Source organism: Ideonella livida (assembly GCF_010499455.1).
In the GTDB taxonomy this organism is placed as follows: domain Bacteria; phylum Pseudomonadota; class Gammaproteobacteria; order Burkholderiales; family Burkholderiaceae_C; genus Ideonella; species Ideonella livida.
The window spans coordinates 282,738-331,336 of sequence record NZ_JAAGOH010000002.1 but is presented as its reverse complement, the minus strand read 5'-3'; the positions used below and the strand labels follow the sequence as shown (position 1 = coordinate 331,336).

Below are 48,599 nucleotides of genomic sequence, written 5' to 3'. Positions count from 1 at the left end.
AGCCGGGGCGGCGGCCACAGGGGCCGGGGCCGCCGGAGCGGGGGCCGGGGCGGGGGCAGCGGGCTCGGCCACCGGGGTGCTGCTGCAACCGGCAAAAAGGGCCGAAACGGAAACAACCAGGGTACCGATCTTGACGATGTTCATTCAGAGCTCTCCGGGGGATTGGGACGCTAACACGCGATTGTAGTGTGTTCCTCGTGTCGGTTCGTCCCTGCAATTGGGCACAACCCGCGGTAACGCGGGTCATTTTGATGGCACGGTCGGCCTCGAATCTGGGGGGAGGGGGTGGCGCTCAGGTTGGACAGCGGGCCTGCAGGGCGCGGGCCGCCCGTGAGCCGCTGGTCTGGCCTAGGGCTTCGCGGATGAAGAGGCCGGCGTCGATCAGGGCGTCCAGGTCCACGCCGGTCTCGATGCCCAGGCCGTGCAGCAGGTAGACGACGTCTTCCGTGGCCACGTTGCCGGTGGCGCCCCGGGCGTAGGGGCAGCCGCCCAGGCCCGACACGCTGGTGTCGAAGGTCGCGATGCCCAGCTCCAGGCTGGCGAGCACATTGGCCACGGCCATGCCGTAGGTGTCGTGGAAGTGTCCGCTGACCTCGTGCAGCGGGTAGTGGCGCAGCGCTGCCTCCAGGGCCGCCTGCACCTGTCGCGGGGTGCCCACCCCGATGGTGTCGGCCACCCCCACGTGCTGCACGCCGATGGCCGCCATCCGGCGGGCCACCTCTTCCACCCGCGCCGGTGCCACGGCCCCCTCGTAGGGGCAACCCACGGCGCAGGAGATGGCGCCCCGCACCTTGACGCCCGCCGCCCGGGCTGCGGCCACCACGGGGGCGAAGCGTTCGATGGACTCGGCGATGGAGCAGTTGATGTTCTTTTGGCTGAAGGCTTCGCTGGCGGCCCCGAAGACCACGATCTCATCGGGTTGGCTGGCCTGCGCCGCCTCCCAGCCCTTGAGGTTGGGCGTGAGCACTGAGTAGCGCACGCCGGGCCGCCGTTGCACCGCAGCCATCACGGCGGCGTTGTCGGCCATCTGCGGCACCCATTTGGGGCTGACGAAGCTGGTGACTTCGATCTCCCGCAGGCCGGCGGCCTGCAGGCGGTGCACCAGCTCCACCTTGGTGGCGGTGGGCACGGTCTGCTTCTCGTTTTGCAGGCCGTCGCGGGGGCCGACCTCCACCAGGGTGACGCGGGATGGGTGGTGGGAGGCGGCGCGGAGGGTGTTCATGGGGGGCATTGTGCGGAAGAAGGGCGCAGCGGGCTGGCGTCGGGTCCGTGGGATGCGTCTCAGGCCTCGGCCAGGCGCAGCAGCTCGGCGCCTTCACCCACCTGATCGCCCACGGCGTACAGCAGCTCGGCCACGGTGCCGGCCCGCGGGGCGCACAGGGTGTGTTCCATCTTCATGGCCTCCATCACGGCCAGGGGCTGGCCGGCTTCCACCGTCTGGCCGGCCTTGGCCAGCAGGGCGATGACCTTGCCTGGCATCGGTGCGGTCAGGCGACCGCCTTCGGTTGCGCCATCGGCGGCGTGGGCGATGGGGTCGAAGTCTTCCAGCACCAGGCTGCCGGTGGCGCTGAACACGGCGCGCTGCTGGCCCAGCGCGTGCACGCAGAGCACCTGGCGCGTGTCGTCCAGCTGCACCTCGAAGCGGTCGTCGCCCAGGCCACGCCAGCGCAGGACCTGGTCAGCACCGGCTGCTGAACTGCCCGGCGCGCCGCTGCCCAGGCGCAGGCCCAGGGTGCCGCGGTGGTGGCGCAGCAGGGTGACGGTGTGGTGCACCGGCGTGGCGGCCCGCTCCAGCAGGTCAAAGCGCCGCTGGGCGCCGCCGTGCAGGCGCCAGCCGTCGCGGCGCGACCAGGGGTCGGCGCCTTCCTGGCCGGCTTCACGGGCCAGCGCCCAGGCGATCACGCCGGCCGCCGCCCAGGACAGGGGCAGGCCGGGCTGCTCGAACAGCACGGCACGTTCGCGCTCGATCAGCGCGGTGTCCAGGTCGGCTCCGGTGAAGCTGGCGCTGGCGGCCACCCGCCGCAGAAAGGTCACATTGGTTTGCAGGCCCAGGATGTGGGTGTCGCGCAGCGCGGCGTCCAGCCGGGCCAGGGCCTGGGCACGGTCCTCGCCCCAGACGATGAGCTTGGCCACCATGGAGTCGTAGTGCGGGCTGATGGCGTCGCCCTGGCGCACGCCGGCGTCCACGCGCACCGGCGCCGGTTCATGGAAGCGCTCCATGTCGGCATTGCGGCGGAAGGCCACGTGCTCGGGCCAGCGCAGCACGCCCAGGGTGCCGGTGGCGGGCAGGAAGCCGGCGTCCGGGTTCTCGGCGCAGATGCGGGCCTCGATGGCATGGCCGGTCAGCGTCACCCGGTCCTGGGTGATGGCCAGCGGCTCACCGCTGGCCACGCGCAGTTGCCACTCCACCAGGTCAAAGCCGGTGACGGCTTCGGTCACCGGGTGCTCCACCTGCAGGCGGGTGTTCATCTCCATGAAGTAGAAGCGGATGTCGCCGTCGGTTGTGGGTTCGGCGATGAACTCCACCGTGCCCGCGCCCACATAGCCCACGGCTTGCGCGGCGGCCACGGCGGCGGCGCCCATCTCGGCGCGGCGCTCGGCGGAGAGGCCGGGCGCGGGGGATTCCTCCAGCACCTTCTGGTGGCGGCGCTGCACCGAGCAGTCGCGCTCGCCCAGGTGGATGCAGTGGCCGTGCGCATCGGCGAAGACCTGGATCTCGATGTGGCGCGGGCGGGTGACGTAGCGCTCCACCAGCACGTGGGCGTTGCCGAAGCTGGCCTGGGCCTCGCGCTGGCAGGAGGCGAGTGCGGCGGCAAAGTCTTCAGCCCGGTCCACGCGGCGCATGCCGCGGCCGCCGCCGCCGGCGCTGGCCTTGATGAGCACGGGGTAGCCAATGCGTTCGGCCTCGCGGGCCAGCAGGGCGGGGTCGTTGTCGTCGCCGTGGTAGCCGGGCACCAGCGGCACACCGGCCTGGCTCATCAGCGCCTTGGCGGCGGCCTTGGAGCCCATGGCGGCGATGGCGGCGGGCGGCGGGCCGATGAAGACCAAGCCCGCTTCAGCGCAGGCGCGGGCGAAGTCTTCGTTCTCGCTGAGGAAGCCGTAGCCGGGGTGCACGGCCTGGGCACCGGTGGCCCGGGCGGCGGCCAGGATGCGCTCCCAGCGCAGGTAGCTGTCCTGGGCGGCCAAGCCGCCCAGGGCGACGGCCTCGTCACAGGCTTGCACGTGGGCGGCCTGGGCGTCGGCGTCGGAGTACACGGCCACGGTCTTGACGCCCAGGCGGCGGGCGGTGGTGGCCACGCGGCAGGCGATTTCGCCGCGGTTGGCAATCAGGATCTTGTTGAACATGGTCATGTCTCCGGGAAGCGATGGCCGTGCGGGTTCGAGGGCCCGCTGGGGTGAAGGGTCAGCCGGCGTGGCGCCAGGCGGGGGGGCGCTTGTCCAGGAAGGACGACACGCCCTCCTTGCCTTCGGCGCTGGCGCGGATGTCGGCAATGCGGCGGGCGGTGTCGGCCCGCAGGTCGGCGCTCAGGGGCTGACCGGCCAGGTCTTGCACAAGGCGCTTGCAGGCCTTGACCGCGGCCGGGCCGTTGGCGCAGACCGCCTCCAGCACCGCGGCCACGCGCTCATCCAGGGTGTCCGGGGTACACAGCTCGTGCACCAGGCCCAGGCGGTGCGCCTCGGCGGCGGAAAAGCGCTCGGCCGTGGTGAAGTAGCGGCGCGAGGCCTGCTCGCCCAGCGCCCGCAGCACGTAGGGACCGATGGTGGCCGGCAGCAGGCCGAGCTTGGCTTCTGAGAGGCAGAAGCTGGCGGCGTCGCTGGCCAGCAGCACGTCGCACACGGCGGCCAGGCCCACGCCGCCGGCGTAGCAGTCACCGTGCACGCGGCCCACCACCGGCACCGGGCACTGGTGCAGGGTCCAGAGCATGTCGGCCAGGGCCTGGGCATCGGCACGGTTTTGCGCCCAGCTGTAGTCGGCCATGGCACGCATCCAGTTCAGGTCGGCGCCGGCGCAGAAGGCCTTGCCGTGGCCGGCGAGCAGCACCACGCGCAGCTCGGGGTCCTGGCCCAGCTGTTGGAAGGTGGTGGTCAGCTCGGCGATGAGCTGCGGGTTGAAGGCGTTGCGCACGTCCGGCCGGTGCAGCCAGACCTCGGCGATGTAGGGGCGCGGACGGCGCAGGTCCAGGGTGGCAAGGGTGTCGGTCATGGTCGGGCGGTAGCGGAGGCGGAGGGGCTGGTGGCGGAGGGGGCGGCCGGTGGCGCGGCGGCAGGCGTCGGGGTCCAGACCACCGCGTCGTCCACCGCATAGAGCTGGCAGGGCCGGGGCTGGGTTTGCTGGCAGTTGGTCAGGGCGCGCTGGCGCGGCCGCTCGCCACGAGAAGACCAGCCAAAGCGCTGGCCCTGCGGGTCGATGGCAAAAGCGCGTGGGCTGGGTTTGAGCAGCCAGTCTCGGTACGCTTGCTGGAGCCGGGGCTGGTGGAAGGGCAGGGCCAGCGGGTCGTCCAGCGGGGCATGGCCGCTGGCCGGTGGCAGGGGCACGTCCTGCGGGTCGGCCTGGGGGTGGACCACGGTGGTGGGCAGGCCCAGGGCCTGCAGCCGGGCCATCAGGGGCGGGGCCCACAGGGGGCGGCCTTCGGGGCTGCCCAGCAGGGCGTGGGCGTCGTCGCGGAAGGTGCCGAAGGCCACCAGCGTGGCCAGGCCGCCGGCGGTCTGGTGGCGCAGGTGGGCTTCACGCCAGAGGGCTGGCGGGAACAGCGCGTCGTTGTCGCCGTAGAACCAGAGCGAGGGCAGGCGGGCCTCGGCCCCGAAGCGGGCGAAGGCCCGCAGCAGGTTCTCCTCCCAGCCGGGGCAGCGTTCTTGGCGCAGGCCGCCGGCCACATTGACCAGCAGCCGGGTGCCGGGGTGGGGTTGGGTGCCGTAGGCCAGCGTCACCAGGCCGCCGTGGGACTGGCCCAGGACCACCAGCCGGTCCAGGTCGGCCCAGGGCTGGCCCTCCAGCCAGCGCAGCGTGCGGTGCACGCTGCGGGCCTGGCCCAGGCCGTTGGCCACCAGGTCACAGCCGCCGATGGGCTCGCGCCCGCCGGAGCCGGCAAAGCCCTGGCGCATGGGGGCGACCACCACCCAGCCGCGCGAGACAAATTCCCGGGCCACCAGCACCGGCCGGCTGCGCGGCTGCTGGCGCGCGTCACCCTTGGCGCGGCCGTGGTTGAACAGCAGCACCGGGAAGGGGCCGGGGCCGGGCGGCCGAAAGACACTGACCTCCAGGTGGGGCGCGTCGGGGCCCTCTTCCGGCACGCGCAGCACGGCTTCGCCCAGGGTGGCGTCCAGCGGTGGGGGGCGGCGGGAGGCGGCGGTGGGGGTGGCTGCCGCTGCTGCGGGCGCTTCGGTCTGGGCCTGGGCGGCGGGCGGCAACCCCCCGGCGATGGCGATCAGCACCGCCACCACGCGGCGCATCGCCGATGGGGCCCGCCACGCCCGGGCCCGCCCGGCTTGGGTGCAGGCGATGGCCCAGCCCCGGGGGGCGGCGTGGTGGGTGGGCACGGCGGGGTCGGTCACGGTGGGGCGGCGGTGGGCGCGACAGGTTGGGGCCACTGGGGCGGGCCCTCCGGCAAGGCCGGGCGCCCGGGGCGACTCACATGCGGAACACGCCGAATTTCGTCTCCGGGATGGGCGCGTTGAGGCTGGCCGACAGGCCCAGGGCCAGCACGCGGCGGGTGTCCAGCGGGTGGATGACACCGTCGTCCCACAGGCGGGCGCTGGCGTAGTAGGGGTGGCCCTGGGCCTCGTACTGCTGGCGGATGGGGGCCTTGAAGGCTTCTTCCTCGGCGGGCGTCCACGCGCCGCCCTTGGCCTCGATGCCGTCGCGCTTGACGGTGGCCAGCACGCTGGCGGCCTGCTCGCCACCCATCACGCTGATGCGGGCGTTGGGCCACATCCACAGGAAGCGCGGGCTGTAGGCGCGGCCGCACATGCCGTAGTTGCCGGCACCGAAACTGCCGCCGATGATCACGGTGAACTTGGGTACCTGGGCACAGGCCACGGCCGTCACCATTTTGGCGCCGGCGCGGGCGATGCCTTCGTTCTCGTACTTCTGGCCCACCATGAAGCCGGTGATGTTCTGCAGGAACACCAGCGGAATGCGGCGTTGGCAGCACAGCTCGATGAAGTGCGCGCCCTTGTTGGCGCTTTCTGCGAACAGGATGCCGTTGTTGGCCACGATGCCCACCGGCATGCCCTCGATGTGGGCGAAGCCGCAGACCAGGGTTTGCCCATAGCGGGCCTTGAACTCGTCGAACGCCGAGCCATCGACCACACGGGCGATGATCTCGCGCACGTCAAAGGGCTTGCGCGTGTCGGTGGGGATCACGCTGAGCAGTTCCTCGGCCGGGTACAGCGGCGCCTGCGGCGTGCGCAGCACCAGGGGCTGGGGCTTGGTGCGGTTGAGGCTGCCCACGGCCTGGCGGGCCAGGGCCAGCGCGTGCAGGTCGTTCTCAGCCAGGTGGTCGGCCACGCCGGACAGGCGGGTGTGCACATCACCGCCGCCCAGGTCCTCGGCGCTCACCACCTCACCCGTGGCGGCCTTCACCAGCGGCGGGCCGCCCAGGAAGATGGTGCCCTGGTTCTTGACGATGATGGTCTCGTCGCTCATGGCGGGCACGTAGGCGCCACCGGCGGTGCAACTGCCCATCACCACGGCGATCTGGGCGATGCCTTGGGCGCTCAGGTGGGCCTGGTTGAAGAAGATGCGGCCGAAGTGGTCGCGGTCCGGGAACACCTCGTCCTGGTTGGGCAGGTTGGCGCCGCCGGAATCCACCAGGTAGAGGCAGGGCAGGTGGTTCTGCGCTGCGATCTCTTGCGCCCGCAGGTGCTTCTTGACGGTGAGCGGGTAGTAGGTGCCGCCCTTGACGGTGGCGTCATTGCAGACGATCACGCATTCGATGCCGGCCACGCGGCCGATGCCGGCGATCAGGCCGGCGGACGGCGCGGCGTCGCTGCCGTCCTTTTCCTTGTAGACGCCCAGGGCGGCCAGCGGCGCGATCTCCAGGAAGGGCGTGTCCGGGTCCAGCAGCATCTCCACACGCTCGCGCGGCAGCAGCTTGCCCCGGGCCAGGTGCTTGGCGCGGGCGGCCTCGCCCCCGCCCTGGGCGATCTGGGACAGCTTGGCTTGCAGGTCGTCCACCAGCGCCTGCATGGCGGCGGCATTGGCCTGGGCGTCGGCGCTGCGGGCGTTCAATTTGGAGGGCAGTGGGGCCATGGTGCGGTCACGGGGTCAGGAGTCGCCGGGTGGAGTGGGCTGGCCTGTCAGACGGCGCAGCCGCTTCGGGGGGGGGGGGCCGTCAGCAGGTTTCAGCAAAAAGTTCGCGGCCGATCAGCATGCGGCGGATCTCGGAGGTGCCCGCGCCGATCTCGTAGAGCTTGGCGTCGCGCCACAGGCGGCCGGTGGGGTACTCGTTGGTGTAGCCCACGCCGCCCAGGGCCTGGATCGCCTCGCCGGCCATCCAGGTGGCCTTCTCGGCGGTGTAGAGGATGACGCCGGCGGCGTCCTTGCGCAGCGTGCGGCTGTGGTCGCCACGGTCGCAGGCCTGGGCCACGGCGTAGCCGTAGGCGCGGCAGGCCTGGAAGGTGGAGTACATGTCGGCCAGCTTGCCCTGCATCAGCTGGAACTCGCCGATGGACTGGCCGAACTGCTTGCGCTCGTGCACGAAGGGCACGACCACGTCCAGGCAGGCGGCCATGATGCCCAGCGGGCCGCCCGAGAGCACGATGCGCTCGTAGTCGAGGCCGCTCATCAGCACCTTGGCGCCGTTGCCCTCGCCGCCCAGCACGTTCTCCTCGGGCACCTCGCAGTCGTCGAAGAACAGCGGGTAGGTGTTGGAGCCGCGCATGCCCAGCTTGTCCAGGTGCTCGCCCTTGCTGAAGCCCTTGAAGCCCTTCTCGATGATGAAGGCGGTCATGCCGCGCGCACCCAGCTCCGGTTCAGTTTTGGCGTAGACCACCAGGGTGTCGGCGTCGCCGCCGTTGGTGATCCACATCTTGCTGCCGTTGAGCACGTAGCGGTCGCCCTTCTTCTCGGCGCGCAGCTTCATGCTGACGACGTCCGAGCCGGCGCCCGGCTCGCTCATGGCCAGCGCGCCCACGTGCTCGCCGCTGATCAGCTGGGGCAGGTACTTCGCCTTCTGGGCGGCGTTGCCGTTGCGCTTGATCTGGTTGATGCACAGGTTGCTGTGCGCGCCGTAGCTCAGGCCCACCGAGGCGCTGGCGCGGGAGATCTCCTCCATGGCGACCATGTGGGCGACGTAGCCCAGGTTGGTGCCGCCCTCCTCCTCGGGCACGGTCAGGCCGTGCACGCCCAGCTCGCCCAGCTTGCGCCACAGGTCAGCGGGGAAGAGGTTGTCGCGGTCGATCTGCGCGGCGCGCGGGGCGATCTGGTCCTGCGCGAAGGTGCGCACCGCGTCGCGCAGCGCAGCGATGTCCTCGCCCAAGGGGAAGGTGAAGGTGGATTCGAACATGGCAGTCTCCGCACTGAATTGAGCATTGCTCAAATATTGGGATTCGGGTCAACCCTCGGGGTGGCGAAAAGGCCGCCATCCGCCGCTTTCAGCGCTGCAGCATAGCGCCATCCCACGGCGTAAGGCAATAGAGTTGAGGCTTGCTCAATAAATGCGTGGAAAGTCTGTGGCCGGGTTGACGGGGCCAGGGCCAGCCGGCACAGTGCGGCCGCCATGAGCACCCCGCCCGAACCACCGGCCCCCGGCACGTCCGGTGCTGCATCCGTCCCTGCCGCATCGCCCCGAGCCGGGCGTCGCCCACCGGCCAGCGCCAAGTCCGAGCAGCGGGTCCGGGACCTCTTGCGCGTGGGCCGCGAGGTCCTGGCCGAGAAGGGCTACGAGCGGGCCACCACCACCGAGATCGCCCAGCGTCTGGGCATCAGCGAAGCCACCGTCTTCACCTACTTCAGCGGCAAGCGTGCCCTGTGCGTGCAGGTCATCAGTGATTGGTATGACGAGATCATCCAGGCCATGGAAGCCGGCCTGGACCCGCAGGCCAGCACCCAGGCCCAGCTGCTGCACCTGGTTCGCACCCACCTGAGGCTGTTCCTTCAGCAAGGCACCGGACTGTGCGCCCTGGTGTTGTCCGAGGGCCGCAGCAAGGGGCAGGACCTGGGCGAGACCTTCCAGCCGCTACAGCGCCGCTACACCGCACCCTTGATGGCGGTGCTGGCGCGCGGGCAGGCCCGAGGCGAGTTGCGGCAGGACGTGTCGCTGCGCCTGATGCGTGCCACGGTGCTGGGCCCCATGGAGCATCTGCTCTGGGAGGTGGTGGGCCAATCCCGGCCCCTGGACGATGCCGCCATCGATGCCACCGCCCGCAGCCTGGTCCAGCTGCTGTGGCCGGCGCTGGCCGCGCCCCAGGCCGAGCTGGCGGCCCTGCGCCAGCTGCGCGAAGACGTGGCCGCAGCCCTGGCCCGCAGCGGCTGATCCACCGCCAGACCCGGCGAATGCACCAAAAGTGGGCGAAACGAGCGATGTGCCTGTTTTCGCAGCACGGCAAGGCAGCGCCTTTGACTTCAAGCACTTGGCGGGCGCCCGCACGCCTTGCCCACATGTTTGTCCACACGGACCGGGGAAAACCCCTGATTCAGTGGTAATTGTCCACAGGCAAGGCCGGATCGCACGTCCGACGGGCCTACGCAGAACCCACACGCTGCAAGGGGGGAGACCTGCCTAAACTTTAGGGAAAACCCTGTCAAGGAAAACCCGGAAGACCCCCATGAGTTCCCTTTCTCCTTCGGTTGGTGCAGCGCGCCAGCCCTTCTACAAGTCGCTGTATGTCCAGGTGTTGGCGGCCATTGCCATCGGCATTGCCCTGGGCCACTTCTATCCCGCCCTGGGCGAGCAGATGAAGCCGCTGGGCGACGGCTTCATCAAGCTGATCAAGATGATCATCGCCCCGATCATCTTCTGCACCGTGGTGCTGGGCATCGCCGGCATGGAGAACATGAAGAAGGTGGGCAAGACCGGTGGTCTGGCCCTGCTGTACTTCGAGGTGGTGTCCACCGTGGCGCTGGTCATCGGCCTGGTGGTCGTCAACCTGATGCAGCCGGGCACCGGCATGCATGTGGACCCCGCCAACCTCGACACCAAGGGCATCGCCGCCTATGTCGAGCCGGGCAAGATGAAGGGCACGGTCGACTTCCTGCTGGCCATCATCCCCAGCAGCGTGGTGGACGCCTTCGCCAAGGGCGACATCCTGCAGGTGCTGCTGTTCTCGGTGATGTTCGGCTTTGCGCTCCAGAAGTTCGGCGGCAAGCACAACATGGTGTTCACCTTCATCGACAAGCTGTCGCATGTGCTGTTTGCCATCGTCGGCGCCATCATGAAGGTGGCCCCGATCGGCGCCTTTGGCGCCATGGCCTTCACCATCGGCAAGTATGGTGTGGGCACGCTGATGCAGCTGGCCCAGCTGATGGCCTCGTTCTATGGCACCTGCCTGCTGTTCATCTTTGTGGTGCTGGGCCTGATCGCCAAGGTCCACGGCTTCTCGATCGTCAAGTTCATCAAGTTCATCAAGGAAGAACTGCTGATCGTGCTGGGCACCTCCTCGTCGGAGTCGGTGCTGCCGCGCATGATGCGCAAGCTGGAGCACGCCGGGGCCGAGAAGAGTGTGGTCGGCCTGGTGATCCCCACCGGCTACTCCTTCAACCTGGACGGTACCTCCATCTACCTGACCATGGCGGCGGTGTTCATCGCCCAGGCCACCGACACGCCCATGAGCCTGACCCAGCAGCTCACGCTGCTGGCCGTGCTGCTGCTGACCAGCAAGGGGGCGGCGGGCGTCACCGGCTCCGGCTTCATCGTGCTGGCGGCCACGCTGTCGGCCGTGGGCGGGGTGCCGGTGGCCGGCCTGGCGTTGATCCTGGGCATTGACCGCTTCATGAGCGAAGCCCGTGCCCTGACCAACCTCATCGGCAACGGTGTGGCCACCCTGGTGGTGGCCAAGTGGTGTGGCCAGCTCGACAGCCAGCAGATGCAGGCTGCGCTGGATGGGGCCCCCATGCCCGAGGGCAGCGAGCCCAGCCTGGAGCAGGCCCTGGCCGCCGCCGGCCAGGCCCTGCCGGCGGCGGTGCACGAGGCGGCGCCGGGCGCGCGCTGACATGCCCGCTGCGCGTTGACCGACACGACAAAAGGGGCCTGCGGGCCCCTTTGGTGTGTCCGGCCGGCGGCGCGGCGCCCATGAAAAAGCCGCCCGGGCGGGCGGCTTGGCGGCCGGCAGCGGGCGGGCTTACTTGCCCCAGCCGTCCTTGAGTGTGGTGATGCGGTTGATCACCGGATGCTCGGCGCTGTGGTCCAGGCGGTCGGCCACAAAGTAGCCGTGGCGTTCGAACTGGAACTTGTCGTCCGCTTGGGCCTTGGCCAGCGAGGGCTCCAGGTAGGAGCGCAGCACCTGCTTGCTGTTCGGGTTGAGCACGCTCAGGTAGTCGCGGCCGCCGGCGTCGGGCTGGGCCTCGGTGAACAGGCGGTCGAACAGGCGCATCTCGCAGGCCACGGCCTCGTGCACGCCCACCCAGGTGATGACGCCCTTGACCTTGACCGAGTCGGCGCCGGGGGTGCCGCTCTTGGTGTCGGGGATCACGGTGGCGGTGACGGCGGTAATGTGGCCGTCAGCGTCCTTCTCGCAGCCGGTGCACTCGATGATGACGCCGTACTTCAGCCGCACCTTGTTGCCCGGGAACAGGCGGAAGAAGCCCTTGGCGGGCGCTTCGGCAAAGTCTTCGCGCTCGATCCACAGCTCGGGGCCCAGGCTGAACTGGCGCTGGCCGAGTTCGGGCAGGTGCGGGTGGGCGGGGGCGCTGCAGGGTTCGCGGAAGTCGTCGCTGCCAAAGACTTCGGCGTAGTTGGTGAGCTTGAGCTTGACCGGGTCGATCACGGCCATGGCGCGTGGGGCCTTTTCCTCCAGGTCGGCGCGCAGGGCGATGTCCAGCACCGAGTAGTCCAGCCAGGCGTTGGTCTTGCTGGCGCCGGAGTCGTCGGCCACCTTGCGGATGGAGGCGGGCGTGTAGCCGCGCCGGCGCATGCCGGCCAGGGTGGGCAGGCGGGGGTCGTCCCAGCCGCTCACATGGCCTTCGTCCACCAGTTGCTTCAATTTGCGCTTGCTGGTGATGACGTAGCTGAGGTTGAGGCGGCCGAACTCGTACTGCTTGGGCAGCGGACGGGCCAGCAGGCCGGCATCGGCCAGGTTCTCCAGCAGCCAGTCGTAGAAGGGGCGCTGGTCTTCAAACTCCAGCGTGCAGATCGAGTGGCTGATGCGCTCCAGCGCGTCCTCGATCGGGTGGGCGAAGGTGTACATCGGGTAGATGCACCATTTGTCGCCGGTGTTGTGGTGGGTGGCGCGGCGGATGCGGTAGATGGCCGGGTCGCGCAGGTTGATGTTGGGCGAGGCCATGTCGATCTTGGCCCGCAGCACCATGGCGCCATCGGGGTGCACGCCGTCACGCATCTCTCGAAAGCGCGCCAGGTTCTCGGTCGGGGTGCGGCCGCGGAACGGGCTGTCCACGCCCGGGGTGGTGAAGTCGCCGCGGTTGGCACGCATCTCCTCGGGCGTCTGCTCGTCCACATAGGCCAGGCCGCGCTCGATCAGCGTCTCTGCGGCGCGGTACATGAAGTCGAAGTAGTCGCTGGCGTAGAACTGGTGGCTCACGCCGTGGGCGTTCCAGTCCCAGCCCAGCCAGGCCACCATCTCGCTGATGGCGTCCACGTACTCCTGCTCTTCCTTCTCGGGGTTGGTGTCGTCAAAGCGCAAGTGGCACACGCCGCCGTAGTCGCGCGCCAGGCCGAAGTTCAGGCAGATGCTCTTGGCGTGGCCCACGTGCAGGTAGCCGTTGGGCTCGGGCGGAAAGCGCAGGCGCACGCGGGCCGGGTCGGGCTGGCCGGCGGCGTGGTGGGCGGCGTCGCCCGGGCTGCCGGCAAAGGGGCGCTGGTCGTAGGTGCCGGCCTCCAGGTCGCGCTCGATGATGGCGCGCAGGAAGTTGTGGGGCTTGACCGGCTCGACGGCCGCTCCGGGGGTGGCGGGCTTGTGGGCGCTCATGAAAAAGCGTGGAGATTCAAAGGGTTGGGGCGCATTCGCCGGGGCACGGGGGTCCGTGGCGTCGGGCGCTGCGGGTTGTCACCGATTCTAGCCAGCGGCCCCCGCCCGCCGGTGGGCGCTCACATGCCCTTGAAGCGCGGGGCGTACAGGCGGCTGACCGGCAGGCGCTCGGGGCGCTGACGCAGTTGCAGAAACACCCGGCCGGCCTCGTCGCGGTGGGCCTGGGTGATGGCGGTGGCCCGCACCACCGTGCCGCGGTGGACCTGCCAGAACTCCTGCTCGTCGAGCTGCGGCAGCAGCTCGCGCAGGGCGCAGCGGATGAGGTACTCCTTGTCCGCGGTGAGCACACGAATGTATTTGTCGGCGGCTTCAAAGTAGACCACCTCGGCCACCGGCACCAGGTGCACGGTGGCGCCGGCGGAGGCCTGGATGACCTGCAGCCGCGGCGGGCTGGGCACCGCGGCGGCAGCGGGGGTGGACAGCAGCTGGCGCAGGCGGGCCAGGGTGCTCTCGTCCAGGCCCAGCGGGGCGGCGCCGTCGGCTGGCGGGGCGGTGGGTGAGGTGGGGGTGCAGGCCGTGGGGGCCGGCCGCTGGGCCAGCCAGCCCTGCAGGCGTTGCACCGCGGCGGCCAGCCGGGCCGGGGGCACCGGCTTGAGCAGGTAGTCCACCGCCTGGGCCTCGAAGGCCTGCAGCGCGTACTGGTCGTAGGCGGTGATGAAGACGACCAGGGGCAGGGGGCGCCCGGCCGGCCAGTCCTCCATGATGGCCTGGGCTGCCTCCAGTCCGGTGCGTCCGGGCATGCGGATGTCCAGGAACAGCAGGTCCGGCAGGTGGCGCAGGGCTTCGTCCACCGCCTCCTCGCCGTCCAGGGCGCTGGGCAGCAGGGTCAGGTCCGGCCAGGCTTGGCGCAGGCCGGCTTCCAGGGCGTGCGCCAGCAGGGGTTCGTCTTCGGCGATCAGGGCGGTGGGCATGGGCGGGGAAACGGAGGTCAGGCGGGGCCGGTGGTGGGCCGGGGCGGGCAAGGCAGGCGGATTTCAGCCCGGGTGCCCGGGGCCGCCGGGCTGGTGGTGGACGGGCGGTCACTCAGCGTGAAGCGGGCGCGCTCGCCGTACAGGGTGCTCAGGCGCTCCTGCACCTGGCGGGTGCCGAAGCCGGTGCCCGGCACGGGGCTGCCTGCCGCGGCCGGGCCAGCCTGGCCGGCCTGGGCGGCGGCCAGTCCGCGGCCGCTGTCCTCCACCCGCAGCAGCAGCGCGTCGCCTTCGCGCAGGGCCTGCACATGGATCAGGCCGCCGCGGCGCTGGGGCTCCAGGCCGTGCTTGATGGCGTTTTCCACCAGCGGCTGCAGCAGCAGCGGTGGCACGGGCAGGCTGGCCAGTTCCTCGGGCAGGTCCAGTTGGGTCTGCAGCCGCGGACCCATGCGGATTTGCATGAGCGCCAGGTAGTCGGCAACGCGCTGAAATTCGGCCGACAAGGGGTGGGCGCCGGTGCGGCTGGCTTGCAACGTGGCGCGCAGAAAGTCGATCAGGTGGTCCAGCATCTGCTGTGCCCGCACCGGGTCCACGCCGATGAGGGCGCGCAGGTTGGCCAGCGTGTTGAACATCATGTGCGGCTCCAGCTGGCTCTGCAGCAGGGTGAGCTGGGTCTCGGCCGCCAGCCGGGCCACGTCGGCGGCCTGCTGCTCGGCCTGGGCGATGCGGGCGCGGCTGTGGAAGAACCAGGTCAGGCCGACCGAGGCCAGGAGGGTGAACAGGCCGCTCAGGCCCCACTCCTGCACCGGTGCGGAAAACAGGCTGTGGTGCCGGTAGCCGGTGAGTGCGCCGCCCAGCGCTGCGCCCAGCTCGTAGCCCAGCAGCGTGCCCAGCAGCAGCAGCGGCACGGTCCAGCGCCAGCCGATCCAGCCGCGGTCCAGGGCGGCCTGCCGTCCCTGCGGCGTGCGCACAAGGTGATGCCACACCAGCCAGCGTCCGCCGTTGATGAAGGCCGAGGTGGCGTTGCCGATGCAGAACGAGAACACCAGGTTGACATGGGCAAAGCCCCAGCCGGCCAGGAAGACCAGCAGCACGCCAATGCCCAGGCACAACCCCTGGGTGATGAAGAAGATGCGCCACCAGCTGGGGTGGTACGCCGGCTGGCACGGGGCGTCTGGAGGGGGCATGGCAGAAGATTGTGGCGTGCTCAGGTTCAGATCCGCCCCAGGCCGTGGTGCCACGGGTGAATCGCTGCGGGGCTGTTGCCAGATGCCGTGGCCGCCCGGGCCTGCGGCGTTCAGAACGCCAGTGTGGCGGCGCCCAACAAGGTGCGGCGGGTGGGCAGTTGGGCCAGCACGCTGTCCCGGGGGCCGCCGGTCTGGCGCCAGGCGGCGTTGAGTTTCCAGCGGTCGCCCTGCCACTGGGCGGCGGTGGTGAGCAGCCGGCCGTGGTCGTCGGGGTGGATCAGGGTGTCCAGGCTGAATTGCCAGGCGCTGCCCAGCTCAGGCGGCTGCCAGCTGGTCCGCAGGAAGACGCTCTTGCGCTGCAGGCTGGAGAGGGCCAGGGTGGACAGGGGGTCGGTCTGCCAAGCCAGGTTGCCGGCCACCGCCGGCAGCAGCGAGGCGGGCAGGTGTGCCGGCAGCTGGGTCAGGGTCGCGTTGCGAGCGCGCCAGTCGCGCCATTGGGCGGCGCTGGGGGCGGTGGCGTCGTGCCAGGCTTCGGCCATCAGGCTTTGGCCGGCGGCGCCGGTCCACTGGCCGCCCAGCAGCAGCTGGCCTGCGCTGCCGTGGCGTGCCAGGCGCCAGGGGCTGGCGGTGGCCAAGGTTTCAGGGGCCATGCCGCTGAACTGCCAGGCGCGGTGATGGGCCTGCCAGCGGGCGCTGGCGTGCAGTTCCAGCGCCTCGCCCGGCACCCAGCTGGCGGCCAGGCCAGCCGCGGCGCCCAGGTCATGGCCCTGGCGGGCGAAAGCATAAAGGTCGGCCGCGCCCAGGCGTTGGTAGGCGCGCAGGGCCAGGGCCTGTTCGGCGGTACCCTCGCGGGGGGCCTGGGCGGCTTCGGTGCGGGGGTGGGCCCAGACCAGGCTGAGGGCCTGGTCGGCGCCGAACCATTCGGCCTGCAACAAGGGCTGGCCTTGAGGCGCGGTGCCCAGCAGGCCGCGCCGCTGCTCTTGCTGCACCATGTCATTGGGGCGAAAGGCGTAGCCCACGTCCCAGCTCACCACCTTGCGGCCGGCGCTGAGCTGCCAGGGGCCCAGGTCGGCACTGGCATGCAGTTCATTGAACCGGGCTTGGCTGTGCCCCGGCCCGCCCGTGGGGCGCTCGTGCTGCAGCAGCAGTTGGGCCTGAAGGCCCCGCCACCGGGCCGTGACTTCAGCCTCCACGGCGGCGCTGGAGGGCGGGGTGTCTTCCCGTGTCGGCTGCAGGGCGTGGGCGGCCGCCAGCGGGCCGGCGGCCGCGGCTTGGCGGTCGGTGGCCAGCAGGCGCAGCTCACCGCCCAGGCTCAGGGCCTGACTCTGGGCGCGTGCTGCGGGCCAGACCGCCAGCGTGGCCAAGATGAGGCACAGGGGAAGGTGGCGTGGCATGTCGGTCCTCATTCCAGGCTGGGGTTGCGGGCCAGGAACATGGGGTTGAGCCAGGTGTCGGGCACTTGTCGGGCGTGGCGGGCCAGGTACTGGATGCGGGTGAGCTTGTGGTGGGAGAGCTGGTCCTGGAGCTGCATCTCCTCCACCTGCTTGCCGGCCTTGTCGAGGGTGAAGCGCGCCTGCTTGGCCAGCTTGTCACTGTGCACGTACAGGTCGGCCCGCACCGGCTCGTGGCGCTGCAGCCCCACCCACAGCTCGATGCGGGCATAACTCACCCCTTTGCGGTTGGCCTGCAGGCTCAGGTGCAGGCAGCGCCGCGGGTTGGCGCCGGCCTCGGCGTCGGGCAGGCAGGTCTCTTCACCCACCAGGGTGGCGGCGTAGTCCTCCGACCAGCTCATGGTGGCGATGTCGCCGGTGGAGGCGTCGCCCAGCAGCTTCTGCGAGGCGGTGATGCGCATGGGGCGCTGGCTCCCTGGCATCAGCAGCCAGAAGTCGTCGGCCAGCATCAGCACTTTCTGGCCCGCATCGGCCGGGCTCTTCATCAGCACCAGGGCGCGGCGCTGGTCGGTGACGAAGACGGTGTAGAGGCGCTCCTTGTCGGCCTGGCCGTCGCGCCCCACGGTGGTGACGCGGGTCTCCACCTGCAGGTGGGTCTGGCCGGTGCGGTAGTCATCGGCGTGGCGCACCAGGGTGGTGGCATCCGGGGCGGCCTGAGCGATCGGGGCCGCAACGCAGGCACCCGCCAGGGCGAGGGTGCCCACCAGTCGGGGCATGGCGTGATGGAGGGACATGGCAGGAATTCCGTGCGTGGGGATGTCAGACATGGGCCAGAGCGTCCACCACCGGGCGGGTGACGGTGCGGCGCGCCACCCAGGCCGCGGCCAGCATGGCCAGGGCCACCATGCCGGAGACGGTGATGGCGTACATCAGCGGCTCGATGGCGATGATCAGCGGGTAGCCTTCAGAGCGGCCGGGTGGCGGCGGCATCTGCACCGGAAACACCAGCAGGCCGATGGCCACCGCCAGGGCGAGGAGCGCGCCGCCTGCGGCGCCCACGCCGCCCAGCACCATGCCCTCCAGGGCGAAGCTGCCCACCAGCTGGCCGGGCTGGGTGCCCATGGCGCGCAGGGTGCCCACTTCCCGGGTGCGTTCGATGATGGCCATGGCCATGGCGTTGGCCACGACGAAGACCACGATGACGGCGATGATCAGGCCCAGGGCGCCGAAGATGCGGTTGTAGAGGTCCTTGACGCTGCGGTAGAACACCGCCTCTTCCTGCCAGGTGCGAAGCTTGAGCTGGGGCAGTGCCGCCTGCAGGCGGTCGTGCGCCGGGTTGGTGTCGTCCATGCGGTGGAGGAACACGCCCAGGCGGGAGACCTTCTGCGTCACCAGCAGCTGCTGGGCGGTGGTCACGTCGGTGTAGACCAGGCGCTTGTCGATGTCGGGCACGCCGGTGGAGAACACGCCCTTGACGGTCACATCCAGCGCGTTCATGGCACCTTCGCTGGTGCTGACCAGCAGGGTCAGGCCGCTGCCGGGGCTGGCCTTCAAGGACTTGGCCAGGTCCACGCCCAGCATGACCTGGGCGCGGTCGTCGCCGGCCAGCACCTGCCCGGCCTTGACGCTGAGGAAAGGGCCCTTGACGGCGAACTCGGCGTCCGGGTCGATGCCGGCGGCGATCATCACCGTGGACTTGTCGCCGTTGCTGATCAGGCCGTTGAAATCCACCCGGGGCAGCACGCTGCGCACCGCCGGGTCGGCCAGGAGCTGGGCCTTGAGGGTGTCCACATCCGACAGGCCCAGTTCCATGGGCGTGTCTTCCTCGCGTTCAAACAGGGCGGGCTGGCCCACGATGAGGTGGCCGGTGGTGCGGGCTGAAGCCTCGGCCAGCGCCTGGTAGGTGGACAGGGCAAAGCCCCCGGCCAGCAGCACGGCGGCGGTGCCCAGGGCGGCGATGCTGACCGTGACGGCCGAGCGCCGGCGGTTGCGCAGGGTGTTGAGCCAGGCAAAGCGCAGCCAGGCCGGGGAGAAGAGGGTGGCGATCATGCGACGAGGCTTTCTTCAGCGCGGTCGGCGATTTGGCCGTCCAGCAGGGTGATGACACGGTCGCAGCGGCGCACCACCCGGTGGTCGTGCGTGGCGATCAGGAAGGCGGCGCCCTCGGCATGGCAGCGCTCGCGCATCAGGTCCAGCACCTGCTCGGCGGTGTGGGAGTCCAGGCTGGCGGTGGGTTCGTCGGCGATGACCAGGCGGGGCCGCTTGACCAGGGCGCGGGCCACGGCCACACGTTGGCGCTGGCCGCCAGACAGCGCGTCCGGGCGGTGGTGGGCGAACTCGGCCAGCCCCACGCCGTCGAGCGCCTGGGCCACGCGGGCCTGGCGCTCGGCCAGGGGCACGCCGGCCAGGAACAGCGGGAAGTCCACGTTGTCGGCCACGGTCATCACCGGCACCAGGTTGAAGCTCTGGAAGATGAAGCCGATGGACTCGCGCCGCAGCAGCGTGAGCGCCGCCTCGGACAGGCCCTGGACGGACTGGCCGTGGAAGTCGATGTCCCCTGCATCGGCCTGGTCGATCAGGCCGGCCAGGTTGAGGAGGGTGCTCTTGCCGCTGCCGGAGGGACCGGTCAAGGCCAGCATCTCGCCGGGCAGCACGTCCAGGTTCACGCCGCGCAGGGCGGGCACCCGGTGGGTGCCGAGCTGGTAGGTCTTGTGCAGGCCGCGCAGGCGCAGCACAGGGAAATTGGCGGTCATGGCAGCTTTCAATTCAGGGGGGGGCCGGATGGGGGCCGCGGGTGGCGGGGCCGCCCCGGGTCTGGGGCGGTGGGTTCAGCGGCCCAGCTTGTCGGCGTGGCGCTTCTGTGCGGCGGCCACCGACTCCTTGAAGCTGGCCGGCGCGCTGGCCAACAGGGGGTTGCGCAGCACTTCATGGAGCAGGCGGGCGCCGCGCTCGCTGCGGTTGAAGAAGCCCGGCACCGCCAGGAAGGTGTTGGCGGCCAGGAGCTTGACCTCCAGCACCGTGGGCACGCCACGCAGGTCCGGGGCCTCGTGGGCGGCGTTCAGCTGGGCCAGCGCCTTGTCCAGCTGCGCCAGGCCGTCGTCGGCAAAGCGCATCTTCTTCCAGGGCAGCATCGTGGTGTTGGCCAGCATGGTCTGCGAGGCGCCTGCATAGGCCAGGAGGGTCAGGTTGGCGGGCTGCTGGCGCAGGGCGGCCGCCAGGGCCTCGGCGGCGGCTTCCATCGCCTCCTTGTCGCCCTCGGCGGCCCGCTGGAACTGGCCGAAGGCGGTACTCAGCGCCGGGCTCAGGGGCGTGGCGGCCGGTGCGGCTGAGGCCGACGGCACCGCCGGTGCGGCCGTGGGCGCCTGCGCCCAGGCGGGCGCGGCGCCGACCAGCAAGCCGATGAGCAGCAGGGTGGTGGCGTGACGCCGGCCTGTGGGGGTGAAGTCAGACATCGCGGGCTCCTTGGGGCGGTGGGGACAGGGCATGGACGCCAGTGTGGGCGTGGCCTGTGGCCACCGCGAGCGGGCCGCGATGAGGTGGGCGTTTTCGGCGTGAACCGGCGCTGCCGCGGCGCGAGCTGCAGCCGCCGGCGGGCCTGGGAACGGCCCGCCGGCGACAGGATCAGCCGAAGAAGCGCTTGAGTGAGCGCCCCAGCCAGCCACCGGTCTGTGTGGGCTGGGTGGCCGCCTGGGCCTTGACCCCCACCTCCCGCACATACGCCATGTCGTCGCGCTTGATGTGGTGGATCAACCAGGTGCTCAGCATGGTGTGCAGCGCCTCGATGACGTTCTCCCCGGCGGCGTGGCGCTGCTGGTAGCCGCTGACGCGTTTGATGAACATCTCATGCACCGCCTTATGCGGCTTGGCGTACTGGTAGCCCACTTCCTCCTGCAGGCTTTCCTCGAACGCGAAGTGGGACTGGGTGTAGTCCACCAGGTCCTCCAACACCCGGCCCACCGAGGGCATGTCGCGCCGCAGCGCCGCCTGCTCCAGCTGGTTGATGTACTCGACGATGCGCCGGTGCTGGTTGTCGATGACCTCGATGCCGGTGTTGAGGTCGGTCGTCCACGTGATTCCCATCGGTTCTCCTCGTCCGCCCCAGGCGGTGCTTGCTGTGGGGCAGGGATCATGGAGAGCCGGGGGGCACCTCCGGCTGATGGGGGTCAAGGCAGGTGCCGTCCCGTGGTCGGGGTTAACCCTTGCTGTTGCGACAGCCCGGTGCGAACCGGGGTGGGCGCCCGGTCAGGTCCCCGTCAACGCCGGCGGCGTCCGCCACCGCTGCTGCCGCCCAGCAGGGAGCCCAGCACGCCGCGGACGATCTCGCGGCCCACGGCGGAGCCCACGGTGCGCACCGTGGAGCGGATCAGCACCTGGGCCAGGCCGTCACGCTGGCCGCCCCGCGGGCCGGTGCTGCCGAACAGCAGCTCACCCAGACCGCCCATCAGGCCACCGCCGGCTTCCTCGGCGGCGCCCTGGGCCTGCTCGCGTGCGGCCCCGCGGGCCTGGGCAGCCAGCTCACCGCTGTGGACGGCCCGGCCCTTGAGCTTCTCGTAGGCAGACTCCCGGTCCACCACCTGCTCATAGACGCCGGCCACCAGCGAGTCCTGGCGCAAGGCCTGCCGCTGCTCGGGGCTGATGGGGCCGATCTGGCTGCCGGGCGGACGCATCCACACCCGCTGCGTCACGCAGGGTCGCCCCTTGTCGTCCAGGCAGCTCACCAGGGCCTCGCCCACGCCCAGCTCGGTGATGGCGGTGGCCAGGTCCAGGGCGGGGTTGGCGCGCATGGTCTCGGCGGCCGACTTGACCGCCTTCTGGTCGCGCGGGGTGAAGGCGCGCAGCGCGTGCTGCACCCGGTTGCCCAGCTGGCCCAGGATGGTGTCGGGCACGTCCAGCGGGTTCTGGGTCACGAAGTACACGCCCACACCCTTGGAACGCACCAGGCGCACCACCAGCTCGATGCGCTCGACCAGCACGGCCGGTGCGTCCTTGAACAGCAGGTGGGCCTCGTCGAAGAAGAACACCAGCTTGGGCTTGTCCAGGTCCCCCACCTCGGGCAAGGTCTCGAACAGCTCCGAGAGCATCCACAGCAGGAAGGTCGCGTACAGGCGCGGCGCCGCCATCAGCTTCTCGGCCGCCAGGATGTTGATCACGCCCTTGCCGTCCACCGTCTGCATGAAGTCGGCGATGTCGAGCATGGGCTCGCCGAAGAAGCGGTCGCCGCCCTGCTGCTCAATCTGCAGCAGCCCGCGCTGGATGGCACCGATGCTGGCGGCGCTGACATTGCCGTATTCGGTGGTGAACTCGGCCGCGTTGTCGCCCACGTGCTGCAGCATGGCCCGCAGGTCCTTCAGGTCCAGCAGCAAGAGGCCCTGGTCGTCGGCGATCTTGAACACCAGGTTCAGCACGCCCTGCTGGGTTTCGTTGAGCGCCAGCATGCGGGCCAGCAGCAGCGGGCCCAGGTCGCTGACGGTGGCACGCACCGGGTGGCCCTGTTCGCCAAACACGTCCCACAGCGTGGCCGGGCAGGTGACGGGATCGGGCTGTGGCAGGCCGCGCTCCTGCAGGGTGGCCGCCAGCTTGGGGCTGACACGGCCGGGCTGGGTCACACCGGTCAGGTCGCCCTTGACGTCGGCCATGAACACCGGCACACCGATCTGCGAGAAGCTTTCGGCCAGCTGCTGCAGGGTGATGGTCTTGCCGGTGCCGGTGGCGCCAGTGATCAGGCCGTGGCGGTTGGCCAGCTGGGGCAGCAGATGCACCTGGGTGCTGCCGTGTTGTCCAAGAAGCAGGGGCTCGGCCATGGGGGGTCTCAGCGGGTGGGGCAACAGGGAGAAGGGGTCCGCACAGCTGCCGTGTGGCCACGGGCGCAATGCCTTTGGCCAGGCAGGTCCGGCTCGCCCAGTAAAATTGCAGTCTATCCAAGAACCTACCTACCCACCCATGCCCGGCCGCTGTGCTGCGGCAGCAGGAGCAGAACACCATGGCTGGTCATTCCAAATGGGCCAACATCCAGCACCGCAAAGGCCGGCAGGACGAGAAGCGCGGCAAGGTCTGGACCCGCATCACCCGCGAAATCATCGTCGCCGCCCGCCAGGGTGGCGGTGACATCAACATGAACCCGCGCCTGCGGCTGGCCATCGACAAGGCCAAGGCCGCCAACATGCCCGCGGACAACATCAAGCGCAACGTGGACAAGGCCACGGGCAACCTCGAAGGGGTGACCTACGAGGAAATCCGCTACGAGGGCTATGGCATCGGCGGCGCGGCCATCATCGTCGACACGATGACCGACAACCGCGTGCGCACCGTGGCCGAAGTGCGCCACGCTTTCAGCAAATGCGGCGGCAACCTGGGCACGGAAGGCTCGGTGGCCTTCCAGTTCAAGCACTGCGGGCAGTTGCTGTTTGCCCCCGGCTCCTCCGAGGACAAGCTGATGGAGGCTGCGCTGGAGGCCGGCGCTGACGACGTGGTCACCCACGACGACGGCTCCTTCGAGGTGCTGACGGCACCGGCCGACTTCGAGGCTGTGCGCGATGCCCTCAAGGCCGCCGGCCTGGAGGCCGAGGTGGCCGAGGTCACCATGCGTGCCGAGAACACCATCGCCCTGACAGGCGATGACGCCGCACGCATGCAGAAGCTGCTGGACATGCTGGAAGATCTGGACGACACGCAGAACGTCTACCACAACGCGGACATCCAGGAATGAACATCCTCGTCATCGGTTCGGGCGGCCGTGAGCACGCCCTGGCTTGGAAACTCTCGCAGAGCCCCAAGGTCCATCGCGTCTTTGTGGCGCCCGGCAACGGCGGCACCGCGCTGGACAAGCGCCTGACCAATGTGGTCCTCTCCGATCCCTCGGCCCTGGCCGACTTTGCCCAGGCCGAGAAGATCGCGCTCACCGTGGTGGGCCCCGAGGCGCCGCTGTCCCAAGGCGTGGTGGACGTGTTCCGCTCGCGAGGCCTGCGCATCTTCGGCCCGACCAAGGCGGCGGCCCAGTTGGAGAGCTCCAAGGCCTTCGCCAAGGACTTCATGAAGCGGCACCACATCCCGACGGCCGCCTACGAGACCTTCACCGACGCCACGGCCGCCCACGCCTTCATCGACCAGGTGGGCGCCCCCATCGTGGTCAAGGCCGATGGCCTGGCCGCCGGCAAGGGCGTGGTGGTGGCCATGACCGCCGAGGAAGCCCATGAGGCTGTGCGCTTCATGCTGGAGGACAACACCCTGGGTGTGGTGCACAACAGCGGCGGCGCCCGGGTGGTGATCGAGCAGTTCCTGCAGGGCGAGGAAGCCAGCTTCATCGTGCTGTGCGATGGCAAGAACGTGCTGGCGCTGGCCACCAGCCAGGACCACAAGCGCGTGGGCGATGGCGACACCGGCCCCAACACCGGCGGCATGGGCGCCTACTCGCCCGCTCCGGTGGTCACGCCCGATGTGCATGCCCGCGCCATGCGCGAGATCATCATGCCCACCATCCAGGGCATGGCCAAGGACGGCATCCCGTTCACCGGCTTCCTCTACGCCGGGCTGATGATCGATCCCGAGGGCAAGGTCAAGACGCTGGAGTTCAACACCCGCATGGGTGATCCCGAGACCCAGCCCATCCTGATGCGCCTGAAGAGCGACCTGGTGGACGTGCTGCTGCACGCCACCGACGGCACGCTCGACCAGGTCGAATTGCAGTGGGACCGCCGCTTTGCCCTGGGCGTGGTGATGGCCGCCGAGGGCTATCCCATGGCCCCCCGCAAGGGGGCGGTGATCAGCGGTCTGCCCACCACGGAGGCCGACGACGCCATGGTCTTCCACGCCGGCACCGCCTTGATCGACGGTCAGACCACGGTGGTGGGCGGGCGTGTCCTCTGCGTGACGGCGCTGGGTGACTCTGCCAAGACCGCTCAGGCCCGGGCCTACGAGGTGCTCCACCGCATCCAGTTCCAGGGCGCCCACTGGCGTAACGACATCGGCCACCGTGCCATCAAGCGCTGAGCCCGGCACCGGGCCGCGCCTGCTGCAGGAGCGCCCGGTCCAGCTGCGCGGAAGCACCCTGGCGCGTGCCGCACTGCGCCTGGCGGGCTGGACCCTGGTCTGGGACGGACTGCCCGCCCGGCAGGGCGTGCTGGTGGCCTACCCGCACACCTCCAACTGGGACTTCATCGTCGGCATCCTGGCCAAGTGGGCCATGGGCGTCCCGGCGCACTTCTGGGGCAAGGACAGCCTGTTCCGCGTGCCGCTGCTGGGTCGCTGGATGCGCTGGGTGGGCGGCATCCCCGTGGACCGCAGCGGTGCCCGGGGCATCGCCGCCGACATGGCCGTGCGATTCCGTGAAGCCCGCGCCGAGGACCGGTTCCTCTGGCTGGCCCTGGCCCCCGAGGGCACACGCAGCCGGGTGGAGCACTGGAAGAGCGGCTTCTATCCCGTGGCCCACGCTTCCGGCGTGCCGGTGGGGCTGGCCTTCTTTGACTACGCCAAGCGCGAGGTCGGCGTGGAGCGCTTCGTGGTGCTCAGCGGCGACCGTGACGCTGACATGGCCGCCCTGGCCGACTACTACGCCCGCCGCGCCCATGGCGCCCGGCCCGATCTGGCCGGCCCGGTGAGGCTCAAACCGCCTTCGGAGACCCCCTGATGGACACCCAGGCCCTGCGTGCCTATTTCCTCGACCTGCAGCGGCGCATCGTCGCCGGGGCCGAGACCCTGGACGGCCAGCCCTTCCTGACCGACGCCTGGACCCGGGAGCCCGGCGGCCGTCTGGAGGGTGACGGCATCACCCGCCTGATCGAGAACGGCGGGCTGCTTGAGCGTGGTGGCTGCAACTTCAGCCACGTCAAGGGCAAGGCCCTGCCACCCTCGGCCACCGCCCACCGGCCGGAGCTGGCGGGCGCGCCCTTCGAGGCCATGGGCGTGTCCCTGGTCTTCCACCCGCGCAACCCCTATGTGCCCACGGTGCACATGAATGTGCGCTGCTTCGCCGCCCTGCCGGCCGGACGTGAGCCGGTGGTGTGGTTCGGCGGTGGCATGGACCTGACGCCCTACTACGGCTTCGAAGAGGATGCGGTGCATTTCCACCAGGCCTGCCGCCAGGCGCTGGCGCCCTGGCCCGGCCTGCACGCGCGCTTCAAGCCCTGGTGCGACGAGTACTTCTACCTCAAGCACCGCCAGGAGCCCCGGGGCGTCGGCGGCATCTTCTTTGACGACTTCAACGAGCTGGGCTTCGAGGAGAGCTTTGCCATGACCCGGGCCGTGGGCGACGCCTTCCTGGGCGCCTACCTGCCCATTGCCGAGCGCCGTCGTGACACGCCCTACGGTGAGCGCGAGCGTGGCTTCCAGGGCTACCGGCGCGGCCGTTACGTCGAGTTCAACCTCGTCTTCGACCGGGGCACCCTCTTCGGCCTGCAGTCCGGCGGACGCACCGAAGCCATCCTGATGTCGATGCCGCCGGTGGTCCACTGGCGCTACGACTGGGCCCCCGAGCCGGGCACGCCCGAGGCCCGGCTCTACACCGACTTCCTGCGGCCGCGCGACTGGGCCGACGGCCCGGTGGCCGCAGCCTGAGCCTGGCCTGCCAGCGGCACCGGCCCATGCGACTCGGACTCTTCGGGGGCAGCTTCAACCCGCCGCACCAGGCCCATCTGGCCCTGGCGCGGCTGGCCCGCGACCACCTGGGGCTCGACCGCCTGCTGTGGCTGCCCGCCGGCGCCCCGTGGCAGAAGCCGGCGGGCCAGTTGGCGCCCGGCGAGCACCGTGCGGCCATGGTGCAGGCCCTGATCCGGGACGAGCCCGGCTTTGAGCTCGACACGCGCGAGCTGCGGCGCCAGGGGCCCAGCTACACCCTGGACACCGTGCTGACCCTGGCGGCCGAGCGGCCCGGGGCCGAGTTGTGGCTCATCATCGGCCAGGACCAGCTGGCCCGGCTGCACACCTGGCACCGTGCGGCCGAGCTGGTGGACCGGGTCCACCTCGCCGTGGCGGCGCGTGAGGGACAATCGCCCCAGGCAGACCCGCTGCTGCCCATTCCCCGCTTTCCCGTGGTGGCGCTGCCGCTGCCGCGCACGGATCTGAGTGCCACCCAGATCCGTGAAGAACTGGCCGAGGGTCGGTCTGTGATCGACCTCGTCGGCCCCGCGGTGGCACACTACCTCGACCAACACGGCCTCTACCGCCGCCGGGCCTGATCGGCACCGGCCACAAGGCCCAACACCACCGGGATCGCACCCGGTCACCCCATGGACATTCGCAAGCTGCAACGCGCCATCGTCGATGGCCTTGAAGACGTCAAGGCGCAGGACATCGTCGTCTTCAACACCACCCACCTGTCCTCGCTGTTCGAGCGGGTCATCATTGCCTCGGGCAACAGCAACCGGCAGACCAAGGCCCTGGCCTCCAGCGTGCGCGAGGCCGTCAAGGCCATCGGCGCCCCGGTGCCCCGCATGGAAGGCGAGGACAACGGCGAATGGATCATCGTGGACTGCGGCCAGGCCGTGTGCCACATCATGCAGCCCGCCATCCGCCAGTACTACCACCTGGAGGAGATCTGGGGTGGCAAGGCGGTGAAGATGAAGATCGGCGGCGGCAAGACCGGCCTGGTCAAGGCCGAGGCCGCCGAGGAGGATGAGGACGAGGACGTGCCGTCCACGCCCAAGCCTGCCAAGACCCGCGTGCGCCGCACCGCCACGGCCGACACCGAGGCCGGTCAAGCCGCCCTGGCCGGTGCCAAGCCCGCCAAGGCCCCGGCCCGCAAGAAGGCTGCGGCCGAGGTCGACGCCCCCGCGGCCAAGGCACCGCGCAAGACCACCCGCCGGGCCAAGCCCGTCGAGCCGCCGGTTGTCGGCACCCTGATCGTCAAGGCCGACGGGGCCAGCAGCCGCCGCAAGCCGGCGATCAAGCCCGCGGCCAAGCCGGCGACCGCCCCCAAGTCCGCCAGCCGTGCGGCCAAGGGCGTGGAGCCGCAGGACAAGCCGGTCGAGAAGCCCGCCGCGCCCAAGCCGGCCCGCAAGCGCACCACCGGCGGCGTGTCCAGCGCCGCCGCGGCGCCGGCGGCACCCGCCCGCAAGGCCGCGCCCCGCAAGACCCCGGCCCGCAAACCTGCCGCCTGAGCGGCTGAGTCCCGGGACCCGACGTGCGACTGCTGATCGCCGCCGTGGGCCAGAAGCAGCCCGCCTGGGCGGACCTGGCCTACGAAGACTTTGCCAAGCGCTTCCCTGCCGAGCTGCCGCTGCTGCTCAAGGCCGTCAAGGCCGAGCCGCGCGGCGGCAAGTCCGCCGAGCAGCTCATGGCCGCCGAGGCTGTGCGCTTGGAGGCCGCGGTGCCCAAGGGCGCGCGCCGGGTGGTGCTCGACGAGCGTGGCACCCGCATGACCACCACCGAGCTGGCGCGGCGGCTGGAGTTCTGGTTGGGCGATGGCCGGGACCTGGTCTTCTTGGTGGGCGGGCCCGACGGCCTGGATCCGGCCCTCAAGGCCACGGCCGACGAAACCCTGCGCCTGTCCGACCTCACCCTGCCGCATGCCTTCGTGCGGGTGTTCCTGGCCGAGGCGCTCTACCGCGCCTGGTCACTGCGCAACGGGCACCCCTACCACCGGGAGTGAGCGGCGCGGTCGGCGCCCGTGCCCGGGCGCTGGGCACAATCGCGGCCATGTCCGCTCCCTTGCTCCCCCCGCCCGTGCCGTCGCTCGCCGACGCCGGTGCCGCGCCGGTGCCCCCGGTCCTCTACCTGGCCTCGCAAAGCCCGCGCCGCCTGCAGCTGCTGGCCCAGCTCGGCCTGAGCCCGCAGACCTTGCTGCCGGGGCCGCAGGAGGACGCCGAGGCCCTGGAGGCCGAGCGCCCGGGCGAGCCGCCCGAGGTCTATGTGCGCCGTGTCACCCTGGCCAAGCTGGAGGCCGCCTGTGCGCGCCGCCAGTGCCGCGGCCTGCCTGAGGCGCCGGTGCTGTGCGCCGACACCACGGTGGCACTGGGCGACCGCATCCTGGGCAAACCTGCCGATGCCGCCGATGCCCTGCGCACCCTGCGCCTGCTCAGCGGACAGACCCACGAGGTGTTCACCGCCGTGGCCCTGCAGGCCGGTGGCCAGGCCCGGCTGGCGCTGAGCCGCTCCAGCGTCGATTTCGCCGCCGTGCCCGAGGAGGTGCTGCACGCCTACGTGGCCAGTGGTGAACCTTTTGGCAAGGCCGGCGCCTACGCCATCCAGAGCAGCCTGGCCGGGTGGATCCCGACGATCCGCGGAAGCTACTCCGGTATCATGGGTTTGCCCCTTTACGAGACGACCCAGCTGCTGCGCGACGCCGGCGTGCTGCCCTAGCGCCACCGGCCCTGGAGGCCGCCGCCGCTGTCCTGCCGGTGGCGGTCGAGCGACATGCACGACATCCTCATCAACTGGGCTCCGCAGGAGACCCGCGTCGCCATCATCGAGAACGGCGCGGTGCAGGAGCTGCACATCGAACGCGCCCTGGAGCGCGGCCTGGTGGGCAACATCTACCTGGGCAAGGTCGCCCGGGTGCTGCCGGGCATGCAGAGCGCCTTCATCGACATCGGGCTCGAGCGTGCCGCCTTCCTGCATGTGGCAGACCTGCACACCCATCCGGGCCCGGCCGCCCGCCACGAGGGCCAGCCCCCGGTGCCCATCGAGCGTCAGGTCTTTGAGGGCCAGACGCTCATGGTCCAGGTCATCAAGGACCCCATCGGCACCAAGGGCGCACGCCTTTCCACCCAGATCAGCATCGCGGGCCGCATGCTGGTGTTCCTGCCGCAGGACAACCACATCGGCATCTCCCAGAAGATCGGCTCGGTGGAGACCCGCGAGCAGCTGCGCCAGCGCATGCAGGCCCTGGTGGGTCGGCCCGAGGACGGCGGCGGCGGCGGCTTCATCCTGCGCACCAACGCGGAAGAGGCCAGCGACCCCGAACTGGCCGACGACATCGCCTACCTGCGCAAGACCTGGTCGCAGATCCGGCAGCTGGCGGTGGCTCGTCCCGCCGGCAGCCTGCTGCACCAGGACCTGAGCCTGGTCGAACGGGTGCTGCGCGACATGGCCAGCGAGCAGACCCAGACCATCCGCATCGATTCGCGGCTGCAGTTCGAGCGCCTGACCGAGTTCGGTCAGGCCTACACGCCCACCTCGTTGGCCAAGCTGCTGCACTACAAGGGCGAGCGCCCGATCTTCGACCTATACAACGTCGAGGAGGAGATCTCCCGGGCCCTGGCGCGGCGGGTCGACCTCAAGAGCGGTGGCTACCTGATCGTCGACCAGACCGAGGCGCTGACCACCATCGACGTCAATACCGGTGGCTTCGTCGGTGCGCGCAATTTTGACGACACGATCTTCAAGACCAACCTGGAGGCGGCGCTGGCCATCGCCCGGCAGCTGCGGCTGCGCAACCTGGGCGGCATCATCATCGTCGACTTCATCGACATGGCCCGCGACGAGCACCGCCAAGCCGTGCTGCAGGAGTTCCGCAAGCAGCTGGGGCGCGACCGCACCAAGACCACGGTCAGCGGTTTCACCCAGCTCGGCCTGGTGGAGATGACCCGCAAGCGCACCCGCGAGAGCCTGGCCCACATGCTCTGCCTGCCTTGCCCCACCTGCGACGGCCGGGGTCAGGTCAAGACCGCCCGCACCGTCTGCTATGAGGTGTTGCGCGAGATCCTGCGCGAGGCACGGCAGTTCGACCCCAAGGAGTTTCGTGTGGTGGCCAGCGCCGCGGTGGTGGAGATGCTGCTGGACGAGGAGAGCGGCCACCTGGCCGACCTCTCCGCCTTCATCGGCAAGCCCATCTCCCTGATGGCCGAGCCCGGCATGAACCCCGAGCAGTACGACATCGTGCTGCTTTGAGCCTGTCTCGCCGCGGGCTCGGGCCCGCGGCCTTCAGACGACGGCTGCCGCGCCGGTTTCCAGGGCCGACTGCAGCGCCTGGGCACCCTCGCCAAAGGCGTAGATGTCCATGCCCAGGTGGCCCCAGGTCACACTGGCGTGTACCCGGGCGGCCGGGGCCTGGGTGGAGCCGGCCGCACCGGCGGCGATGTAGAAGGGCACGAAGTGCTCGTCGGTCGGGTGCATCATCACCGCGTGGGGCGCCTGCCGGCGGTAGTCCAGCAGCGCGTCCCAGTCATGGGTGCGGCTGCGTTCCTCGATCCAGCCCCTGAACTCGGCGCACTGCGGCCACTCCGCCTGGTCCGGGTCGCCCCGGCCGCCGGCCCACAGTCGCAGGTTGTGGGTAATGGCGCCGCTGCCGATGACCAGCACGCCCTCGTGGCGCAGCGGCGCCAGCGCCTGGCCCAGGGCCAGCAACTGGGCCGGCGTCCAGTTGGGCGGCCAGGCCAGCGGCACCACCGGGATGTCGGCCTCCGGGTACATGCTGCGCAGCGGGGTCCACACCCCATGGTCCATGCCGCCCTCGTCCAGCTCATGCACGGGCAGGCCGGCTGCGCGGATCAGCGCCGCCACGCGCGCGGCCACCGCCGGGGAGCCGGCGGTGTCGTAGCGCAGCTGGTAAAGCGCATCGGGAAAGCCGTAGAAGTCATGCACCGTCTCCTGGCGGGCGGCGCCCAGCACCACCGGCTCCCGGGTGAGTGAATGGGCGGAGGCCACCACGATGGCCCGCGGGCGGCCGTGCAGCCGGTCCAGGGCCGGCCCCAGGGCCTGCCAGGCGGCACCGGCTTCACCGGGCTCCAGGGCCGTCATGGGCGAGCCGTGCGAAATGTAGAGGCTGGGCAGGGGGAGGGGAGCAACGGTGTTCATGAAGAGGATTGCAGCACCGCGGCAGCGGGTCGGCATTCGGTGGCGTTGAATGAAGTGTTCGGTCCCGGGCGGGCCCCCGGCAAGCCCCCGCGTCATCGGCGCCCCCCACTTTTCGGCTACCGTGCGGGCAGCAAGACATGCCAACAGGGGTGACGATGCAGAGTTCGATGTCCGTCTGGCGCTTGGCGGGCCAGCAGGCGCTGCGGGATTTCAGGGCCGGTGAATTGCGCCTGCTGTGGGTGGCGGTGCTGCTGGCCGTGGCGGCGTTGACCTCGGTGGGCTTCTTCGCCGACCGGTTGCAGTCCGGGCTGCAGCGTGATGCCGCGCAGCTGCTCGGTGGCGACGTGGTCGTCAACAGCGACCATCCTGTGCCTGAGGAGTACCTGGCCCAGGCCCGGCAGTCCGGGCTGACCGTCTCGGTCTCCGCGGTCTTTCCCAGCATGGCCCGGGCGCCCGATGCCCAGGGCGGCGCCACCCGGCTGGTGGCCGTCAAGGCGGTGGATGACGCCTATCCGCTGCGTGGCCGGCTGACGGTCTCGGCCTCGGCCCAGGGGCTCCAGGAGGCGGTGGGGCAGGGGCCGCAGCCGGGCACGGTGTTCGTGGATGCCGGCTTGCCCGAGCTGCTGGGCCTGCAGGCCGGCGACATGCTGGAGTTGGGTGAGGCGCGTCTGCGCATCGCCCGTCTTCTCCACCTGGAGCCTGACCGCGGGGCCGGCTTCCTGAGCTTTGCGCCGCGGGTCATGCTCCATGCCCGGGACCTGCCCGCCACCGGTCTGGTGCAGCCAGCCAGCCGGGTGACTTGGCGCCTGGCGGTGTCCGGCCGGGCCGACCAGGCACAGGCTGTGAGCCGCTACGCCGCCTGGGCACGGGGCCGGCTGGAGGCCACGGGCGAGCGTGGGATCCGCCTGGAGACCCTCTCCCAGGGGCGCCCGGAGATGCGGCAGACCCTGGAGCGGGCCGACAAGTTCCTGCATCTGGTGGCTTTGCTGGCCGCCTTGCTGGCGGCGGTGGCGGTGGCCATTGCCGCGCGCGACTTTGCCCAGCGCCACCTGGACGATGCCGCCCTGCTGCGGGTGCTGGGCCTGCCACGGCGGCGCATTGCCGCGGCGCTGGCCCTGGAGTTTGTCGGCATGGGCCTGCTGGCCGGTGGGGTGGGCGTGGCGGTGGGCCTGGGCCTGCACGGGCTGTTCCTGCGCCTGCTGGCCGACTTTGTGCCGCCGGATCTGCCGCCCCCGGGGTGGTGGCCCGCCCTGTTCGGCCTGGGCGTGGGTCAGGTGCTGTTGTTGGGCTTTGGCCTGCCCACGGTCTTCCAGATGGCCCAGGTGCCGCCCCTGCGGGTGCTGCGGCGTGATTTGGGCGCGGTGCGGCCGGCCTCGGCCGGTGTGCTGCTGACCGGCGCACTGGCTTTCGGCCTGCTGCTGCTGGCGGCCTCGCGGGACCTGGTGCTGGGGGCGGTGGCGGTGGGTGGCTTCGCGCTGGCGGTGCTGCTGTTTGCGGTGCTGGCCTGGGTGGGCGTCAAGGCCCTGCGGGCCAGCCTGTCGGAGGCGCGGCAGCCCGCCTGGTGGACGCTGGCCGTGCGCCAGCTCACCGCCCGGCCGGCCTATGCCGTGCTGCAGGTGGCTTCACTGGCGGTGGGGCTGATGGCCCTGGCCCTGCTGGTGCTGCTGCGCACCGACCTCATCAACAGCTGGCGCCAGGCCACGCCGCAGGATGCGCCCAACCGTTTTGTCATCAACATCCAGCCCGACCAGGCCGAGGCCTTCCGCCAGCGGCTGGATGGTGCTGGCGTGCAGGGCTACGACTGGTACCCCATGTTCCGCGGCCGGCTGCTGACCCTCAACGGCGTGCCGGTGGACCAGGCCCTGGCGGGGCGCCCCGAGGCCCGCCGCTCGGCCGAGCGGGAGCTCAACCTCAGCCACAGTGCGGTGGTGCCCGGGCACAACCCGGTGGTGGCTGGCCAGTGGCAGGCCGAGGAGCCCGACGCCTTCAGCGTGGAGGCCGGCTTTGCCGAGCGGCTGGGGCTCAAGCTGGGCGATCAGATGGTCTTCGAGGTGGCCGGTCAGCCGCTGGCGGGCCGCATCACCAGCCTGCGCAAGGTCGAGTGGGGCTCGCTGCGGGCCAACTTCTTCGTCATGGTGCCGCGCGCCCGGCTGGACGACCTGCCCGTGACCTACATGACCGCCTTCCGTGCGCCTGAGCGCGCCGGCTGGGACAACCAGCTGCTGCGCGACTATCCCAACGTGACCAATGTGGACGTGTCGGCGTCGCTGGCCCAGGTGCAGCGGGTGCTGGACCAGGTGGTGCGGGCGGTGGAGTACCTCTTCTACTTCACCGTGGCTGCCGGCGCGGTGGTGCTCTTTGCTTCTGTCAGCGCCACGCGCGAGGCCCGTGCCCACGAGTACGCGGTGATGCGGGCCTGCGGCGCCTCCAGCCAGCTGCTGGGCCGGGTGCAACGCGTGGAGCTGCTGCTGGTGGGCGGCCTGGCCGGCGGCCTGGCCACGGCCTGCGCCCTGGTGGTGGGCTGGGCGCTGACCCGCTGGGTGTTCGAGTTTCCGTGGACCGCACCGCTGTGGGCGGTGGCCGTGGGGGTGGTGGCGGGGGCGTTTCTGGCCTGGGCGGCGGGCTGGTGGAGCCTGCGCGAGGTGCTGGGGCGGCCGGTCATCAGCACCCTGAGGCGTGCGGCCGAATGACCGCACGGGGCGGCCCCGGGCCCGCTAGGCCGGGGCCTGGCTCCCGGGCTCGTCGATGACCGCGTCGCGGTAGGCATGCCAGCTGGCATGGCCCAGCACCGGGCCAACCACCAGCAGGCCGAGAAAACCCGGCAGCAGGGCCAGCACGGTCAACAAGGTCAGCAGCGCGCCCCACCACAGCATGACGCCGGTTTGCGTCAGCACCAGGCGCATGCTGGTCAGGCCGGCCGTGATGGCGTCGGTCTGCCGGTGCAGGATCATGGGCATGCTGATGACGCTGATGGCGAAGATGAGCCCGGCGAAGACCCCACCCACCACGATGTAGGCGACGATGAAGCCCAGGTTCTCCGGGTCCAGCAGGGCCATGAGCGAGCCCTTGAAATCGGGCATGCCATCAAAGCTGACGGCGAAGACCACCAGGGCGGCGCGGCCCCAGAGCATTTCCATGACCAGCAGCACGAAGCCGAAGATGGCCAGGGTGCCGGTGCGCCGGTTCCAGGCCACCAGGGACTGGGCCAGGCGCGGCGTCTCCCCCCGCTCCAGGCGCAGGCTGGCGTCATACAGACCCAGGCACAGAAAGGGACCCATGAGCAGGAAGCCCGCCGACAGGGCCAGGGTATAGGCTGGTGCGTGCTGGAAGACCGCCAACAGGCCCCAGCCCATCACCACAAAACAGGCCCCGTAGAACAGGCCCAGGGCGGGGCAGCGCCGGAAGTCTGCCCAGCCTTGCTGCAGCCACTGCAGCGGTCGGTCCCAGCCCAGCGGGCGCAGGCGGATGTCGAAGGCCGTGGCGTGGGCGGTGGTCTGCCCGGCCGTTTCGGCGGTCAGGGGCGCCGGGGACTCGGGAAGCGGCTGGACCTGCATGGGATCGACCTCCTGGTGCGGCAGGCCGGCGACGCCGTCCTGCTTGCGCAATGTCAACCAGCAGGCCCAGGGGCGCCAGAGGGTTGATCCGGAGGCCCTGCCGGGACAAGGGGCTCTGACGGAACGACCGCGGTGCCGGACGCCTTGCCCTCGCCTTCAATCCTGGAACCTGTCGGGGGGACGGCCGTGCGGTTCGGTGTCGGTCTCGGCGCGGCGGCCGTCGCGGGCGATGGCATGCAGCAGCCACATGCCGCCCATCACCGCGCCCAGGAAGCCCAGCAGCCCGAAAGCCGGCAGGCCCCAGAGGGTCGGGCCGCCCTGCACCGTCATGGCGATGGAGGAGCCGATGATCAGTGCCGCAGTGACCAGTGCCAGCGACAGGCGGCTGGCCGCCCGGTCGAGTTGGCGGCCCAGGGTCTGCAGGTGCGGCACCTCCACCGCCACGGCCAGCCGCCCGTGGCGGGCCCGCCGCAGCAGGCGTCCGAGATCGGCGGGCAGGCGCCGCAGCTGCCGCCCCAAGCCCAGCAGGCCCTGCCAGCCCTGGCGCGCCAGGGCTGCGGGTTGGTAGCCGGCGCGCAATTGCCGGCGCAGCTGGGGCAGGGCAGCGCTGGCCATGTTGAAGTCCGGGTCCAGGGCCCGGCCCAGACCCTCCAGGGTGATGAAGGCCTTGATGAGCAGGGCCAGGTCGGCCGGCAGGGCCAGTTGGTGGTGCCGCAGGATCTGGGTGATCTGTCCCAGCATCCGGCCCAGGTCCAGCTGGGCCAGCGGGGTGCCGTGGTGCTCGTCCACAAAGTCCTCGATCTCGGCCTCCAGTGCCGCTGGCCGGGCGCCGCTGGCGTCGCCGGTCCAGTCCATCAGCACCTCGGCCACGCGTTCAGGTTCGCGCTGCACCAGGCCCAGCAGCAGGTCCAGCAGCTCGCCGCGGCGACGGGCGCTCAGCCTGCCGACCATGCCGAAGTCGATGAAGGCCACCTGGTTGCCGGGCAGGTAGATGACGTTGCCCGGGTGGGGGTCGGCGTGGAAGAAGCCGTCTTCGACGATCATCTTGAGCACTGCCTGTGCCCCGCGCCGGGCCAGCAGGCGCCGATCCAGTCCGGCGGCGCCCAGGGCGCCGACGTCTTGGGCCGAGAGGCCCTGGATGTGCTCCTGCACCTGGAGCCGCGGCCCGGTGAGCGGCCAGTGCACCCGGGGGATGCGCACGAAGCCCAGGGGCGCCAGGTTGGCGGCCATGCGTTCGGCGTGGCGGCCTTCCTGGGCCAGGTCCAGCTCCCGCCGCAGTGAGCGGCCAAATTCGCGCACCAGGGCCTGAGGCCGGTAGGGCGCCAGCGCGGGCAGGCGCTGCTCGGCCAGGCCGGCCAGGCGTTCGAGCAGGCGCAGATCGGCCTCGATCACCGGCTCGATGCCGGGCCGGCGGATCTTGACCACCACCTCGGTGCCATCAGGCAGGCGGGCGCGGTGTACCTGGGCGATGCTGCCGGCGGCCAGGGGCTGGGGGTCGAAGTGGGCGAAGACGGTGCCGGGCTCACCGCCCAGGTCTTCACAAAGCTGGGGCAGCAGTTCGACCAGCGGCAGGGCCGGCACCCGCGTCTGGAGCTGCTCCAGCTCGTGCAAAGTCTCGGGTGGCAGCAGATCGGCCCGACCGGCCAGGATCTGGCCGAACTTGACGAAGGTGGGGCCCAGTTCCTCCAGCGCCCGGCGCAGTTGCACCGGCGGGGGCAGGCGCGCCAGGTCGGCGGCATGTGGCCAATGCAGGGTGTGGCCGGCGGCGGCCAAGGCGTCGGCCAGGCCCAGGCGGCGCACCGCGTCGCCCAGGCCGTGCCGGATGAGGATGCCGGCGATCTCGGCCAGGCGGCCCAGATCGCGGGTGGAGGCCAGGACGTCGCTCAGCATCGGGCCAGTGTAGGAGCCCGCGCCGTGATCCGGCCCCGGAGGGTAGCCGGCGGGCGCTCAGGCGCCCTTGCGCACGCGGCGCAGCTCGTCCCAGATCAGGCCGATGGCGCCGCCGGTGATGGCCGAGTCGGCCACATTGAAGGCCGGGAAGGCCCAGCCGCCGTAGTGCAACTGCACGAAGTCCACCACGTAACCGTAGAGCACCCGGTCGATCACGTTGCCGATGGCGCCCCCCAGGATCAGGCTGATGGCCAGGCAGAACAGCGTCTGGCCGGGGTGCTTCTTGAGCATCCAGACGATGAAGCCCGAAGCCACGACCGCCAGCCCGGTGAAGAACCAACGCTGCCAGCCTGAGGCGTCTGCCAGGAAGGAGAAGGCCGCGCCCGGGTTGTGCACCCGCACCACGTTGAAAAACGAGGTGACGGTGACGCTGTCACCCAGCTGGAAGTGGCCCAGGATCAGGACCTTGGTGAACTGGTCCAGCAGCACCAGCACGGCGGCCAGGCCCAGCCAGACCCCCATGCCCGCACCGGAGGAGGAACCGCCGGAGCGGCGCGGGGCACGGGGACGGGGGGCGGCGGTTCGGCTCATCGTGACGGTGCTGGCGTTGCTGGGTGTGGCCATGGGCTTGAGGTCAGGCGATGTGGCGGGCTTCCCCGTCGCCGTGCAGGTTGCTGACGCAGCGGCCACACAGCGTGGGGTGGTCGCCGTGGGCGCCCACATCCTCGCGGTAGTGCCAGCAGCGTTCGCACTTGGGGGCGGTGCTGGGGGTGACGGTGATGGCCAGATGCTCGCCGTCCACCACCGTCGCGGCGGAGGTGATGGTGACGAACTTCAGGTCCTCGCCCAGGCTGCGCAGCAGGGCTGCGTCGTCCGGGCCGGCGGTGATGGCCAGCGTGGCCTGCAGCGAGGCGCCGACGGCGCCGGTGCCGCGCACCGCCTCGATCTCCTTGTTGGCCAGCTCCCGGATGGCGCGGATGCGCGCCCACTTGGCCAGCAGCGCCTCATCCGGCGAAGTGAACGGCCAGTAGGTCTCCATGAAGATGGAGCCGCGGTTGGCGCTGCCGGCCAGCACGGGCCAGGCTTCCTCGGCGGTGAAGCTGAGGAAGGGCGCCATCCAGCGCAGCATGGCGTGGCTGATCTGCCACAGGGCGGTCTGGGCGCTGCGGCGGGCCAAGCTCTTGGGCGCGGTGGTGTAGAGCCGGTCCTTGAGCACGTCGAGGTAGAAGGCGCCCAGGTCTTCGGAGCAGAACACCTGCAGCTTGCCCACCACCGGGTGGAACTCGTAGGCGTCGTAGTGGCGCAGGATGTCGGCCTGCAGTTCACCCGCGCGGGCCAGGGCCCAGCGGTCGATCTCCAGCATCTCGGCCAGGGGCACGGCGTCGGTGGCGGGGTTGAAGTCCGACACGTTGGCCAGCAGGAAGCGCAGGGTGTTGCGCACGCGCCGGTAGGCGTCCACCACGCGGGCCAGGATCTTGTCGTCGATGTTCAGGTCGCCCGAGTAGTCGGTGGCGGCCACCCACAGGCGCACGATCTCGGCGCCCAGCTTGCTGGTGACCGACTGCGGCTCGACGGTGTTGCCCAGGCTCTTGCTCATCTTGCGGCCCTGGCCGTCGGTGGCAAAGCCGTGGGTCAAGAGGCCCTTGTAGGGCGCGCGGCCGTAGATGGCGCAGCCCAGCAGCAGCGAGCTGTGGAACCAGCCGCGGTGCTGGTCATGGCCTTCCAGGTACAGGTCGGCCTCGGGGCCTTCGGCATGGCAGGCACCGTTGGGATAGTTCTTGGCGTGGCTGCCGGTGCGGTGGCCCAGCACATGCCAGAAGGTGGAGCCGGAGTCGAACCACACCTCCAGGATGTCGGTGCTCTTGGTGTAGTGCACCGCGTCTTCGGCGCCCAGGATCTCCTCGGGCGTGACACGGCTCCAGGCCTCGATGCCGCCGCGCTCCACGATGTCGGCCGCCTGGTCGAGGATGGCCATGGTGCGCGGATGCAGCTCACCCGAGTCCTTGTGCAGGAAGAAGGGCACCGGCACGCCCCAGCTGCGCTGGCGCGAGATGCACCAGTCCGGCCGGTTGGCGATCATGTCGCGCAGGCGGGCGCGGCCGCTCTCGGGGTAGAAGGCAGTGTGGTCGATGGCCTCCAGGGCCAGCTGGCGCAGGGTCTTGGGGGCCTTGTCCTGGGTGAAGACCCCTTCGCCCTCGTCCATGCGCACAAACCATTGGGCGGCGGCGCGGTAGATCACCGGCGTCTTGTGACGCCAGCAGTGCGGGTAGCTGTGGGTGATCTTCTGGGTGGCGAAGAGGCGGTCGCTCTGCGCCAGCACTTCCAAGATGCGCGGCACGGCCTTCCAGATGTGCTGGCCGCCAAAGAAGGGCAGCTCGTCGGCGTAGACGCCGTTGCCCTGCACCGGGTTGAGGATGTCGTCGTACTTCAGCCCATGCGCCACGCAGGAGTTGAAGTCGTCCACGCCGTAGGCTGGGGCCGAGTGCACGATGCCGGTGCCGTCGCTGGCCGTCACATAGTCAGCCAGGTAGAGCGGGCTCTTGCGCTGGTAGCTGTACTTGCCGCCTTCCTCGGCGCTGACCGTGTCATGCAGCGGGTGGCGGAAGACCAGGCCGCGCAGGGCCTCGCCCTTGGCGGTGGCGATGACCTCGCCGGTGAGGCCGAAGCGCTCCAGGCACTTGTCCACCAGGCTCTGGGCCAGCAGCAGCAGGCCGCGCGGCGTGTCGACCAGCGCGTAGTCCAGCTCGGGGTGGGCGTTCAGGGCCTGGTTGGCAGGGATGGTCCAGGCAGTGGTGGTCCAGATGACGGCAAAGGCCTTCTTGCCGCCCGAAGCCAGGGACTCCGGCAGTGTGGTCAGGCCGAAGGCGCGCGCCAGGGCAGCGGCGTCATCGGCCTCAAAGGCCACGTCCAGGGTATCGCTCTGCTTGTCGGCGTACTCGATCTCGAACTCGGCCAGGCTGGAGCCGCAGTCAAAGCACCAGTACACCGGCTTGAGGCCGCGGTAGACAAAGCCGCGCTCGATCACGCGCTTGAAGGCGCGGATCTGGCCGGCCTCGTTGGCCGGGTCCATGGTGCGGTAGGGGCGTTCCCAGTCGCCCAGCACGCCCAGGCGCTTGAAGTCTTCGCGCTGCTGCTCGATCTGTTCGGTGGCGTAGGCGCGGCTCTTGGCCTGCATGGCGTCACGGCCGAGGTTGCGGCCGTGCAGCTTTTCGATGGCGTTCTCGATGGGCAGACCGTGACAGTCCCAGCCGGGGATGTATTGCGCGTCAAAGCCGCCCAGCTGGCGGCTCTTGACGATCATGTCCTTGAGCACCTTGTTGAGCGCATGGCCGATGTGCAGCTTGCCGTTGGCATAGGGCGGGCCATCGTGCAGCACGAACAGCGGTGCGCCTTTGCGGGCCTCGCGCAGCTTCAGGTAGAGGTCCTGGCTGTTCCAGTCCTGCACCCACGCGGGTTCGCGCTTGGGCAGGTCCCCACGCATGGGGAAGGGGGTGTCGGGCAGGTTCAGCGTGGCGCGCAGATCCGAGGCGGGGGCGTCGGTCTTGGGGGCTTGGGTGGGTTTGGAATCGGTCATGGCGTGCTCGCGCCTTCAGGAGATCGGCGCGTCTGGGCGGAAATTCAGCACTAATTGCGGCCTTTGGGGGCTGGTCAGGGAAAGTCCCGGACCGGCGGTGTCCCGTTGGCCGCGGCATGGCGCGGCGGGGGTCAGCGCCGCCTGGGGATCAGGCGACGCCGGCCAGAATTCGGTCGCGGGTGGTCTGGCGGCGGGTGGCGGTGTGCCAGCGCAGGCAGCCCCGGCGTGGGCTGATGCGGCCACGGCCGGCGGGCACGGCGCCGGGATGGCGCAGGTCGGGCGGCGATGGCGGGGTGGCGGGCATGCGCGGCATTCTAAGTGGGGGGGCGACCGGTGCCGCGTGGGCCTCAGCCCTGGGTGCGCCACCAGGCGCGGGCGTCGGTCACGTCCTGGGCGATGCCCTCGCGCAGGGCTTCCAGCGAGGGGTAGCGGCGCTCGTCGTGCAGCTTGTGCATCAGGTCCACCTGCAGGATGCGGGCGTAGCCGCCCTCCAGGGCCAGCCCCGCGGGCCAGTCCAGGCAGTGGACCTCGAGCAGCACCCGGCCGGCATCTTCCACCGTGGGCCGCACGCCCAGGCTGGCCACGCCCGGCAGCGGGCTGGGCCCCAGGCCATGCACCGCCACGACAAAGATGCCCATGGCCGCCGGGCGGCGCGAGGGAAAGCGCAGGTTGAGGGTACGGAACCCCAGGTCGCGGCCCAGCTTGCGGCCATGCACCACATGGCCGGTGATGGCGTAAGGCCTGCCCAGCAGGCGGGCGGCGCCGCGCATGTCGCCCGCGGCCAGGGCCTCGCGCACGGCCGACGAGGACACGCGCAGGCCGTGCACTTCATAGCTCATCATGCGGGCCACGTCAAAGCCCTGCAGTCCGCCGGCCGTGTCCAGCAGGGTGTAGTCGCCGGCGCGCTTGGCGCCGAAGCGGAAGTCATCGCCCACCAGCACGTAGCGTGCGTGGAAGCCCCCCACCAGGACCTGGGAGATGAAGTCCTGAGGGCTCTGGCCGGCCAGGCGCGGGTCAAAGCGCATCAGCACCACCTCGTCGACGCCGCAGCGCTCCAGTTCCTGCAGCTTGTCGCGCAGGGTGGCGATGCGCAGGGGCGCCTGCTCGGGCTTGCCGGCCTGCGCCGCGAACCAGTCGCGCGGATGGGGCTCGAAGGTCATGACGCAGCTACGCAGGCCGCGGTGGCGGGCTTCGTTGTTCAGCAGCGCCAGCATGGCTTGGTGGCCGCGGTGCACGCCATCGAAGTTGCCGATGGTCAGGGCGCAGCCGGGGTCGCCGGCCAGGGGGGGGCGATGGCCTCGGTAGACAAGCATGGAGCGGGATTATCCGTGCGCGGCGGGCAGCCAGTGGTCCAGCAACTGTGCCAGGGCCTCGCGGGTGAAGGGCTTGGCCAGCAGGTCGTCCATGCCGGCCAGCAGCGCCAGCTCGCGGTCGCCGGGCAGGGCGCTGGCGGTCAGCGCGACGATGGGCAGACGGGGCCGGCCGTCGGGGGCGGCGGCTTCCTGGGCCCGCCATTGGCGTGTGGCCTGCCAGCCGTCCAGCAGGGGCATCTGGCCGTCCATGAGCACCAGGTCGTACATCCGCTGGCCCTGCTGTGCCCGCTCGCGCAGCGCCTGGAGGGCATGGTAGCCGTCGGGCACCCACTGGCCGCGGTGGCCCAGGTGGTCCAGCAGGGCCAGGGTGATCTCGGCGTTGACCGCGTTGTCCTCGGCCACCAGGATGTCCGCGCCTGCCCGGGCGGTGGGGGCCTGCGTCAAGGGCGCGTGCGCTTGTGCGGGGGGTTCTGCGTGGGGTTCTGCGGGAGGCTCCGCGGGCGGGGCGCACGGTGTTGGGGCCGGCCGGCAGGGCAGGCGCAGCTCAAAGCGGGCGCCCGGTGCCGGGCTGTCCACGCACGCCAAGCCGCCGCCCATGGCATGGGCCAGCTCGCGGGCGATGGTCAGCCCCAGGCCGCTGCCAGGCTGCGCACTGTGGTGGGCCGCCTGGCCCTGGGCAAAGGCCTCAAAGATGCGTTCCCGCTCGGCGGGTGGCACGCCCGGTCCGCCGTCCTGCACCACAAACTGCAGCCAGTCGCCCTCGCGGGCCACGGTCAGCGAGACCTCGCCCTGGGGGGTGAACTTCAGGGCATTGCCCAGGAGGTTCAGCAGGATCTGGCGCAGGCGCGCCGGGTCCACCGCCACGCAGTCGGGCAGGCCGGGCTGCAGCCGCAGCTGCAGCGTCAGGCCCTTGTCATGGGCCACGCCGTGCAGCAAGGCGGCGATGCCCTGCACCAGCGGCGCCAGCGCGGTGGGCACCGGCGCCAGGGCTAGGCGGCCAAACTCGCTGCGGGCCAGGTCCAGCACGTCGTTGATGAGCAGGTGCAGGTGGTCGGCACTTTGGCGCAGGGCGGTCAGGCGGGGCACCTGGCCCGGCAGATGGGGTTCGAGCTGCAGCAGCTGGGTCAGGCCGGTGACGCCGTTGAGCGGGGTGCGCAGCTCGTGGCTCACCGTGGCCAGAAAGCGGGTCTTGGTGGCGTCGGATTCCCGGGCGGCGGCCAGCGCCTGCTCCAGCTGCGCCAGCATCCGGGCATTGTCAAAGCGCAGGCGCAGCAGCTCCACCTGCCGCGCCTCGGTTCGCCGGCCCTGCAGGGCCACCACGGCCATGTAGATCAGGATGCCCACCCCCATGACCAGGGCGTCGGGTTCCGGCCAGCGCGGCACCTGGGTCAGCACCAGGGGGCCGAGCGCGCCGGCCATGAAGCGCACCGCGTGGGCCGACACCGCCGACAGGGAGAACATGCCCAGTGAGGCGATGCCCAGCAGGCCGGCCACCAGCAGGCCGTCGCGCCAGCCGTCCACGCTGGGCAGGAACCACAGGGCCACCAGCCCCCAGCCCAGGCCGTCCAGGGTGGAGCCCAGCCCGTGGCGTCGGCGCCAGACGGCCGGGGCAAGCCGGGTGGCCGCGCCGCGGTGCCAGGCCCAGGCGTTGGCCAACTCGCCGGCCAGCACGGTGGCCTTGATCGCCAGCCACAGCCAGGCGCTGCGGGCGTCGATCATGGCCAGCGACCAGGCCAGCAGGCCGGCAAAGCCAGCGCCCCCCAGCCAGCGGTAGACCGATTGCCGGTAGAGGGCGGTCACCTGGTCCAGGGCCGCCCGCTCGCGTGCCTCGGCGCTGGGGCCCGGCGCGGTGGCGGCCGGGGGCTGCGCCTGCGCCGCGGGCACGACCGAGGGCACGACCGTGGGCGGCTGGGGCGCGGTGGCGGCCATGGACGGCGGGGAAGCCTCAGGCCTGTGGTGCGGGGGCGGCCGGGGTGGCCGGCGGCTGCCAGCCGTCCACCCAGCACCACTGGCCCGGGGCCAGCGCCGCCGGGATGGTGAGGTGGCCGAAGGCGCTGCGGTGCAGGCCTTCGCAGCGGTTGCCGATGGCGGCGATCATGCGCTTGACCTGGTGGTACTTGCCCTCGGTCAGCGTCAGGCGCAGGTGGTGGGTGTCCACCGCCTCGCAGGCCGCGGCGCGCACCGGGGCGGGGTCGTCATCGAGCACGACGCCGTCCAGCAGGCGCTGCACCTGGGCCGGTTCCACCGGGTGCTTGCAGCGCACCTCGTAGACCTTGGGCACATGGTGCTTGGGTGAGGTGAGCTTGTGGATGAGGGTGCCGTCCTCGGTGAGCAGCAGCAGGCCGGTGGTGTCCTCGTCCAGCCGGCCGATGGGCTGCACGCCGCGGTTACGCAGCGGGGCGGGCAGCAGGGTCATCACGCTGGGGTGGTGCTTGGGCTTTTGCGAGCACTCGTAGCCGGCGGGCTTGTGCAGCAGCACCAGGGCCTTGGCATGGAAGGGCCAGGGCTTGCCCTCGACGGTGAGCACCAGGCCCTCGGTGGGCAGGTCTTCGTGGGGGTCGTCCAGCAGGCGGGCGTCGGGGCCGGTGCCCAGGCGCACCAGCTCGTTCCACACCAGGCCTTCGCAGGCCCGGCGGGTGCCGAAGCCCTGGGAGAACAGGATCTGGCTGAGTTTCATGGGCGCCACTGTACCCAAGGCCGGCGGCGTGCGGGGGCCGCCGCCGGCGGGTTCAGGGCGCCAGCACCACCCGGGCGTCGCCCGGGTCGGTGTAGAGCACGGTCACGTCTGCGGCGCGACGGTTCAGCACGGCGCGCTGGTTCACATAGCCCTTGTCGGTGATCTCGCCGGCGTCGGGGCTGGGGGCCTGGGTGCTCAGCAGCACCCGGCCCACCGCTTGCGACGAGCCGCCGCCCTCGAGCTTGAGGCGGTGCAAGGCTTCGCCCACATGGCCGCGCAGCTGGGCTGGCGGCAGGGCCTGCGCCGCGGCACTCAGGAACACGATGGCGCCGATCTGGTCCCGGTCATGGCCGGTGATGACCGCGTCCGTGGCCAGCGGCGACAGGGCCGACACCAGCTTGAGGCGCAGCGTGCCCACCGACACCCAGGTGCCGGTGGTGAGCTTGAAGTCCTCGGCCACGCGGCCATTGAACAACACGCCTTTCTCCGGCCGGTCCGGGTCGGCCAGCAGGCCGGCGTCGCCGATCTTGTAGAAGCCTTCCTCGTCGAAGGCCTCGGCGGTCAGGCGGGGGTTGTGGCGGTAACCGGGGAAGACGCTGACCCCGCGCACACGCAGCTCCAGCTTCTCGCCGTTGGGGATGAACTTCAGGTCCACGCCTGGCAGCGGCAGGCCGATGTTGCCGGCGCCGTCGAGCTTCCAGTGGGCGGTGGTGACGGCGGGGGCTGTCTCGGTGGAGCCCCAGGAGGTGGTGAACCACAGCGGGGTGTCGCGCACCTGGCTGGCCACCGCCTGCAGCCGGTGCCAGGTGGCCGCCGGCAGGGCGGCGGCAGCGTAGAACACCACCTTCAGGCCTTGCAGCACCTCGCGGGCCAGGTGCAGGTCCTGCTCCAGGTAGGGCAGCAGCATGTCAAAGCCGCGTGGCACATTGAACAGCAGGTTGGGCTTGACCTCCTGCAGGCTGCGCACGGTCTTCTCGATCAGGCCGGGCATGGGCCGGCCTTCGTCGATGTAGAGCGTGCCGCCGTGGGCCAGCACCATGTTCAGGTTGTGGTTGCCGCCGAAGGTGTGGCTCCAGGGCAGCCAGTCCAGTAGCACGGGCTTTTCGTCCTTCAGGAAGCGCCAGGTTTGCTTCATCATCTGCTGGTTGGCGCAGAGCATGCGGTGGGTGTTGATGGCCACCTTGGGATGCCCGGTGCTGCCGGAGGTGAGCAGGTACTTGGCATGGTGGTCGGGCATCAGCTCGGCAAAGGCCTTCATGACCCCCGGCCCCTCGTGCACGGCGGTGAGGGCGTCGTAGGGGAAGGCGCCGGGCACCCGGTCCACGCCCTGGCCCAGCACCACCACGGCGTCTCGGTCGCAGGCCCGGATGGCCGGGCCGTAGACCGCGCCGTCCGAGGCATAGAGCAGCGCGGGGTCCAGCATCTCCAGGATATGGCTGATCTTGCTGAAGTCCTGGGTGAGGCGGCAGTAGGCGCTGCTCACCGTGCAGATCGGGCGGCCGATGTGCAGCGCTGCCAGCATCAGGATGAGGTGGTCCAGCGAGTTGTCCGACAGCACCACCACCGGCCGGCCAGGCGGCAGGTGCAGGCCCAGCAGTGCCTGGGCCACGCTGCCCACGGCCCGACGGGTCTGCGCCCAAGTCAGGCGACGCCAGCCCCCTTGGGCGTCACGCTCGGCAAAGGCCGTGGCCTCGGGCGTCTGCGCAGCCCATTGCTCCAGCCATTCGCCCACGCAGCGTGCATAGGGCTGCAACGCCTCGGGCGAGCGCAGCACGAAGCTGCCATCGGACAGCGGCTGCTTGAGCACCTGGGGTGGCGCCAGGGCGGCAGGGTCGTCGAAGAAGTGGGGCATGCGTGTCTCCTGGGGTGTCGGGCGCCCCGTGGTCGGGGTCGAGGTGGCCGGCCGGCAAGCGGGCCGTGCAGCGCATGATAGGCAGTATAGTGCTTACGTTTGTGAAGCGATAAGCACTAAAGTACGTGAATTCCCTGAGTGAAATACTTCATGTACTGAACGATTTGCAGGGCTCAGCGCCCCGGGTCGGCGGCCCTGACGCCCGCCGTGCTTGTCCCGCGGCAAGGCAGGCAAAGGCGCTGCATGCTGCAATGCCGCCGGCTGCCGCGCGTGGGCGGCTGAGCCTGGAGGTGCAAGCGATGTCGATGATGGACGGGAAGGGGCCGGATGACGCCGGCCGGCGTGGGATGCTGCGGGTGGGCCGGGCCATGGCCGCCGGCGGTGTGGCATGGGGCCTGGGGGCCTGGCCGGGATGGGTGGGCGCGCAGCAGCGGCCGCAGGTGGAGATCTGGAAGGGGCCCAGCTGCGAGTGCTGCCACGACTGGATGGCGCACCTGCGCCGGCACGGCCTGGACATCGGCCCGGTGCACGACGAAGGCAACACCGAGGCGCGCCAGCGCCTGGGCATTCCCCTGCGCCTGGGCTCCTGCCACACCGGGTGGGTGATGGGCTACGCCTTGGAAGGGCATGTCCCCGCCGAGGATGTCTGGCGCCTGCTGCGTGAGCGTCCGGACGCAGCCGGCCTGGCTGTGCCCGGCATGCCCGTGGGCTCGCCGGGCATGGATGGCGCGGCCTACCAGGGGCGGCGCGATCCCTTCGCGGTGCTGCTGGTGGACCGCCAGGGTCGAACCCGCGTCTGGCGCCAGGTGGGTTGAGTGGGATGCATCGAAGTGCGCTTTTTGTTTCAGGGGTTGATCGTTTGATGCACTGGAGTGCCGTTCTCTGATCTGGCTCAAGGGGATGTCTTGTGATGAGCAAGATGATGCATGTGCTCGCTTGAGTGGGCATAAAAGTGCATCAAACCGGAGACACCCCATGAGCCAGGACGACACCTTGATCGAGGCCACCGAGGCCGTAGTGGCCGAGAACTTCGTTGAAGTCAGCTACGACGACGCTATTCCCAACAACGTCAACCTCTCCTCCGACCGCCAGCTGCTGCGCGCGCTGGAGGGCTGGCACCCCGGTTACATCGACTGGTGGAAGGACATGGGCCCCGAAGGCTTCCAGGAGGCCGACGTGTACCTGCGCACCGCGGTGGGCGTGGACCCGGCCGGCTGGGCCAAGTTCGGCTACGTGAAGATGCCCGATTACCGCTGGGGCATCCTGCTGGCGCCCGCGGTGCCTGGCCGCACCATCCCCCATGGCCGACACAAGGGCGAGCCGGCCTGGCAGGAGGTGCCGGGTGAATACCGCTCGCTGCTCAAGCGCCTGATCGTCATCCAGGCCGACACCGAGCCCGCCAGCGTGGAGCAGCAGCGCTGGCTCGGCGCCACCGCCCCCAGCCTGTATGACCTGCGCAACCTGTTCCAGGTCAATGTGGAGGAGGGCCGCCACCTCTGGGCCATGGTCTACCTGCTGGTCAAGTACTTTGGCAAGGACGGCCGCGAAGAAGCCCAGGCCCTGCTGGAGCGCCGCAGCGGCCACCAGGACAACCCGCGCATCCTGGGCGCCTTCAACGAGAAGACCCCGGACTGGCTGTCCTTCTTCATGTTCACCTACTTCACCGACCGCGACGGCAAGATGCAGCTGGCTGCGCTGGCCGAGAGCGGCTTCGACCCCCTCTCGCGCAGCTGCCGCTTCATGCTGACCGAAGAGGCGCACCATCTGTTTGTGGGCGAGACCGGCGTGGGCCGCACCGTGCAGGCCACGGTGGAGGCCATGGTCAAGGCGGGCATCACCGACCCCTACGACACCGCTGCCATCCGCCGGCTGGGCGTGGTGGACCTGCCGCTGCTGCAGCGCAAGGCCAACTTCCACATGAGCGTCACCCGCGACCTGTTCGGCTCGGAGATTTCCTCCAACGCCGCCGAGTCCTTCAACGCCGGACTGAAGGGCCGCTACCACGAGGCCCAGCTCCAGGACGACCACCAGCTGCAGGACGCCACCTACCCGGTGCAGCGCGTCGTCCAAGGCGAGCTGGTGTGGGAGGACGTGCCCGCCCTGCGCGCCATCAACAGCCGCCTGCTGGACGACTACATAGCCGACTGCCAGGGGGGCCTGGACCGCTGGAACAAGGTCATCGAAAAGGCGGGCCTCCACTTCCGCTTCAGCCAGCCGCACAAGGGCTTCAACCGCCGCATTGGTGAGTTTGCCGGCCACCGCATCACCCCAGCCGGCGAGGTCGTGGGCGAGGAGACCTGGGCCGCACTGAAGGACGAATTCCTGCCCAACGCCGAGGACATCGCCTTCATCCAGAGCTTGATGCGGCCTTGCCACCAGCCCG

General features: G+C 70.7%; 40 protein-coding genes (1 of these 40 only partly in view). 14 read left to right on the top strand and 26 right to left on the bottom strand.

Going from position 1 to position 48,599, the window contains the following annotated elements:
- Positions 1-292: 292 nt before the first annotated feature.
- The 6 genes from G3A44_RS03410 to G3A44_RS03385 form a co-directional block, all read right to left on the bottom strand.
- Positions 293-1,222, bottom strand: coding sequence for a hydroxymethylglutaryl-CoA lyase (locus G3A44_RS03410; RefSeq protein ID WP_163456074.1), 930 nt, complete (start codon positions 1,220-1,222; stop codon positions 293-295).
- A gap of 59 nt (positions 1,223-1,281) precedes the next feature.
- Positions 1,282-3,345, bottom strand: coding sequence for an acetyl/propionyl/methylcrotonyl-CoA carboxylase subunit alpha (locus tag G3A44_RS03405; RefSeq protein ID WP_163456073.1), 2,064 nt, complete (start codon positions 3,343-3,345; stop codon positions 1,282-1,284).
- A gap of 58 nt (positions 3,346-3,403) precedes the next feature.
- Positions 3,404-4,204: an enoyl-CoA hydratase/isomerase family protein gene (locus G3A44_RS03400; protein ID WP_163456072.1), complete on the bottom strand. Its 801-nt coding sequence runs from the start codon at positions 4,202-4,204 to the stop codon at positions 3,404-3,406.
- Positions 4,201-5,553, bottom strand: a complete 1,353-nt coding sequence (locus G3A44_RS03395; protein WP_163456071.1) for a dienelactone hydrolase family protein — start codon at positions 5,551-5,553, stop codon at positions 4,201-4,203. Before G3A44_RS03395 ends, G3A44_RS03400 begins: the two co-directional genes overlap by 4 nt.
- 76 nt (positions 5,554-5,629) lie before the next feature.
- Entirely contained in the window at positions 5,630-7,252 is a 1,623-nt protein-coding gene (locus tag G3A44_RS03390) for a carboxyl transferase domain-containing protein (protein WP_163456070.1), read from the bottom strand.
- Positions 7,253-7,334: 82 nt separating this feature from the next.
- Entirely contained in the window at positions 7,335-8,507 is a 1,173-nt protein-coding gene (locus G3A44_RS03385) for an isovaleryl-CoA dehydrogenase (RefSeq protein WP_163456069.1), read from the bottom strand.
- Positions 8,508-8,720: 213 nt separating this feature from the next.
- On the opposite strand from G3A44_RS03385, the gene G3A44_RS03380 reads away from it, so the two are divergent.
- Together G3A44_RS03380 and G3A44_RS03375 are read left to right on the top strand one after the other, a co-directional pair.
- Entirely contained in the window at positions 8,721-9,476 is a 756-nt protein-coding gene (locus G3A44_RS03380) for a TetR/AcrR family transcriptional regulator (protein ID WP_163456068.1), read from the top strand.
- Between the two features lie 292 nt (positions 9,477-9,768).
- The gene (locus G3A44_RS03375) at positions 9,769-11,151 is read left to right on the top strand and encodes a dicarboxylate/amino acid:cation symporter (protein WP_163456067.1); all 1,383 of its coding nucleotides are present in this window, start codon (positions 9,769-9,771) and stop codon (positions 11,149-11,151) included.
- Between the two features lie 129 nt (positions 11,152-11,280).
- On the opposite strand, the gene G3A44_RS03370 is transcribed toward G3A44_RS03375, so the two are convergent.
- From G3A44_RS03370 to G3A44_RS03325, 10 genes are all read right to left on the bottom strand, one after another.
- Entirely contained in the window at positions 11,281-13,083 is a 1,803-nt protein-coding gene (locus G3A44_RS03370; RefSeq protein WP_163456066.1) for a glutamine--tRNA ligase/YqeY domain fusion protein, read from the bottom strand.
- A gap of 119 nt (positions 13,084-13,202) precedes the next feature.
- Positions 13,203-14,054 (bottom strand): LytR/AlgR family response regulator transcription factor, encoded by an 852-nt coding sequence (locus G3A44_RS03365; RefSeq protein ID WP_163456065.1) that lies wholly within the window; start codon positions 14,052-14,054, stop codon positions 13,203-13,205.
- A gap of 17 nt (positions 14,055-14,071) precedes the next feature.
- Positions 14,072-15,238 (bottom strand): sensor histidine kinase, encoded by a 1,167-nt coding sequence (locus G3A44_RS03360; protein WP_163456064.1) that lies wholly within the window; start codon positions 15,236-15,238, stop codon positions 14,072-14,074.
- Positions 15,239-15,348: 110 nt separating this feature from the next.
- Entirely contained in the window at positions 15,349-16,632 is a 1,284-nt protein-coding gene (locus G3A44_RS03355; RefSeq protein WP_163456063.1) for a hypothetical protein, read from the bottom strand.
- 8 nt (positions 16,633-16,640) lie between these two features.
- Positions 16,641-17,423 (bottom strand): outer membrane lipoprotein-sorting protein, encoded by a 783-nt coding sequence (locus G3A44_RS03350; protein WP_163456062.1) that lies wholly within the window; start codon positions 17,421-17,423, stop codon positions 16,641-16,643.
- Positions 17,424-17,448: 25 nt separating this feature from the next.
- Positions 17,449-18,678 (bottom strand): ABC transporter permease, encoded by a 1,230-nt coding sequence (locus G3A44_RS03345; protein ID WP_163456061.1) that lies wholly within the window; start codon positions 18,676-18,678, stop codon positions 17,449-17,451.
- On the bottom strand, positions 18,675-19,382 hold the full coding sequence (locus tag G3A44_RS03340) for an ABC transporter ATP-binding protein (protein WP_163456060.1): 708 nt from the start codon (positions 19,380-19,382) through the stop codon (positions 18,675-18,677). Before G3A44_RS03340 ends, G3A44_RS03345 begins: the two co-directional genes overlap by 4 nt.
- 75 nt (positions 19,383-19,457) lie before the next feature.
- The gene (locus G3A44_RS03335) at positions 19,458-20,081 is read right to left on the bottom strand and encodes a hypothetical protein (RefSeq protein WP_163456059.1); all 624 of its coding nucleotides are present in this window, start codon (positions 20,079-20,081) and stop codon (positions 19,458-19,460) included.
- Positions 20,082-20,250: 169 nt separating this feature from the next.
- Positions 20,251-20,709: a bacteriohemerythrin gene (locus G3A44_RS03330; protein ID WP_163456058.1), complete on the bottom strand. Its 459-nt coding sequence runs from the start codon at positions 20,707-20,709 to the stop codon at positions 20,251-20,253.
- A 173-nt stretch (positions 20,710-20,882) separates the two neighbouring features.
- Complete coding sequence (locus G3A44_RS03325; protein WP_163456057.1) at positions 20,883-22,430, bottom strand: helicase HerA-like domain-containing protein; 1,548 nt, start codon at positions 22,428-22,430, stop codon at positions 20,883-20,885.
- 179 nt (positions 22,431-22,609) lie between these two features.
- Here G3A44_RS03325 and G3A44_RS03320 point away from each other — a divergent pair, with 179 nt between their 5' ends.
- Genes G3A44_RS03320 through rng form a run of 9 tightly spaced genes read left to right on the top strand, consistent with a single transcriptional unit; the run spans position 22,610 to position 30,450 of the window.
- Complete coding sequence (locus G3A44_RS03320; RefSeq protein ID WP_163456056.1) at positions 22,610-23,335, top strand: YebC/PmpR family DNA-binding transcriptional regulator; 726 nt, start codon at positions 22,610-22,612, stop codon at positions 23,333-23,335.
- Entirely contained in the window at positions 23,332-24,615 is a 1,284-nt protein-coding gene (purD, locus tag G3A44_RS03315) for a phosphoribosylamine--glycine ligase (protein WP_163456055.1), read from the top strand. Before G3A44_RS03320 ends, purD begins: the two co-directional genes overlap by 4 nt.
- Positions 24,599-25,252 carry a 1-acyl-sn-glycerol-3-phosphate acyltransferase gene (locus G3A44_RS03310; protein ID WP_203561265.1) on the top strand — a complete coding sequence of 218 codons (654 nt, stop codon included), beginning with the start codon at positions 24,599-24,601 and terminating at the stop codon, positions 25,250-25,252. The genes purD and G3A44_RS03310 overlap by 17 nt, the downstream gene beginning before the upstream one ends.
- Positions 25,249-26,178: an oxygen-dependent coproporphyrinogen oxidase gene (gene hemF / locus G3A44_RS03305; RefSeq protein ID WP_163456103.1), complete on the top strand. Its 930-nt coding sequence runs from the start codon at positions 25,249-25,251 to the stop codon at positions 26,176-26,178. The genes G3A44_RS03310 and hemF overlap by 4 nt, the downstream gene beginning before the upstream one ends.
- Positions 26,179-26,204: 26 nt before the next feature.
- Positions 26,205-26,798 carry a nicotinate (nicotinamide) nucleotide adenylyltransferase gene (gene nadD, locus G3A44_RS03300; protein ID WP_163456054.1) on the top strand — a complete coding sequence of 198 codons (594 nt, stop codon included), beginning with the start codon at positions 26,205-26,207 and terminating at the stop codon, positions 26,796-26,798.
- Positions 26,799-26,849: 51 nt separating this feature from the next.
- A complete protein-coding gene (rsfS, locus tag G3A44_RS03295; RefSeq protein WP_163456053.1) occupies positions 26,850-27,719 on the top strand; it encodes a ribosome silencing factor in 870 nt (289 codons plus the stop codon).
- A 23-nt stretch (positions 27,720-27,742) separates the two neighbouring features.
- The gene (gene rlmH / locus G3A44_RS03290) at positions 27,743-28,210 is read left to right on the top strand and encodes a 23S rRNA (pseudouridine(1915)-N(3))-methyltransferase RlmH (RefSeq protein WP_163456052.1); all 468 of its coding nucleotides are present in this window, start codon (positions 27,743-27,745) and stop codon (positions 28,208-28,210) included.
- A gap of 47 nt (positions 28,211-28,257) precedes the next feature.
- Positions 28,258-28,920, top strand: coding sequence for a Maf family protein (locus G3A44_RS03285; RefSeq protein WP_203561264.1), 663 nt, complete (start codon positions 28,258-28,260; stop codon positions 28,918-28,920).
- 54 nt (positions 28,921-28,974) lie between these two features.
- Positions 28,975-30,450, top strand: a complete 1,476-nt coding sequence (gene rng / locus G3A44_RS03280) for a ribonuclease G (RefSeq protein WP_163456051.1) — start codon at positions 28,975-28,977, stop codon at positions 30,448-30,450.
- 33 nt (positions 30,451-30,483) lie between these two features.
- On the opposite strand, the gene G3A44_RS03275 is transcribed toward rng, so the two are convergent.
- Positions 30,484-31,356, bottom strand: a complete 873-nt coding sequence (locus tag G3A44_RS03275) for a DODA-type extradiol aromatic ring-opening family dioxygenase (RefSeq protein WP_163456050.1) — start codon at positions 31,354-31,356, stop codon at positions 30,484-30,486.
- A 155-nt stretch (positions 31,357-31,511) separates the two neighbouring features.
- On the opposite strand from G3A44_RS03275, the gene G3A44_RS03270 reads away from it, so the two are divergent.
- Positions 31,512-34,046 carry an ABC transporter permease gene (locus G3A44_RS03270; RefSeq protein ID WP_239061670.1) on the top strand — a complete coding sequence of 845 codons (2,535 nt, stop codon included), beginning with the start codon at positions 31,512-31,514 and terminating at the stop codon, positions 34,044-34,046.
- 24 nt (positions 34,047-34,070) lie between these two features.
- Here G3A44_RS03270 and G3A44_RS03265 read toward each other — a convergent pair whose 3' ends face one another.
- The 9 genes from G3A44_RS03265 to G3A44_RS03225 form a co-directional block, all read right to left on the bottom strand.
- Positions 34,071-34,967 carry a DUF2189 domain-containing protein gene (locus G3A44_RS03265; protein WP_239061669.1) on the bottom strand — a complete coding sequence of 299 codons (897 nt, stop codon included), beginning with the start codon at positions 34,965-34,967 and terminating at the stop codon, positions 34,071-34,073.
- A 99-nt stretch (positions 34,968-35,066) separates the two neighbouring features.
- On the bottom strand, positions 35,067-36,800 hold the full coding sequence (locus G3A44_RS03260) for an ABC1 kinase family protein (protein ID WP_163456049.1): 1,734 nt from the start codon (positions 36,798-36,800) through the stop codon (positions 35,067-35,069).
- 57 nt (positions 36,801-36,857) lie between these two features.
- Entirely contained in the window at positions 36,858-37,322 is a 465-nt protein-coding gene (gene lspA / locus G3A44_RS03255; protein ID WP_239061686.1) for a signal peptidase II, read from the bottom strand.
- 112 nt (positions 37,323-37,434) lie between these two features.
- A complete protein-coding gene (gene ileS / locus G3A44_RS03250) occupies positions 37,435-40,374 on the bottom strand; it encodes an isoleucine--tRNA ligase (protein WP_163456048.1) in 2,940 nt (979 codons plus the stop codon).
- Between the two features lie 148 nt (positions 40,375-40,522).
- On the bottom strand, positions 40,523-40,678 hold the full coding sequence (locus G3A44_RS03245; protein WP_163456047.1) for a hypothetical protein: 156 nt from the start codon (positions 40,676-40,678) through the stop codon (positions 40,523-40,525).
- A gap of 43 nt (positions 40,679-40,721) precedes the next feature.
- Entirely contained in the window at positions 40,722-41,687 is a 966-nt protein-coding gene (locus G3A44_RS03240) for a bifunctional riboflavin kinase/FAD synthetase (RefSeq protein ID WP_163456046.1), read from the bottom strand.
- Between the two features lie 9 nt (positions 41,688-41,696).
- Positions 41,697-43,616, bottom strand: coding sequence for an ATP-binding protein (locus G3A44_RS03235; protein ID WP_163456045.1), 1,920 nt, complete (start codon positions 43,614-43,616; stop codon positions 41,697-41,699).
- Between the two features lie 16 nt (positions 43,617-43,632).
- On the bottom strand, positions 43,633-44,364 hold the full coding sequence (locus G3A44_RS03230) for a 16S rRNA pseudouridine(516) synthase (RefSeq protein ID WP_163456044.1): 732 nt from the start codon (positions 44,362-44,364) through the stop codon (positions 43,633-43,635).
- A 52-nt stretch (positions 44,365-44,416) separates the two neighbouring features.
- Entirely contained in the window at positions 44,417-46,216 is a 1,800-nt protein-coding gene (locus G3A44_RS03225) for a feruloyl-CoA synthase (RefSeq protein ID WP_163456043.1), read from the bottom strand.
- A gap of 368 nt (positions 46,217-46,584) precedes the next feature.
- Between G3A44_RS03225 and G3A44_RS03220 the strand changes: the two genes are divergently transcribed.
- Together G3A44_RS03220 and boxB are read left to right on the top strand one after the other, a co-directional pair.
- Positions 46,585-47,031: a DUF411 domain-containing protein gene (locus G3A44_RS03220; protein WP_375138621.1), complete on the top strand. Its 447-nt coding sequence runs from the start codon at positions 46,585-46,587 to the stop codon at positions 47,029-47,031.
- A 160-nt stretch (positions 47,032-47,191) separates the two neighbouring features.
- Positions 47,192-48,599, top strand: partial view of a benzoyl-CoA 2,3-epoxidase subunit BoxB gene (boxB, locus tag G3A44_RS03215; RefSeq protein ID WP_163456042.1) — the 5' portion only. 83 nt of this gene lie beyond the right edge of the window; only the first 1,408 of its 1,491 coding nucleotides appear in the window; the start codon lies at positions 47,192-47,194; the stop codon falls past the right edge of the window.

What these genes read in the sequence shown, in the direction of transcription:
- G3A44_RS03410 (WP_163456074.1), bottom strand. Translation starts at nt 1,222, where the DNA reads ATGAACACCCTCCGCGCCGCCTCCCACCACCCATCCCGCGTCACCCTG.
- G3A44_RS03405 (WP_163456073.1), bottom strand. Translation starts at nt 3,345, where the DNA reads ATGTTCAACAAGATCCTGATTGCCAACCGCGGCGAAATCGCCTGCCGC.
- G3A44_RS03400 (WP_163456072.1), bottom strand. Translation starts at nt 4,204, where the DNA reads ATGACCGACACCCTTGCCACCCTGGACCTGCGCCGTCCGCGCCCCTAC.
- G3A44_RS03390 (WP_163456070.1), bottom strand. Translation starts at nt 7,252, where the DNA reads ATGGCCCCACTGCCCTCCAAATTGAACGCCCGCAGCGCCGACGCCCAG.
- G3A44_RS03385 (WP_163456069.1), bottom strand. Translation starts at nt 8,507, where the DNA reads ATGTTCGAATCCACCTTCACCTTCCCCTTGGGCGAGGACATCGCTGCG.
- G3A44_RS03380 (WP_163456068.1), top strand. Translation starts at nt 8,721, where the DNA reads ATGAGCACCCCGCCCGAACCACCGGCCCCCGGCACGTCCGGTGCTGCA.
- G3A44_RS03375 (WP_163456067.1), top strand. Translation starts at nt 9,769, where the DNA reads ATGAGTTCCCTTTCTCCTTCGGTTGGTGCAGCGCGCCAGCCCTTCTAC.
- G3A44_RS03370 (WP_163456066.1), bottom strand. Translation starts at nt 13,083, where the DNA reads ATGAGCGCCCACAAGCCCGCCACCCCCGGAGCGGCCGTCGAGCCGGTC.
- G3A44_RS03365 (WP_163456065.1), bottom strand. Translation starts at nt 14,054, where the DNA reads ATGCCCACCGCCCTGATCGCCGAAGACGAACCCCTGCTGGCGCACGCC.
- G3A44_RS03360 (WP_163456064.1), bottom strand. Translation starts at nt 15,238, where the DNA reads ATGCCCCCTCCAGACGCCCCGTGCCAGCCGGCGTACCACCCCAGCTGG.
- G3A44_RS03355 (WP_163456063.1), bottom strand. Translation starts at nt 16,632, where the DNA reads ATGCCACGCCACCTTCCCCTGTGCCTCATCTTGGCCACGCTGGCGGTC.
- G3A44_RS03350 (WP_163456062.1), bottom strand. Translation starts at nt 17,423, where the DNA reads ATGTCCCTCCATCACGCCATGCCCCGACTGGTGGGCACCCTCGCCCTG.
- G3A44_RS03345 (WP_163456061.1), bottom strand. Translation starts at nt 18,678, where the DNA reads ATGATCGCCACCCTCTTCTCCCCGGCCTGGCTGCGCTTTGCCTGGCTC.
- G3A44_RS03340 (WP_163456060.1), bottom strand. Translation starts at nt 19,382, where the DNA reads ATGACCGCCAATTTCCCTGTGCTGCGCCTGCGCGGCCTGCACAAGACC.
- G3A44_RS03335 (WP_163456059.1), bottom strand. Translation starts at nt 20,081, where the DNA reads ATGTCTGACTTCACCCCCACAGGCCGGCGTCACGCCACCACCCTGCTG.
- G3A44_RS03330 (WP_163456058.1), bottom strand. Translation starts at nt 20,709, where the DNA reads ATGGGAATCACGTGGACGACCGACCTCAACACCGGCATCGAGGTCATC.
- G3A44_RS03325 (WP_163456057.1), bottom strand. Translation starts at nt 22,430, where the DNA reads ATGGCCGAGCCCCTGCTTCTTGGACAACACGGCAGCACCCAGGTGCAT.
- G3A44_RS03320 (WP_163456056.1), top strand. Translation starts at nt 22,610, where the DNA reads ATGGCTGGTCATTCCAAATGGGCCAACATCCAGCACCGCAAAGGCCGG.
- purD (WP_163456055.1), top strand. Translation starts at nt 23,332, where the DNA reads ATGAACATCCTCGTCATCGGTTCGGGCGGCCGTGAGCACGCCCTGGCT.
- nadD (WP_163456054.1), top strand. Translation starts at nt 26,205, where the DNA reads ATGCGACTCGGACTCTTCGGGGGCAGCTTCAACCCGCCGCACCAGGCC.
- rsfS (WP_163456053.1), top strand. Translation starts at nt 26,850, where the DNA reads ATGGACATTCGCAAGCTGCAACGCGCCATCGTCGATGGCCTTGAAGAC.
- G3A44_RS03285 (WP_203561264.1), top strand. Translation starts at nt 28,258, where the DNA reads ATGTCCGCTCCCTTGCTCCCCCCGCCCGTGCCGTCGCTCGCCGACGCC.
- rng (WP_163456051.1), top strand. Translation starts at nt 28,975, where the DNA reads ATGCACGACATCCTCATCAACTGGGCTCCGCAGGAGACCCGCGTCGCC.
- G3A44_RS03275 (WP_163456050.1), bottom strand. Translation starts at nt 31,356, where the DNA reads ATGAACACCGTTGCTCCCCTCCCCCTGCCCAGCCTCTACATTTCGCAC.
- G3A44_RS03270 (WP_239061670.1), top strand. Translation starts at nt 31,512, where the DNA reads ATGCAGAGTTCGATGTCCGTCTGGCGCTTGGCGGGCCAGCAGGCGCTG.
- G3A44_RS03260 (WP_163456049.1), bottom strand. Translation starts at nt 36,800, where the DNA reads ATGCTGAGCGACGTCCTGGCCTCCACCCGCGATCTGGGCCGCCTGGCC.
- lspA (WP_239061686.1), bottom strand. Translation starts at nt 37,322, where the DNA reads ATGGGGGTCTGGCTGGGCCTGGCCGCCGTGCTGGTGCTGCTGGACCAG.
- ileS (WP_163456048.1), bottom strand. Translation starts at nt 40,374, where the DNA reads ATGACCGATTCCAAACCCACCCAAGCCCCCAAGACCGACGCCCCCGCC.
- G3A44_RS03245 (WP_163456047.1), bottom strand. Translation starts at nt 40,678, where the DNA reads ATGCCCGCCACCCCGCCATCGCCGCCCGACCTGCGCCATCCCGGCGCC.
- G3A44_RS03240 (WP_163456046.1), bottom strand. Translation starts at nt 41,687, where the DNA reads ATGCTTGTCTACCGAGGCCATCGCCCCCCCCTGGCCGGCGACCCCGGC.
- G3A44_RS03235 (WP_163456045.1), bottom strand. Translation starts at nt 43,616, where the DNA reads ATGGCCGCCACCGCGCCCCAGCCGCCCACGGTCGTGCCCTCGGTCGTG.
- G3A44_RS03230 (WP_163456044.1), bottom strand. Translation starts at nt 44,364, where the DNA reads ATGAAACTCAGCCAGATCCTGTTCTCCCAGGGCTTCGGCACCCGCCGG.
- G3A44_RS03225 (WP_163456043.1), bottom strand. Translation starts at nt 46,216, where the DNA reads ATGCCCCACTTCTTCGACGACCCTGCCGCCCTGGCGCCACCCCAGGTG.
- G3A44_RS03220 (WP_375138621.1), top strand. Translation starts at nt 46,585, where the DNA reads ATGGCCGCCGGCGGTGTGGCATGGGGCCTGGGGGCCTGGCCGGGATGG.